We start from the raw sequence: 44,871 nt of genomic DNA on the forward strand, positions 1-44,871 counted from the left end.
TGTAGACACGACGGCTGGCGAGGTCCTCTTTGCACGTCGTGAGCCGGGGGACGTCCGCCGACAGGGTGATTGCTTTGTTCTGCAGGACCAGGCAATCACGGTACCTCCTACAATCCCGGAAAAAAACTATACACTCGACGAAGTCAAGGATCTCCTGAACCGCCTCGCCGGATTGTCGAATCTCCGTTTCGAAGCTGACACTGAAATTGGTTTTAAGGCCCGCGTTGGTTTCCGAGACCTCATGGCTTTCATATTCCAGCCGCAAAACATTGTGGCTAATCCAGATGTCTTATTCTTCAAAGCCGATACGACGGAACACCGCGAGCGTCTCAAGACCATCTTTCCATATGTCTTAGGGGCGATAAACTCGAGGACACTTTCTGCTCGTCAGGAACTGATACAAATCCAGCGGCAACTTAAGCGACTGAAGACTGACCTTACCCACATCGAGTCTGCGGCCGATCGCTGGGCGGCGGAGGGGCGGAGCTGGCTGCAGCAAGCCATTGAGCTTGGCCTTGTACCGCAGACCCGAATCCCGGACGTTTGGACCGACATTCTCGGCCAACTTAGGGCGGTCGCCGAAGCACCACATCGACCGGCGGCACCATCCGTCCCCGGGATGGAATCGACCTTCCAACGTATAACCTTCCTCAGGGTGGAAATTAGGCGCCTGTCTTCCGATGCAGCTGAGCACAAACAACGGCTTTTCGAAATCCGGCATCTTACCGAGAGCTCAGAACGATTCGGGGGAGCGCTCGAACTACAGAGAGAGCGCCTCGGTCTTTCGACTTGGCTCCGCGATCACTTCGAAGAGCAGGACACTCCGCTTGAGCGACGCGTTGCGGACTCGATGCTGCTAGATCGTCTATGTGGCGCCCTTGGCACCATCGAATTGCAAGTTCGCACCCAGCCCGTTGTTCGGGGAAGCCTAGACAAGGAAGAGAGCGAGCGTAGAGAGGCCCTAGGGTCCGTTCTAGATGCACTTACCAGTGCACGAAAGGAGCTTGCTGTTTATGAGCGCTCATCAACCGACACCAAGGCACTAGGGGATCGGCACGCGTTCGCAGAACGCTTTCTCGGCAGGCTCGAGCAAGCACTAAGCCAGTATGATGATGCCGATCACACAGGGCCACTGCGAGCTGAGATCGAAGCACTGTCCGTGCGCGAGGTCGCTCTCCGGAACGAAATCGACGATGGAGCAACCAAGCGCAAACTAGATGCTGCTCTCGGCGATATCGAAGCCCTGACTGGCGATCTTGTTCCCAACCTTGACGGTGAATGGAAGAGCTCTCCAGTGCGGCTGAATGTCCACGAGCTCACCGTCGAGGTCGAACGCGAAGGCCGCAAACATTTCCTTTGGGAAATCGGTTCCGGGGCCAACTGGCTCGCCTATCACGTCGCCATCACTGTAGCGCTCCAGCAGTTCTTCGCGCGTACTCCGAATCACGGCGTACCAAGTCTTCTTATCTACGACCAGCCAAGTCAGGTCTACTTCCCCAAGCGCGCAACCGAAAAAAATGACGCGGGCGCCGATGACACGGCGGTCCGCTGGCCAGACGAAGACGTCGAGGCCGTGCGTGCGGTGTTCAAGTTGCTCGGCGAAGTGGTCACCCATGCCGAGGCCCCGCTGCAGGTCATCGTCCTCGACCATGCCGACGGCGAGGTATGGGGCAACTTGCTAGGAGTAGAGCTATGTGAGCGTTGGCGTGACGGACAGAAGCTCGTACCCGTGGCGTGGCTTGAGGAAGACTAAGGGATGGGCAAAACCCCAGTCCATGCTCTACTCCTCCAGTAGTGCAGCCACGTGCAAATGTGTCCACGCTGAAACTCGCAATGCTCCAAGCGCTCTTCACACATTGCCTCGGATGGTCATGACACTGTTACGAGTGTCAGATGCCCCCGACACTACACTAGATACCTGCATAAGCTCACAACATGCGCTGGAGAAAAAGAGAACTTTATGACCTTGACGAGAAGTACGCCATCGAAGGCGTTGCTCGTCATGCACGTCCGATGCGCGCGGCATTGGATCTACTCGGCCCCAACTTCGCCATGGTTCCGGGTGGTAATCCAGCAGTAACTGAGATCATTGATGCGTACCGAGCGCTGTTTTCCGACAGCGACAATGCTTGGCCTGGATCAGGCATTGGACTAGTCGCATCGATCGACCGGGTTGTAAATCTTGTGCTTCCTGTAGTCTTCGGCTCGCCTGGTCCCTTCGAACCCTGGAGAGCAGGTCCATTCGAATCAGAAGAAGCGTGGAGAAAATGGTGCCGGGGCGACCCAGGCATTGCTGCCGCTTATCATTACGCCTTTGCCGACCTTCACTACTTTTCTCACGGGGCACAGCGCGCGATAGCCAAGACGCCCGCATCGAAGGGACTTCTCCAGATGGAGCCTCAAATATCGAGGCATTACCGGGGCAATTTTCGAGCGCCTTTCATGCTGACTCCGCTCTGCAGAACATCTGCATGACGGTTGAACTCGCGCTCAAGGGCGCACTAGTAGCCCTCGGAGCTGCCGCAAACGAATTCAAAGGACCGCAGGGCCACGATCTAAAGCGCCTATCTCACCGCCTTGCCCGAGAGTCTCGTTATACAGAAGACAACCTCTTGTTCAACTTCATCGGCACCTTGCCGCCTTATGTGGAGAGCCGCTACATCCCGTCAGGATTTACCCGCCTCTACGTGGTCAGATTAGCACTCGGAGCCCAGTTTTCTGCTGCAACGTCTGTGCGGCGCTTCCTGCCTTCAAGCCTCGCATCGGAAATGGCAGCAGACAGCTGGCCTGGTCCACGAGCCGTCCCTTGAAGCGCGAATAGAACACCCGGTTAAAGGATCAAGCCGTTGCCCGCTCAGCAAAACAATGCCCTCTACACACTCTACCGGCCCGTACGGAACCGCGCGCAGCGTTACGACCTTTTCCCGAGCCTTGTTGCACTTTGGGCCTATAGCCTCCACATCATCGATGGGCAAACATTGTCCTGGCAGTGGGCAAGAGGCGCGCCCCTGGGCGCACAGCTCAAAGGGATGCTTTATCCTTTCCAGATGTCGACGCTGGCTCGAGAAATCATTCTCAATGCCCAGCTCGAAGGCGGCGGAGACCAGGACCTTTCGACTTGGAATGGTCTAGCGGAGCTTGCCAACGAAATCAGGCGCGCCGACGAGAGGATGGCAAGGACGGCAGCGAAAGACCGGACGACGCAAGACATCATGTGGGAATTGCATCGCCAGTCCCACCACCAGTTTCCGATGCAACAACCCCTCACGCTGGGAACGTTTGTGCGTGCATTCAAGATTTTCGGTCAGCCCGCCGTCGATGCACTGCTCATTCGTCGAATCGGCATGACGATGATGCAGCTGCTGCGTCTCGGCTTTGCCTTGCAGGCTAACTTTCTCCGCCGGCACGACATGAATGCGTTGACTGACTACACAGAATTTGGCATCCCCTTGGATACATCACGGCGGTTTTTCGAAGAGATGGCAGCAGACGTGCTCGCACTCCGGCATCGCATGAAAGCACGGCAGTCGTATGATCGAGAATGGCTCGTTACATTTAATGAGCTCGCGCAAACCCCCCTCATCCGCGTTGACCCCATGCACCCCGAGCGCCTCCTCTGCCCTGTTCCACGCTTACTATTTGACCGCGTGACGAACGGCGTGTTTTTCGACCTCGTCAAGATGCCAGGCTTCTCGGACGCCTTCGGTCCGGCATTCCAGGTGTATGTCGGTGAAGTTCTGCAAAAGGCCTGCACCGCTCCTGGCTTTCTGGTATCCAAGGAGCAGCCCTACCAGCCACTGAAAGCGAGGCTCAAACACGGAACCGATTGGATACTGTCGGACGCGACGGGACACGTATTCATTGAGTGCAAGACGAAGCGGTTCGCGTTCGCCGCGAAAATGCTGACCGATGCCGACGCTCTCGATCGCGACCTTAGGACATTCGCGACTGCCATCGTGCAACATTATAAGAACATCATCGATGCGAAGAACGGCCTTACCAGCTGGAACGATGATGGGTTACCAGTCTATCCTCTGCTGGTCACGCTTGATGATCTTTACCTGTTTGGCTCTGCGGTACGCGAAGGATTGGATCAGCACGTAAGGACTGGCATGATGACCGCAGGCATTCCTCTGAAGCTCCTTGACGATATGCCCTGGCAAATCGCCTCGGTGCGGGAGCTTGAAATGGTCGCTCAGGTCATCAACCAGCGAAACATCGGAGAGATCCTCGGGCCGATGTGTCAACCGCAGTTCCGCGAGTGGAGCCTCGAGACCTTCGTCCGCCAAGAGTTCATAACCGAACTTGCTGCCGCTAGCAACCTACTCTTCCCGGATGATTTGGACCGGCTATTTCCGTGGGAAGGCATCAGCCGCGTCTGGGAGTGACATGCCGGTAAAGGCAATGAGAAAAAACCTACTTTTGACAAGAAAAGGGGCCCTTAAGGGCCTCTTTTAGTAGCGAGCGCTTGGCTAGTATGATCCGGTGCGAGTTCGGTAGCCATAGATAGGTGACGATTCTTAATTAATCGACGAACAGATAGCTTGTCTATCCGCCGCACTCATTCGGCCTACACCCAATCCTAAGATGGAAGTTTCTCGCAGGCGAAACGTTGTCGATGGGGCGGGTCAGGTGCTCACGACCTCGATAATCTCGTCTGCGTTCATTCGTACTGGGTTGCGGTCCCCTAGGCCGTCGCGGATTGACTTAAATACCGCCAACCTCCGCCTACTGTGATCGATCGTGGGGCTATGGGAATTCAAATCGCGGCCGACGAAGCTGCTAAAACGACCCATTTCCTCGATCAAAAACCGGGCAGCGCTGTACTCCTCGCTTTCGTTGTTCCCATCAAATCCGGAGAACTTTGGGCCACCTTGGTAGCCCGTTTCGACGTCAACTCGCTTGACATCGTCAGGAGAAAGTGCGCGATAGCCAGACTCAATGAAAGTCCACATGTCAAGGACGTCGACAACATGATTGACGTACGGCGGGTTTGCATCACGCTGCAACCATGGAAGCTGCACATCCCACCCGATGGCCCAGTCATTGTTGCTCCACAGCGCATCTTGGACCAGCTTGCTGTTGATACCGTTCTTAATACTCGACGCCTGATGCATCTCTGCAATCATGACAAGCATCAGCTTTTCCGCATTCGTGAACTGCATATCCCTTCCCCTGTGTTGGTTATTCCTCATCCGGGGCAGCTAATAGCGCTAGCGATCTCAGGCCCGCAGGACCTTGGGATCGGCCAGGAGATATGCGAGCCGGCCAGGATAGAGCGGCCCCCTAAATCGGAGGTAAGGATACGAAGGAACTGCTCGCAGTGATGAGTGCGCTTTCGCTCTACCACCTACCCACACTCGAAGCGGCACCTGACCAGTTTCGCCAGTGAATCTGACCCCGACCGGCTACCAAACGGCCCATCCTCGCCAACTTCCCTCCCATTTCCGCTGTCACGCTGTTGCACTCGCCTGCAACGACTCGACTTCTTATACAGCGCTCCTTGGTGAAGTGCAGCCGCCGCCCCTCGCTAATCTGCAACGAAAAGCGCGTTTGAACATCAGGCACGGTGTCGCCAATTGACAGTTTCCAGATACATGCTGCGCCCAAGCGGGAGTTCCGTTCGTCGTGTCATGGAGCACTAAATGAACAACATGTCAAGGAGTAAAATCACAACTGTGCCAAGATTGCCGAATACGAGCATCGCGTTTCTGCTTTTTCATGGAACCTGCAACGGCCGGGTTGCGGAGTGGACGTCGGCAACGAGATGGCATGTATTCAACAGGGAAAAACATGGCTAACAAGAAAGTGGTGTTCATCGCGTTCGCTATCGAGGACGAACGCATGCGTGACTTCCTCAAAGGACAGTCGCTCAGCCCCCGGGCGCCCTATGAGTTCACAGACATGTCGGTCAAGGAAGCCTACGACGCAGACTGGAAAGAGAAGGTTCGCATACGCATTCGACGCTCAGATGGTGTGATTGTGTTGGTCAGCAAGAATTCCCTAAATTCATCTGGCCAAAAGTGGGAAATAGCGTGCGCGAAGGAGGAGAAAAAGCCCATCCGCGGAATCTGGGCATATTCGAATGATCGGACCGATTTGGCTGGCGTCCCGACATATTCTTGGACTGACAAGAATATCTCCGACTTCATCGACGGTCTGTAAGCGGTGATGTCATGAGAAAGGCACTGATCATCGGCATTGATCACTACAATCACATCAGCTCCCTCAGTGGCTGCGTCAACGATGCCCACTCGATCAAGAGTGTTCTTGAGCGCCACGCCGACGGCACCGTTAACTTTGCCACACCGAGATTAATGGTTTCTTCAAATCCCGGCGATCCTGTCACCAGGGCAGATTTAAAGTCTGCAGCGCGGGAGTTGTTCGCCGACGACGCGGAAATCGCGCTGTTCTACTTCGCGGGTCACGGCTACGTCGAAGATACTGGGGGCTACCTGTGTGGCACCGAGTGTAAATCCGGCGACGACGGGCTTAGCTTGGCGGAGCTAATGACCCTTGCTCGTGAGTCACCGGCGAGGAATAAAGTGATTATCCTCGACAGCTGCCATGGAGGAATTGCTGGCGACCGACCCGGTGGTGGTCATGTCGCCGAAATCAACGAGGGCATGACCGTACTCACGGCCTCCACCGCCGATCAATATGCAATGGAAGTCGACGGCGGGGGTGCAGGTGTTTTCACCACACTTGTCGTCGATGCGCTGGGCGGAGCCGCAGCCAACCTCGTGGGTGACGTGACACCGGGCAGCGTCTATGCGCACATCGACCAATCGCTCGGCCCTTGGCAGCAACGCCCGGTCTTTAAAACCAATGTGAAGACGTTTGTGTCACTGAGAAAAGCACACCCCCCAATTTCTCTCGCGGACTTACAGGCCTTGGCCACGCATTTCCCAAGAGCAGACTTCCAGTTCCAACTTGACCCGGCCTTCGAGCCAGAACGTGCTCGGGGCGAAACCAACAACCAGACTGTCCCCCCACCCGATCCCGCAAAAACAGCGGTGTTTGCGGTGCTACAGCGCTACGTGAAGGTTAATCTGGTCCGACCCGTGGGCACTCCCCACATGTGGCACGCGGCGATGCAGAACAAGTCTTGCGAGCTGACGGTGCTAGGGCAGCACTATCGTAAGCTCGTCGCAGAAAACCTCATCTAGGAAGCCAATGAATCTTCACGAAATCATCGAAGGACTAACGGAAGAGCTGGCGGCTATTGAGCACGACCGATGGTCACGCTGGCAGCGATACGTTCACGAACAGGGAGTGGTTCAGTCAAATGGCTCCCTTCTCTTGCCCGCGGATCTCGTGGAGAAATGGGAACGGCAGATGACGACACCATATGAAAAACTGTCAGAAAAAGAGAAACAAAGCGACCGCGACCAGGTGGCCCGCTATCTTCCGATGATCACGAGAGCGCTGAAATAACTAGACCATCGGCACCATGTGGAACCGTCGTCCGGAAAGTGCTCCGTTCGACGTGCCTGGTCACGAGCAAGAAGCTGTCACAACCTTCCTAGCGCGTTTGCGTTGTTCGAACGCTTTGCATTGACTATTGAATTCGATGGCCACTTAGGGCCATTTTTCTTTCACCTGACGAAAAAGACCTCGACAGGGCTTATTCTCTCTTAGTTGGCGGAGAGAGTGGGATTCGAACCCACGGTAGGCTCACACCTACGGCAGTTTTCAAGACTGCTGCCTTAAACCACTCGGCCATCTCTCCGTATTTTTCCAGCCAGGCGCATTGCACGCCTGGGTCTCACCCGCCCATTGTACCGTGCCCGCCCCCACCTTGCCTCAGGCAATCGCCTCAAGCCCGGCCATATAGGGCCGCAGCACCTCCGGCACCTCGATCGACCCATCCTCGTTCTGGTAATTCTCCATCACCGCCACCAGGGTCCGGCCCACGGCCAGGCCCGATCCGTTAAGGGTATGCACCAGCTCCGGCTTGCCCGTTTCCGGGTTCCGCCAGCGCGCCTGCATGCGCCTTGCCTGGAAATCGTCGCAGTTCGAGCAGCTGGAGATCTCGCGGTAAGTGTCCTGGCTGGGTAGCCATACTTCCAGGTCGTACGTCTTGGTGGCGGCGAAGCCCATGTCACCCGTGCACAGCAGCACCTTCCGGTACGGCAGGCCCAGCTTCTGCAGCGTTACTTCGGCATGCCCCACCATCTCTTCCAGCTGCGCATGAGCTTGCGCGGGGCTGGCGATCTGCACCATTTCCACTTTCTCGAACTGGTGCTGGCGGATCATGCCGCGGGTGTCACGGCCGTAGCTGCCGGCTTCGGCGCGGAAGCACATGGAGTGTGCCGTCATGCGCATGGGTAGCGCGTCGGCTTCCACGATGGAATCGCGCACCAGGTTGGTCAGGGCCACTTCGGCCGTGGGGATCAGGTAGCGCTTGGTCTCTGCCACTTCGGTTGAGAAGAGGTCGTCCTCGAACTTCGGCAGCTGGCTGGTGCCTTGCATCGAGTCGGCGTTGACGATCAGCGGCACGTTGCATTCCAGGTAGCCGTGCTGCGTGGTGTGCAGGTCCAGCATGAACTGGGCGAGCGCGCGGTGCAGGTGGGCCAGCTGGCCGCGGAGTACCGTGAAGCGGGCGCCGCTGAGCTTGGCGCCGGCGTCGGCGTCCAGCCAGCCGTGGCGCACTCCCAGGTCCACGTGGTCTTTCACCTTGAAGGTGAACGCGCGTGGATGGCCCCACTTCAGGATTTCCTGGTTTTCTGTTTCGTCCTTGCCCACCGGCACGCTTTCGTGCGGCAGGTTGGGGATGCGCAAGGATATGGCGGCGAGCTTTTCCTGCACGTCCATCAGGGCCTGCTCGTTGGCCTTGAGCTTGTCGCCGATGCCAGCGACCTCGGCCATCAGGGCGGCAACGTCTTCGCCCTTGGCCTTGGCCTGGCCGATCGCTTTCGACCTTGTATTGCGAAGGTTTTGCAGTTCCTGCGTGGCGGTGGCCAGCGTCTTGCGATCGGCCTCCAGCGACTCGACCTGAGCGACATCGAGGTCGAAGTTGCGGGTGGTTTTAAGGCGCTCGGCGGTTTCGGCCAGGCGCCCGCGCAGGAGCACGGGATCCAGCATGGGTAGTTCCGGTCAAATCAATAAGTTGACCGGGGATTATCTGGCCCTGTTGATAAAATAACAACGCGCAGTTTTAGGACACCTTGCCCCGGCACGCGATGTAGTCCCCGCGCAACTTCGCCCCGCGGCCCAGCCACCAGGCCATCGCGGCGCCGGCCAGCAGCCAGCCCACCAGCTGATCGAGGAAGGTTCCGTGCACTAGCGCCGGAGGGAACGAATACCAGTTACCGAATGGCAACACGTTGGCCATCACGCCGAACAGGCCCATCAGCCCGGCGATGATCAGCCGACGGCAGAAGCTCATCGCCGCCGAGGCCAGCACGAAGGCAAGGAACAGGGCGCACAAGGTATCGCCTAGCCACTGCACCACCAGGTTCTTGCCCATGGCAGTCATGTCCCGCGGCTCGCTGCGAAACACCACGAAAGCAAACGGCTCGCGGGTAGTTTTCTCGGCCAGGGCCTTGGTGGCGGTGGCGTCGCCCATGTGTTCGGGATCTGGCGAGGGCAGCAGGAAAGCGTGCCTGCCGGGCGGCAAGGCCACCTTCAGCGCGGCCAGGGCTATGTCTTCGTTCACGGGCTGGGCAAAGCCCGCCTCCCCCAGCGGTGTCGCCATGTGGGCAAACGCGCCCCAAATGAACATCACGATCCCGCCGAGAATCCCAGCGATCAGGATACGCATCGTTTTCTCCCCTCTCCCAAGGTGCCACGGACGATAGCGCGTTATTTGCTGGGCAAAACATGTCCGTGGATGCCTTGCGGGACGACAACGTTGTCAAATCGGACAAAGATTGGCTTTGACAGTCGCCGCTGACGGGCGCTGCAGCGCAGCGTCGTGAAAAAGCCTGTCGTGGACTGTTTCGTAATTATCTGGCCTTGCGTCGCAGCATAAATGGTTAGAACTCAATCGGTTGCGTCTTCACAACCGGCATCACACTTCACCTGATTGCCGATAGACAACGTTGTCATTCCGGTCTACACCGGTCACGTTTCTCGGTTAGCGGCAAAGCGCACGGACGCGGCACGGGCGGTGAGGGGCGCCTCGGGGGAGTCGATGGCGCGTCGCCCGACATTCCTTCCATGGCGGCACACCTATACCGGAGGCAACACCCATGAACCTCAAGACGACCGGCCTTGCGCTGGGCACCCTTTCCAGTGCGCTCGGCGCCGCGCTGGCCACCCTCGCCCTTTCCGCCGTGCCGGTACAGACGGCTGAAGCGGCGAGCACGTGCGCAGCAGCCTGGAGCGCAACCCAGGTGTACACCGGCGGCAACACCGCCAGTGAGAACGGTAACAACTACATCGCCAACTGGTGGACGCAAGGTAACGACCCGGCCACCAGCAGTGGCGGCAGCGGCTCGGGCCAGCCGTGGACGTCGCAAGGTTCGTGTACCGGTGGGGGCGGTGGAGATCCACCACCCCCACCACCGCCTCCCCCGCCGCCGCCGCCCGCGGGCTCCCTGGTGTTCAGTCCTTATAAGGACATCACCATCAACCTGGACTGGAACACCAACATCATGTCCACCCTGGTCACCGGCACGCGCATACCGGTGGTTGGCAGCGGCAGCCTGGTGTCCACGCAGGTGCCGAACCTTGGCGCCATTACGCTTGCCTTTGCTACCGGTGAATGTGGCAGCGAAAACTGGGGCGGCGTGCCGGGTGCGCAGTTCGCGACGGCCAATATTGCTCGGCTCAATAGCGCGGGTGTGGGCTACATCGTCTCCACCGGTGGCCAGGCTGGCGTCTTCAGCTGCGGTAGCACGGCCGGCATGGCGCAGTTCCTTAACCGGTACGCCGGGTCCCACCTGATCGGCATCGACTTCGACATCGAAGGCGGCCAGTCGGCGTCCACGATCAACGGACTGGTGTCCGCCGCGGTGTATGCGCAAGGCGTGAACCCGAACCTGCGTTTCTCCTTCACCCTCGCAACGCTTGGCGCGTCCGACGGCAGCTTCGGCGGCGTGAACTCGCTGGGCGATAGCGTGATCCGGGCGGTGAAGGCCTCGAGTCTGCAGAACTACACCATCAACCTGATGGTGATGGACTTCGGCGGGCCAAGCGCTGGCGTGTGCGTGGTGAGCGGCGGCGTGTGCAACATGGGGCAATCCGCGATCCAGGCGGTGAAGAACCTGCAGCACACCTACGGCATTCCGTTTAGCAAAATCGAACTCACGCCGATGGTGGGCTTGAATGATGTGTCGTCGGAAACCACAAGCGTGGCGGATGTCGACACGATCACTGCGTACGCCGCCACCAACAAACTCGCTGGCGTGCACTTCTGGTCGCTCGATCGCGACACTCCCTGCCCCGGTGGCGCGACGGGCTTCGCCTCGCCTACTTGCAGCTCGATCAACTCCACCACGTTGCAGTTCACCAAGCGGTTCCTCAGCGACTTAGGCCGCTAACTCCTCAGGGGAACCGAAGGGAGCGTCGTGCGAAGGCACGGCGCTCCTTTTTTTATGTCGGGCGATGCTGCTACGCAATACGCTAGCGTCCGAAAAGATCAACGTATGACTTGAGGTGCATTGTGAGCAAGATCATTGAATCATTACGCGCCGATATGGCAGCGCTCTACGAAATCGGCGCGATCGACAAAGTGACGATGCGCGAGTTCGATGCTGTATGTCCGCCGCCGGTGCGAGAGTTCAGCGCCAAGATGCCCGAGACAATATCGCTCGTTACGACAGTGAAGCCCATGAAACGATGAGGGGCTGGGGCTTGTCCTCGTATCCCTCAAGAACGATTTCAGCCATTCGTAGTGGCATGGTTTTGAGCTTCACTTCTCTCAGCACGCGTTTTGACGTTCGATACGATCTGACCAGCAACAGAGCAAAGATTTCGCTTCTTTGCTTCTCATCCAGCACAAATCGACAGGTCGCCCTTAAATAAGCTTTCGCAATAAACTCCCAGATGCGAAGCTCTCGCTCGACACTCATGTCCCGACGAAAATCGGAAACCCACTTATCGAAACTGCTATTGAACACCTCGCCCATTATCTCCACGACAACATGTAACCGATCCATCTGACCTGACGTAAGTTCACTCCTCAACGTGGGGCTCTCTCGAAGATTCTTCAGAGGTACGAGAAATGATCCCTTTGCCTCATCATGGCGTTCCGATTCCGATTCCGACTCCGCTTCCAATTCCACCCCAGAAGGCTCGATAACCACGCAGTCGCCTATAAGCTCACTGCCATAGGGCCCATTTATCTCCCTGCAGACGCGATCTATCACTGCCTTAGCCACCTGAAGCGAAGTGACAAAGAACTCTCTACTTTTGTTTTGCCTGTAACGGCCCAGGATGTCGTGAATTCTCGTCTCGGCGGCTTCACAATTACCCACCTGACAATAAAGCGCGACATCGAACCTCTCAGGAACCCCTGTTGAACCGCTATAAAGCTCCCTTGCCCGATCATCCGGTCGCCTTGTGGTGCGGCCGATCTTAATCAGATGATCACCATAGGCCCTATTCTTCAGAGCGTAAATGAAACCCTTCATTGGTTAAACGAACCTCGAAATCGTCCTGATACGGTTGTGGCCTCCCGCGCTTCGCATGCGTGTGATCTACACAATGCATACATCCGAAACCGGGGCAACGTGTATTTTTTGCAACCAGCAGTCGAAATGCATCGGGCGGCCCGACAAACGCTGCGTGCCACTTGTCCACCGCATATTTAGTCGATCGACAGAATAGGTTCTTGCTACCTCCATCAAGTCAAAACCCGTTGCCTTTTACAAGAGTTTTTTTCTCTCGCATGGCGTTCGTGACCTAGCGCAACCATGCGGCCGCGCATATCAGGGATGGCAGGTACACGGCTCTATGTTCTCTCTGACTCATCAGTGGCCGTTGGCCGTCGGTGCGATCACTATTGACTCTGACCCCTAATGGCTTGCCCTACACGTAAACGGCAGGCGTATGTAATTGATCTGTGAGCGTAATCGTTTGCGGATAGCCCAAGAAATGACGCGCTAAGCAGAACCGTCAACCTGAATGTGGTTCGAAAGATTGACGAAAGGCCGGCCTGCCCACTCTCGATGTCGGGAGGGGCACAGGCTGGGGGGCCTACGTGCGTCATTCCGTACGACGAAGCAGCCGTACTCGTTACGAAGTACCGGAGCCGCCCGGCAAGGGCCGGCGGCACGTCTATGGGTTGAATAAGGACTTACGAATGAAAATCGAGGGTTCGAACAAGTCATTCCGCAAGACGCTTCTCGCACTGGCCGTGGGTTCGGCCGTGCTTTCGTTCTCGGTGAATGCCGCGGACAGTTGGGTGGGTACCAATACACGGGCCGCGATGCAGCCGGCCGCCGTCAGCAACGTCGCTACCGCACAAAGCGCGGCTACCAGCGGCTATACGCTAAATGTCACCGGTTCTCCGCACATCGATAGCAGCGTGGTGACGGCGCTAGCGCCCAGCCACCCGTTGCATGTGGAAGTGAGCCTGAAGCTGCGCAATCCGGAAGACCTCGCCGCGTTCAACACGGCGGTGAACCAGCAGGGCAATGCCAACTTCGGCAAATTCCTGACCCCGGCGCAATTCAAGGCGCGCTTCGCCCCCACCGACGCCCAGGTGCAGAAGGTGGTCGCCCACCTGACGCAGGCTGGCTTCAGCAACATCCAGGTGGCGCCGAACAACCTGATGGTTTCCGCCGACGGCACGGCCACCAACGCCACCAACGGCTTCCACACCACCATGAAGTCGTTCACTGCCGACGGGCGTGACTTCTACGCCAACGACCAGCCGGCCATGGTGCCCGCGGCGTTGGGCGATACCGTCAACGCCGTGCTGGGCCTGCAGAACGTATCGGTGAAGCACACGCTGCACCATGTGTACCACCCCGAGAACATCGTAGTGCCCGGCTCCAGTGCCACCCCGCAGGCGGCCGGCACGGTCGGTGCGCATAACCCGCAGGACTTCGCCAAGATCTACAACGCAGGCACGGTACCTGCGGCCACCAACACCGCGGTGGGCATCATCACCTGGGGTTCGATGACCCAGACCATCAAGGACCTGAAAACCTTCACCACCAATGCGGGGCTCGCCACCGTCAACACGCTGGAAACGCGCGTGGGCAGCGGCACCTTTGCCAACGACAACGAAAGCAACGGCGAATGGTCGCTCGACAGCCAGGACATCGTGGGTACGGCCGGCGGCGTGAAGCAGCTGATCTTCTATACCTCAGCCAATGGCAACAGCAGCAGCTCGGGAATTACCGACGCGGGGATTACCGCCACCTACAACAGGGCTGTCACCGACGACATCGTCAAGGCGATCAACGTGTCACTGGGTGAAGACGAAACCGCAGCCGAGCAATCGGGCGTGCAATCGGCGGACGATGCGATCTTCCAGCAGGCCGTGGCGCAGGGTCAGACCTTCTCGGTGAGCTCCGGCGACGCCGGCGTTTACCAGTGGTCCACCGATCCACAATCGGGCTCACCCGGTTATGTGGCGAACTCCGCCGGCACGGTGAAGATCGATCTCACCCACTATGGCGTGAGTGAGCCGGCCAGTTCGCCGTACGTGATCCAGGTAGGCGGCACCACGCTCTCCACCACTGGCACCACATGGACGGGTGAAACCGTGTGGAACGAAGGCCTGTCCGAAATCGGGCCGCCGACATACACCAACGAGCGCCTGTGGGCGACCGGCGGCGGCACCAGCCTGTTCGAGACGGCACCGTCGTGGCAGAAGACGGCGCTGGGCTCCGGCACCACGCATCGTGTGGGCCCGGATATTTCCTTCGACGCGGCATCGTCGTCGGGTGCCTTGATCATCGTGGATGGCTCCACCGAACAGGTGGGCGGTACCAGCCTTTCCTCGCCGATCTTCGTCGGCGTGTGGGCGCGTATTGAATCCGCGGCGAACAATACGATCGGCTTCCCGGCATCGAATTTCTACGGCGCCTTCCCCACCAATGGCACGATCCTGCATGACGTAACCTCCGGCAACAACGGTTATCAAAGCCACGGCTACACCGCCAGCACGGGCTTTGACCAGGCCACTGGCTACGGCAGCCTGGATATCACCAAGCTCAACACCTATGCCCAGGCCAACTGGGCCACGGGCGGCGGCGGTGGTACCAACGTGCCACCGGTAGCGAACTTCAGCTTCGTCACCAGCGGCCTTACCGCCACCTTCACCGACAGCTCCAGCGATAGCGATGGCAGCATTGCCTCGCACAGCTGGACCTTCGGCGATGGCACCACCTCCACGGCCACCAGCCCCAGCCACACCTATACGGCCGCGGGCAGCTACACCGCTACCGAAACGGTCACCGACAACGGCGGCGCGACGAATTCGAAGTCGTCGACCGTGACAGTGACAAGCAGTGGCGGCGGTGGCGGCAACGTGCTGCAGAACGGCGTGGCGGTAACGGGCCTGTCCGCAGCGCACAACGCCAAGCTCAACTACACCGTGGCTATTCCCTCAGGCGCGAGGAACCTGAAGATCGCCATCAGCGGCGGCACCGGTGATGCAGATCTCTACGTCAAGCTGGGCTCCGCTCCCACCACCAGCAGCTACGACTGCCGCCCGTATGTCACGGGCAACAACGAAAGCTGCACCGCCTCCGCGCCTACCGCGGGTACGTACTACATCATGCTCAATGGGTATGCCGCATTCACGGGGGTTACCTTGAAGGCAACCTGGAACTGACACCCTTTAACGGGTGAGTAAACAGGAAGGGCCCGGCTGACCTAGCCGGGCCCTTTCTTTTGGGATGGATCCAAGGCACCGAGTTGATTGAGTGTCGAGATCAACTCGTCCTCGGTATTCTTGCCCCGCCAGCCGACGATCTTCTTTTGCAGCTTACCGTTCTTGAACACGTAGAACTGGGGCGTTGCCCGCGTGTCGATGTCCGCCCACTCATCCGGGCTGTAGATCAGTCGCATCGATTCGGCAGGATGGGCGACATTCCACTGGCGGGTGTCGGCGATATCGAAACTTCCATAGGGCGGCACGATCCACGTTGAGTGCTTTGCCATGGCTTTTTCAAGCGCGGGGTTCTTCGCTATATCCGCCACCGCATTGACCGTGAAATGGCAATGAGGGCTGGAAACCACCACCATCTGCACGCCGTGCTGATCGATGCTGAACGATCGCCGCTGAAGCAACGCGTTGCCTTCACCCACGGAAATGAGCGTGCGCCCGGTACGGCCACCGGTCATGTCCTGGATATCAGGTATGTCGTCGGTTGGTAACTTGCCTTGCCGTGCGATCTCTCGGGCATCCACCGTGTCGCGCATGCGGATGAAAAGACTCGATAGATCGTCGTAGTCGCCCTTCGTCGCCAGCCCGCGCATCTTAAGTTGCTGCAGCGCATGAGCGCCGTCCAGGGCGTAGTTCCTCTCAAGCGTATAGAAGCCTGCGTCCACGGCGCCCTGGAAAATTTGCCGAATATCCGCATCGCTCGTCCGGCCAAGTGCAACGGGATCGAGGTAAGGCCTGAAGCGGCGCTTGTAGATCGCATCGATCTGTCGCGCCTGCTCGCCGGCCGACGTGGTGGCGTCCCGCGATACCACTTCGATCTCCGCCACGCCACGGCCCGGCACCGTATCGGACGCCGGTGCCCGTGCCGCATGCGCGGCCGGAAGCGCCATGGCCAACATCGGTATCCACCAGCAGCTTCGAATGCGCATGCGTCTCCCGCAAAGTCCAGCGGTATTCAGGCCACTTTACTGCCATGGACAGCAAATCTCGTCAAACAGATTCACAAACACGCGTTTATATTTAGCCTTTCCACCACTCACGGGAGTCGTCATGGCCGAGCCATATCAGCGTATTTCGCCGTTCCTCTGGTTCGATGACAAAGCCGAGGAGGCAGCGAAGCTCTATGTATCGATCTTCCCCAATTCCAAGATCCACGGCACCACGCACTACCCCAAGGAAATGTCCAGCCCTTCGGGACGGCCGGCAGGCTCCGTGATGACGGTATCGTTTTCACTCGACGGCCAGTTGGTAACAGCCATCAACGGTGGCCCGATGTTCAAGTTCACCGAAGCGCTGTCGCTGGTGGTGATGTGCCAGGACCAGAAGGAAATCGACCATTTCTGGTCGAAGCTCGGCGAAGGCGGTGATCCCAACGCCCAGGTCTGCGGCTGGCTGAAAGACAAATACGGCCTGTCATGGCAGATCGTGCCGAAGAACGTCGCCGAGATAGCGGGCAGCTCCAAGGCGATGGAAGTGATGATGAAGATGAAGAAGCTGGACATGGCTGCGCTTAATAAGGCGCTCGCGTCCTAGTTTTCAGTGCGGCGCGGGCGGCCCTGGGGGACCGCTCGCGCCGTGATGATCAGAGGCGCTGTAGTCAGGCGCGGCTAACGCCCTCGATGCAGACGTGCATCCCGGAATTACCCACGCTGACGATCAGATTCAAAAGGATGATCTTCCCGCCCGGAAACTGCGTGACGCAGTCCACTACTGCGACCAGAAAGGATTGCCCGGGTCGAAAGTACTTCACTTCGATCGAAGGACTGGCCGAACCGGAGGCTTGCTCATCATCCTGAAGGCAATAAGCAAGGTCCGCCTCGAGAGCCTTCGCGGGGTCGCGTCCGAAAGCGACGGCGTACCCGAATTTATCGATGAGCCTGTCGAAGAACTTTCCGTGCAGAAGCGCGATGGCCTCGCTTCCTAGACTGGTCAGGAAGTCGTTATTAAGGTCGTCCGGGGTAATTTCCATGTTGTCCTGCAAGGTTCTATCGACAACGGGCGAGACTCCGAGAACCGACGCTTAGTGACGGCCTAGGCAGGCTAGCCCTCGAAAAATTGACGTGCAGCCCTGGCAAGGTTCTGCAATTGCCCCAGCTCGCTGCTCAGCCCAACCGATACCCGCCATTCCTCGGCACCGCCAGGGCACCCCCTAAGGCTGACGTTAAATACCACTAATCCACTTGAGCCACACGTAGCGGAAATAATGAAATCTCCCTCAAGAGTTGCCCAGTCCTTTGAGTCCACCCAAGGTATTTTGTGAGTGGCCAAGTCTTCCATCCAGCCAGGCAAATCTTCATAGACAGCAAAAGCTGATACCGATTGCCTCGCCGTAACATTGAACGATTCGATTTCTACGATGAACGAGTCGCCCTTTCGGTCAAGGAATCGAAGCACCCTCGAAGACGAAGAAGAATGAATAGCAAACACTTCGCAGCTCTCCAAGCTGATGGATCCCATACTTAAGACCTTCGCCTTCTGATCAGCGTACGCAACAGCGCCGTAGCACCTAAGCCGACGCCAGCAATAACGCAGGCCCAGAACAGCAAAAGGAAGATCACCGGCCTTCGGCATCGAAGGAGCTTGGCGTCGAGAGAAAAAGTTGCATCACAATGGAGGAATGCCAACGAAAACCCGCTTACCGCATACATCCAAAAGATGACGGCTAGAAGGAACATGACCCCCATGACCGCGATCAACCATTTCTGGGACCGCCGATGTTTCTTCATGCTCCCCGCCCCCTTTTTCAACTCTACGATACGCCCCTAGCGTTGCCGCGGTCCTTCTGGATCGATGACCTCTTCGTTCCGGAGGGGCGTAATACACCGTCCTTAGTGACCTGGCTTCTTCCTGCCTAAAAGAATCATGTCAATTAGAAGAGCAACCCCCAGGGAATGTGAGTTCACTTCTTTGTAGCCGATGGTCTTTATCCCCGCACTTTCTTCTGCCTGTATCAGGATCACGGGCGTCCTCATGCCAGACGTTTCATCAACGAGCCACGCGTATTGAGGGATGTCGATGCCCAGGGGCACTCCGTCGGAAATTTCTGTCCGGCCCGCTTTTGTCTGGTCTAGCATGAAGGTTGCGCAGCCCTGTTTAGGTCAGCGGAAGTGGCTGGACGGCCGCTGACGAAACATACCTTGGGCAGATCGGGCCAATCAATCGCGGCGGCAGTTCCTTTCATCGGCATGAAGCTAAGGCCGACTGCGCAAATGAATCCCCATTTTTGACGCAACGTCATTCATCGAGCGCGCCTGGGTCAACTGCGGGTTCCAAATCATCCAATGCATGACGCTGATCCATCAGCTCCCGAAGCCTGGTCTGCAGTTCGTCTATCTGCTCTTGCAGAATCGCAATGCGCCCATCAAGTACGGCGCGGTTGTTTTCAAGGAGTGTTTTCATTGCAATTCTTCTGATTTCGACCGGGTGTTAGCAACTGAACTTCGTACGCTGGGGCCGCTTTGGGTCGCATGCAGCCTGAGCTAGCGCTTTGCGTCGTGACTTCCAGCTTGCCACCTACGCCAAGTAACCACCGCAGAGCCTACGACCAGCCATAACAGGTACATGATCCCCATTATGATGCTGAGAAGTTTAGAGTGGGTGGTGACGCTCCACCCAAGTAATGCGAAAAACGCAAGAGAAATTAATATCCCCCTTGTGTCGAACCCGCTCCAGAACGCCCGCCACCATTTCATCAATAAAATCCTATCCATTTGAAGTTCTGCCCTAAGTCGTAATCAAGGCGAAGTACCTCGAATCGACAATGTCTGCTTCGAGCCAGAAGCATTCTGCGGCGCATTTGTCTCCATCATCGGAAGTAGAAGCGGCCGAAGCAAATCGCAAGATCTTGACGCCTGCGCCGAGCCCCTTCCCTGAGTTACGGCTGGCTGAGTACGCCGTGCCACTTGGCATTGGCCGAATCGAATGCGGTCGTCAGGCGACCTTGGGAAGCCATGAAGAACGTGAGCTTGCGGCCCAAGAGTTCGTCGCAGAAGCGGCCACCATGCTTGGATGCGGCAAAGCTGTAGACATTCGAGAAGCCGTCGTCCTTCACGAACCAGGCCGGCACATCGCACGTAAAAGGTGCATTGAAATGAAAGTCCGCCGCCTGACCATGGAAACTCACTTGTACGGCGACATCAGTGTTCGCTTGCTTGATCATGCCCCGCCACTCGCCTTGCGGAGGAGATGCGAAGGCCATGGCCGGCAGCAGGCCAAGCATCGCGACCAGGCCCATGGCATGGGGCATCCGCTTCGGCAACAAGGCTTTTATGATGCGTGGATACATGTGAGCCCCCTTTGTCGACCAGCGCGATTTGCCCACGTCTGAAGGGCCCGATGCTACCGATTTTCTGGGATGAGCGCTTCTGCTGGATTTCATATGCGGAGGAAGGCAAGCTCGACGCCTGGGACCACATTTCTGGCCCGAGCGAGCCGAGGTCATGTTGTGACGAGATTGAACCCGGATCCTACCGGGCCGGGACGCCCCTTGCGGCTGGTGCTCCTGGAAGACGACGACTTGCTCCGCGACCGCATCCTGGCGCCAAAGCTGGCGCAGTTCGGCTTTGAGGTGGTGGCTACCGGCAGCGCCGCCCAGTTACGCGAAGCTGTGCGGCAAGGGCCGCCGGATATCTTTGTGCTGGACGTCGGTTTACCCGACGCCGACGGCTTCGAGGTTGCCCGGTCGCTGCGCGCGACGATGCCCGATGCCGGCATCGTCATGCTTACCGGCCGCGGCGACAGCGTAGACCGGGTACGTGGCCTGTTCGAGGGCGCCGACGCGTACCTGTCCAAGCCCGTCGAGATCGACGTGCTGGTGGCCACGCTTTATAGCGTCGCGCGCCGGCTGCACCCTTCCCCTTCGGTCGCGCGCGGCAAGTGGGCGCTCAGCCCCGATGAGTGGTTCCTTCTCTCACCCTCCGGTGCCCGCGTGATGCTAAGCAAGAGCGAGCGCCGCCTGCTAGAGGCCATGCTGCAACATGCCGACGAAGTGGTTTCGCGCGAGGACCTGATTTCCGTGCTCACCGACGACATCCATGCCTTCGATCCCCACCGGCTGGATTCGATGGTGCATCGGTTGCGTCGCAAGGTGCTGGCCGCGCTGGGCGAGCCGCTCCCGCTCAATGCTGTCCACGGCACCGGTTACATCCTGGAAGCCTGACTGGCACCACGAGACGCGGTTACGGCCCGTTTGCGGCAGCCGCTTGCCATGGGGCGCGGATCGTTGCCTGGTCGGGCGGCACAGCCAGCGGCAATTGCAGACGGATGCACGTGCCCTGCCCCAGCGTGCTCTGCACCGAGGTGTGACCACCAGCTTGCGCCACAAGACTATGCACCACGCTCAATCCAAGCCCCGTGCCCTGCCCGGCTGGCTTGGTGGTGAAGAAGGGATCGAAGATCCGGACCCGGGTGGCCTCGGACATGCCCATGCCGGTGTCCTGCACGCTCAGCGTCACGTTATTGTGTCCGGCCTGGAGCGACACCGTGCACATCCCACCATCAGGCATGGCATCGCGCGCATTGGTGACCAGGTTGATGATGGCAAGTTCAAATTGGCTGCGGTCGAAGCGGATCGTCCACGTGTCCGCTGGCAATTCCAGGGCAAGCTGGCAGCCCGCCGGAAGCAATTGCCGCATCAGCGGCCGGAGGTCGCGCAAGGTGGCGACCACATCGAACACCTCGGTGTGGGTCACGTCGCTCCGGCTGAAGTTAAGCAGCTTGCGGACCACGGCCGTCCCGCGGCGCGCCGCCAGCTCGATGCCTTCCAGTGCATCGGCGACAGCCTGGGTGTTGTCGTCCAACCTTTTTTCGTCCGGCTGCAGGCGGTCACGCTCGGTCGAGAAGCCAAGGATGATGTCGAAGACGTTGTTGACATCGTGAGCGACACCGCTGGCAAGCTTGCCCACCGCATCCATCTTCTGCGAGTGCAGCAGCTGTTCCTGCGTGCGCTCGCGTTCGGCGATCTCCCCCACCAGTTGCTGGCGGCGTCGGTCGGATTCGAGCAGGCTTTCGCGCAAGGCGTAGATACTGCGGTCGACGATGATGGCGATCAGCAGGTAGCTGGTGAGCGCCCGCATCGGCAGCAGGTTGTAGATATCCAGCACCAGGGAGGGCACATGGCTCGCCCCCGACGCCTTGAGCGGATCGACGCTCATGATCAGGATCAGCGCAATGGCGGCATAGGTAAGCCACAAGGCCTTGCGACCAAGCATCATGCCGCTCAGTGCCAGGATCATCATCAGGGTAAGGTTGCCGTCAGTGGCGTGGTAGCCGAACGCGGCGTAGGCCACGGCGCCGGAGCCCAGCATCGTGGCCACATACTGCGACACGGCCAGCGGGAAGCGTCCGGCACGGATCAGGTAGAAACCCAGCCAGGCCGATACCGTCATCGCCAGGTCCGTGCCGATGTCGATCGTAAGCGCCGCCGGCGCCCCGATGCGGGCCTTGCTATAGAAGTGTTCCTGCAGGTACGACCAGTGCAGCGAGAAGAGATAAAGCTTGGTGGCGGGAATGCGTAGGCCTTCGAACACCAGCAACAGCTGCATGAACATCGCGTTGCGCCGGTCGACCGGATCGGTGATCGGTGTATTGCCCAGCCAGGTTCGGATGCGCGACATCATGCGTGGTGAGAAGCCGGTGAGAATTGAGCCAGTTGAGCGTGTGTGACTTTCGCAAGGATGTAAAGCTAATCTCGAAGAACCACACGAACGCGTGTCATGTGGGCGCTGGTGCCGAGGGGCAGTCCCGTCAGGGGCTGGGCACAAACTGAGGTTAATCAAGGCTTTTCCTTCGGGGGTACTATGTCAGCAACTACGTTCAGGCCCTGGCTGGCCGGCGCTGTCCTTGTGGTGGCGGCAGGCGCGGCGCACGACGCCTACGCCTTGCCCGACACGGCAGGCAGCACCAACACCACGCCGCTGCTCGCCAAGTCCATCGACACGAACAAGATGACCATCCTGCCGGGCAGCGTGCCCCTGAGGGTGAGCACAAGCATGGACTCAGGCCCCATGGCAACGACGACGGTGATCCCGTCGATGACCCTGGTGCTCAAGCGCAGCGCCGACCAGCAGCAGCGCTTCGATGCCTACCTCGCCTCGCTGAACAACCCGGCCTCGCCTAACTTCCATAAGTGGCTGACGGCCAAACAGGTAGGCGAGCAGTTCGGCCCGAACAAGCAGGACATCGCCGCGGTGAAGAGCTGGCTGGGCTCGCAAGGTCTTGGCGTGAAGAATATTTCCGCCGATGGCATGCGCGTCCGGTTCTCAGGCTCCGTGGGCTCGGTGCAGCGCGCCTTCGGCACCACCATGCACCGCTACAGCGCCAACGGCGAGACCCACTTCGCCAATGCAGTGGAGCAGAAGCTCCCCACCGCCCTGACGCCGGTGGTCCGCGGTGTCGCCTCGCTCACCGATTTCTTCCCCAAGCCGCAGGTGAAGAACGTCCAGCCGGTCAAGCGCAACAAGAAGGGTGAGTGGGTGGCCGCCGGGAGCCCGTCGTCGGATTTCAACTTCGTATTCCAGGGCGAGACCTTCTTCGATCTGGTGCCCGCGGACTTCGCCACGATCTACAACGTAAGCCCGCTATGGAACCAGGCCTCGCCCGTGCGCGGCGCCGGCCAGACAGTGGCCGTGCTCGAGCGGACCAACGTGCTTGATGCCGATGTCGCCACGTTCCGCCAGGTGTTCCTCCCTGCCGATGCCCAGGGTGTGTTTACCCAGCTGCATCCGGCGGGGTTCGCCGGCGACACCAGTTGTGCGGACCCGGGCACCAATAGCGATGAAGGCGAAGCCGCGCTCGACGCCGAATGGGCGGGCGCCGCAGCACCCGATGCCAATGTCACTTTAGCTTCGTGCCTGGACAGCGGTGCGGACTTTGGCGCGTTCCTGGCTGCCCAGAACCTGCTGGAGCAGGATTCCCCGCCACCAATTTTGAGCCTGAGCTATGGCGAGTGCGAATTGGTGAGCGCCGCGGTGGGTGACATCGACGAAGCCACTTCGCTATGGGCGACGGCCGCCGCGGAGGGTGTAACGGTATTTGTCTCGTCCGGTGACGCAGGCTCGGCGGCCTGTGACCAGAACCAGGCGGCAGCCACGTTCGGCATCGCCGTCAACGGCCTGGGCAGCACGCCTTATAACGTGTCCGTGGGCGGTACCGATTTCAACGACTACAAGAAAACCAAAAAGTACTGGCTGGCCGGCAACGGTGAGTTGGGCGCCAGCGCGCTCAGCTACATCCCCGAGCAGACCTGGAACGACTCGTGCGCCAGTGGGCAGCTTGATGCCATCCTGGGCTACGCCGACCCGAACACGGCCTGCAACTCCGATGATGGTTCGCAATTCCTCAATACCGCCGGCGGCAGCGGCGGTCCGAGCTACTACTGGTCGCAACCCACCTGGCAACAGGGCATCGCCGGCCTGGACCAGAATGTCACGCGCGCCACGCCGGATGTATCGCTGTTCTCGGCCAATGGCATCTACGGCCATGCGCTGATCTTCTGCATGTCCGACACCAGCGAGGGCGGCACGCCCTGCAATTACCTTGATCCCACCGACTCGATCTACAACAGCGCCGGTGGCACCTCGTTCGCCGCCCCGGCCATGGCGGGTGTGCAGGCACTGGTGAACCAGGCCAGCAGCGGTCGCCTGGGCAATGTCGGCCCGACGCTCTACGGCCTGGCACGCAGGCAGTACGGCACTGTCGCCAGCCCGGCAGCCGGCTGCAAGGCCAACGACACCAGCTGCGTGTTCCACGACGTGGCCACCGGTGACAACGATGTGCCGTGTTTTGCCGGTACCGGCGACTGCTACGTCAAGCCCGGCCAGCACTATGGCGTGGTCAGCGACGGCGGCCGGGTTTCGTTGGCCACCGCCTGGAAGGCGGGCAAGGGTTACGACTATGCGACGGGCCTGGGCTCGGTCAATGTGACGAACCTCGCCAACGCGGTGTCCGCGCAATTCGCACGCAACAAGACCATCCCGCAGACCTGGGACGTTGCCTTTTCCAAGGACAGCGGCAACCCCGGCGTGGGCCTGAACTCCATTCTGGACGGTAAGAGCACACTGCTGCTGGTGGGCCCTGGCACGGGCAACACCACGTTTGTGCGAATGAACGGCAGCACCGTGCTTGACAGCGATACCTGGGCGCCGCAGTCACGGGCGGGGCAGATAGTCGATGGCCTGCAGCCGGGCGATCAGGTCAAGGCTATTCCCTTCGATATCTTCAGCGGCGTGCTGGCGGGACAGACGGTGATGGAAAGCGACAACCCCACCGACAACACCATGAACCTGGCCATCTATAGCTACGGCTGGATCAATTTCCGTTTCCCATACGCGGACGGCTGGAGCCTGGTAGGTGCGGGTGTAGTGGACGACTCGGGCAAGTCACAGGAAGTCTGGCTCAACTCAAACACCGGCAAGTTGTCGTTCTGGACCATCGATTGCAGCGGCAGTATCAAGTTCGGCCGTCTGGACAGCCTCGACTGCGAAAAGGCCGTCGCCAAGACGGTCAATGCGCCCGCCGGCTTCACCCCGCGCCTGGCCGACCTTAACGGCGATGGCATCCTGGATATCGTCTGGACCGGGCCCAAGCGTGACATCAACTACTGGGTCAACAACGGCAAGGGCGGCTTCACCAAGACCGACGGCGGCACCTACCCGGCGGGCTTCAGCCTGGAAGGCGCCGGCGAGATCGCCGGCTCCGGCAAGACCGATCTGATCTGGCTCAACGCCGCCACCGGAAAGCTGCGCTGGTGGGTAATGGACGGCACCACCGTGGCAAGCCAGAAAACCATGAATGCTCCGGCCGGCTACGCCCTTGCCACCATCGAGGATTTCGACGGCGACGGCCTGGCCGATATGTTCTGGACCAACACCGCAGGCGACGCTTACCTGTGGCAAGGCACCGGCAACGCGTTCATTTCCCAGCACGTGGCCGATGGCGCGGGCAATCCATATACCGTGCCGGCTGACTATTCGGTGCAGATGAATCGCCTGCAGGGTGTCGTGAAGGTGGCGGCGCCGACGAGCCCGGACACACAGGTCGTGTTGGGAAGCACGCACTGATCGAACGGATGTCGCAAAAGAAAAAGGGCGGACAGGTCACTGTCCGCCCTTTTTGTTGTCAGTACTCGAACGTCAGTCGTGACTGATGCGGTACATGGCAATCGCATGTGCCGGCAGGTTCACCTTGATCGAGCCGTCTCCGCTGGCGTCCGTGTGCTGCCAAAGATCGCGCACCTTGTACTTGGCAGTCGCCTTCAAGCCAATCTCGCTGGCTGCCACGCTAGCGTCAACCGCGGCATCGGTTTCGTTGAACACAGCCACGGCGCGGCTGCCATCCTTCATCGGCTTCACGATCACATGGATGCCTTTGGCGTCACGCACCTGCTTACCCTGCACACCCAGCGGATCCTGGTCCACCGCGATCACTTCCTTGTTCAGCAGGATCTTCAGCGCGTCGGGCTTGATCGTGCGCAGGTCCGTGCCCACCAGCAGCGGCGCGGCCATGATCGACCAAAGGCTGAAGTGGCTCTGGTACTCGACATCCGTCATGCCGCCATTGCCCACTTCGAGCATGTCCGGATCGTTCCAGTGACCCAGCGAGGCATACTTATCGAGCACCACGTTCTGCTTGAAGATCTTCAGCATCGAGGCATAGGTGTCGGTGATGTCACCGGTGGTACGCCAGGACTGTGCCGAGACCGGCGGCTTGCCCGCCCATAGCCACGGCTTGTTCTCGCCCCACTCGCACATGCTGAAGAAAATCGACCGATGGGTGGCGCGCAAAGCGTTGGCCATGTCCAGGTAGCGCTTGTGGGCATCGACTTTATTGTTGTTGCAGTTGTCGTATTTCAGGTAATCCACGTCCCAGGATGCGAATGTCGCTGCGTCCTGTTTCTCGTGGCCCAGGCCACCGGGAAAACCACGGTTTTCCTGCAAGGGCTCACAGGTGGATGTACCGGCGCTTGAATACAGGCCGAACTTCAGACCGCGCTCGTGGACGTAAGCGGCCAGCGCCTTGATGCCGCTCGGAAAGCGCTTTGGATTGGGCTGCAACGCACCGTCCTTGTCGCGCTGCCAGTTGGCCCAGCAATCGTCCACGTTCACATAGGTGTAGCCGGCATCTTTCAGGCCCAGGCTGATGAACTTGTCGGCGATGCCGCGGATCATGGCTTCGTTGAACTCGTCGCGGCAATGCGTGGAATTCCAGTTATTGAAACCCATCTGCGGCAAGGGACCGTTCGCCTTGTCCGCGCCGGTGGCAGCGACGCCGGCCGAAAGTACGGATACGAAGGCGAACGAGGCGGCGGTACGTAGCCATGTGGCACGGGGATTCATCATCAGCCATTCTCCATCTTTAAGGGACCTTGACGGTCGTCGTTCCAAGGTTGGGTTGCTTCAACATATTGAGCACCGGCTGGCCTTCCACGAGCAGGTCCAGCACCACCAGTTGATTGCCGCTTGGTTTGAGCCATGCGCCCGGCACATAGAGGGTGCGCTGCGGGCCGATGCTCCAGGTGCGTCCTAGTGGACGGCCATTGAGCCAGACAAAGCCCTTGCCCAGGCCCTTGGTGTCCAGGAAGGTATCCGCCGAAGCGCTTCCGGAAACCGGCGCATCGAAACTGCCGCGATAGAAGCACGGCGCGTGTTTGCATGGTGCATGGGCGTAAGGCAACGCATCGGTGTTGTTGAACGGCAGCGAATAGATCTGCCAGTCCGATAGCGCCTTCCCCTGCACGCTTACCGACCCCAGGATGCCCTTGCGCTCATTGCGCAGATGCTCGCCAAAATTGATGCGCCCATCGTTCTGCACCAGCACATCCAGCGTGTCGCCCTTGGCAAGCTTTACCGCCAGGGTGTCCTGCTTCAGGCGCCGATCGAGCGTGCCGATCCGCTTGCCGTTGACATAGACCTGCGCATAGTCGTGCAGTCCGTCGACCTTCATCTTGCCAGTGGCGTTGGTGTCGATGTGCTTGCGATAAAGGATGTCGCCGTAGGCCTGGTCGAAGGCCTCCATGGTCTTGAGATCGTGCGAGGCTACAGGCGTTGGCAAGTTGTCCCACAGCGAGGCGGATTCACCCAGCTTCACTCCACTGATGGCCTGGGTCGCCGGCGTGGCCGGCACCGGAGGCAAGGTCGCTCCCGTGGCCTTGGCGATCACCTCACGAAGCGCGCGGTATTTCGGCGTGGGTCGGCCGCTTTCATCCAGAGGGCTGTCGTAGTCGTAACTGGTGACGTCTGGCTGGTAGCTGTCGTCGTCCCAGTTGGCACCGTTCATCCAGCCGAACGAGGTGCCGCCGTGGAACATGTAGAAATTGACCGAATAGCCCTTTTGCAGCATCCAGGCCAGTTCATCGGCCACCTTCTTTGCATCGGCCACGTGGTGCGGTGCGCCCCAGTGGTCGAACCAACCCACCCAGTATTCGCCGGCCATATAGGGGCCAGTCGCCTGCCATGTGTGGAGCTTCGCGAACTTCTCGCGCGCATGGCCAACGCCGAAATTCACCACTTCGAGAAGGCCCGGTAGCGTCCCCGGTGTTTCGGCACTGTCCGAGGTGGACAGCAGCGACTTGTCGAAGCCGCCATCGACGATGGCCTTGCGAATCTGCTCCAGGTAGGCGGAGTCTTTACCGAAGCTGCCGTATTCGTTTTCCACCTGCACGTCGATGATATTGCCGCCGCGGGCCAGCTGCAGCGGCGCCAGTTCCTGGCCCAGGCGGTGCATCCAGTGCTGCACCGGCTGCATGAACTTCGGATCCGTGCTGCGGATCGTGATGCCTGGATCCTTCAGCAGCCACGCGGGAAAGCCACCGAATTCCCATTCCGCGCAAACGTAAGGGCCTGGACGCAGGATCACATAAAGGCCTTCCTGTTGCGCTTCGCGAATGAATTCGGCGACGTCGTTCTGGCCGCTGAAATCGTAGTGTCCCGGTGTCGCTTCGTGGGCGTTCCAGAACACATAGGTGGTGATGGTGTTAAGGCCCATCGCCCGGGCCATCTTCAGGCGATCGCGCCAGTACTCGCGTGGGACACGGGTGTAGTGCATTTCGCCGGAGATGATCCGGAACGGCTTGCCGTCAAGCTGGAACTCACCTTGCGAGATGGTGAGCTTGTGCGCATCGGCGGGGGCTGGTGCGGGAGCGGCCGGCGCGTTGCCCGAAAGCAACGCGCCGATCAAAAGCCCCAATACAGCATTACAGCATCGATTCATGGAGCCTTCCCGCGTGAGGTGGATGTCAGAAGGTTCCGCGCACGCCCACGGTATAGACGGTGCCATCCGCCTCGGCATACAGGAACCGGTTCCGGTAAACCGAGTAGTCGTACAGATGCTGGTGGGTCAGGTTGGTGCCCGACGCGAATACCGACAGGAACTTGTTGACCTGGTAGCTCGCGCTCAGGTCCACCTGGCCGTAGGCGCTGCGCGTGGCGGGGTTGGCACCCGAGCCATAGGCGATGCTTTCCAGGTACTTTCCGCGCCAGTTATAGGCCAGTCGCACCTGTATCGGACCCTTCTCGTAGTACACGCTCGCGTTCGCCGAATCGCCGATGCCCGGCACGGCAAACTTGCCGCCCGCCGAGATTTCGCTGGGCCCAAGCGATGTGCTGCTCTTCACCTTGGTGTAGTTCACGGCCGTTCCCAATCCGTCGAACGGCGCCGGCAGGACATTCTTGAACTGGTAGTTGAAGGTGAACTCTGCGCCGTAGATGTTGGACGAATTCAGGTTCACCGGCTGCGTCAGCGACCAGATGAACGGCTGCCCGGTGTTGGCGTTGGTCAGGAACGGGAACGGCGAGCTGATCAAGGTGCTGAAGTTGCTGACCTTCTTGTAGAACCCTTCCAGCGCCAAGTAGCTGGCGTCGTTCACGTACCACTCCAGACCCATGTCGTAGTTCCGCGAGGAATACGGCTGCAGCTGCGGGTTACCCTGGGAAATGGTCAGCGAGTTCGGGCGCGTGCCGTAGCTCTTGCTGTAGTACAGGTTGCTCAGCTCCGGCGGGGTCAGGGTCTTGGACACCGAGAAGCGGTAGATCAGGTCGTCAAGCAGATTCAGCTTGAAGTTCATCGAGGGCAGCCACCGGTGGTAGCCACCATCGGCCTGCTGCGGCGCCAGCGGGCCGTAGGTCACCTGGCCGTTGCTGGTGTCGTTCGGGTCGATGGTGAGGGTCGCTGGCGGCTGGTTGATCGCGACGCTCTCGGAGGTGATGTTCAGGTAGCGCACGCCCAGGTCCAGCTGCCAGGGCATCGTACCGAAGTTGCCGCCGAACAGGGCCCTGGCATAGAACGCCTTCTGGTTCTCCGAGACCTTGTTGAAGCTGCCGGGATTCACTGCGGACCCCAAGGTTCCGCCGTTTGCTGCCAGGCCTGCCAGCAGTGCCGCCCTCTTCTCCGGCGTCAGCTGGTTGTACGCCGCGGGCGTCGCCAGCCATGCCAGGTACTTCTGGCCGTCGTACTGGATCCACTGGTCCGGCACGCCCGGCGAGGACACGCCATGGATCGGCGACGGCGGTGTGTAGAGATACGCGCCGATGGCGTCTGCCGGAGCGGAAATCGTGTAGCCGCAATAAGCATTGCAGAGGATGCCGTTGGGCGTGCTCAGGCTTACCGACTTCACTGACTGATCGGTCTTCTGGATGCCGAAGTCGAGCTCGGTAAGCAACTGCCCGTCGAAGGCCTTGGTCAAGTCGATCTTGTACTGCTTGACGTTGTTGGTGACGTCGTTCGTCTGGCCACCGGCGTTGCAGCAATGCGCCGTGAGGTTGTTGAAGTTGTCCGGAGCCAGGATGTTGCTATAGGACGGCGGCTCGCTGTTGCCGTTGTTGGTCCAGGTGGGATTGGTGCCGAAGTTCTTGGCACCGACCACGAGGAAGTAGCCGTCGGGGCTTTCCTTGTTCCAGGCTTTGGAGTTGGACACATCCACGCTGAGCTTGGTGGTGTCGTCGATCTGGTACGCCGCGTTCAGGCCGTTCTGGAAACTTTTCTCGTAGCTGGGAATTGACGACACGACATAGTCATTCGCCATCACGTTGGGGCCTTCACCCTTGCGCACGAACTGCGTCACGGTGCCGTTGCCATCGGTGGTGAGCGACTGGATGTCGCCCGTGTTGCCGTACTCGCCGAACTCGTGCTCCAGCTTGTCCACTTTGTAGCTGGAATACAGGCTATCAAGCTGGAAGGTCAGCTTGTCGGTCGGCCGCCAGTCCACTGCCGTGCTGAAGCCCTTGCGGGTGCGCGTCTCGTCCAGGATATTGCTGGCGAGCGTCTCGGGAACGGCGACGTTCGTGTAGTTGGGGTTGGCCAGTCCCGACAGCTGCGAAATATTCTGGTTGGTGTACCAGGAGTTGGCCTGGGTGTTGATCTGGGTGTCTTTGCGCTTGTAGTACATCGCCGAGGCAAGAACACCAAAGGTGTGGTCGTCGTTCGTCCAGCCGCCCAGCAGCGATGCCTTGGGCGTGGTCTTGCCTGCCCAGTCGCCGGTCAGGTTGCTGTTCACGCCGGCCGCGCTCCATGCGCCGTGGAAACCGCTGAAATCAAGGGGCCGCGCGGTCTGGATGTCCACCACGCCGCCGATATCGACCTCGGGGATGTTGGCCGATGAAGTCTTGTTGACCTGGGCGACGTTGATGATTTCCGAAGGCAGCACGTCGAAGTTGAACGCGCGCGAACCTGATGCCGTGGCCATCTGCCGGCCGTTGATCGTGACGGCGACGAATTCCGGGCCGAAGCCGCGCACGGCGATCTGGCTGGACTCACCACCACTGCGGTTCACCGATACGCCGGGCACGCGCTGCAGGGCGTCGGCGACGTTCGGATCGGGGAATTTGCCTGTTTCTTCCGCGGAAATGGAATCCACGACGTTGACGGAATCCCGCTTGATGGCCTGGGCGCGTTGAAGCGCGGCAAGCTGACCGGTGACCGTCACCGTATTGAGCTCGGTTACTTTTTTGTCGTCCGGTTTCTTTGTAGTGTCGACCGGACTTGGCGGCACCGGCGCTGTAGAGCTGGCCGCTGGCGCGTCTGCTGTCGCCTGCGCGTGCCCTTGCCCGCTATAGCCGAGCAGGCATGCGATCCCCATCGCCGCCAGTGCTTGACCCACTGAGAGAGCCATCTTGGTTCGCTTCATGGAACGCCCTTCTAATTATTGTGGAATACCCCTCAAATCCGGACACGGCATACGACCTGATGGCGTTTGCGCTGTGCCCGGTCCTCCCCGTTACCAACCTGGGTGACGCGATCTAATTGTCATATTTTATAATAGTAGTATTCGTGCAGCGGCAAGTTGCAGTGCAGCATTTCGTGAGAGCCGTGGACGATGTTCGGGCTGACTACCTCGATTGGTAACTTCAGAAACCGTTGACAGCGGAAGTCCTGCGGCCTACTTTTTTATTGTATTACAATACTACGTCATCGCAACGCAAGTGCGTTCCGATGGGCGTCCATCGCGTGCGTTGCATGTCTTTCAAGGGATGACTCTCGTGAACCTTTCGCTCTCATTGAAACGGGCCATGTCGCCGTTGCTGCCGCGCTGCGCGGTGGCCTGCGGACTACTGGCCGTGGCCTCGGTCGCCGGTGCGCAAGTCAACGGCGTGGCGCAAAAGCCCTATCTGGGCTGGAGCACCTTCAGCCAGCAGACGATCGACAATGCCTTCTTCACCCAGGCCAATGTCATCAGGCAGTCCGACGCCATGGTGTCGTCGGGCCTTGGAGCCCACGGCTTCAACTACATCAACATGGATTCCGGCTGGCAGGGCAGTTTCGACACCAATGGCCGCCCTATTCCCGATACGGTGAAATTCCCCGACATCAAGGCCCTGATCGACCACATTCATCACAACGGCCAGAAGGCGGGGATCTACTGGATTCCCGGTGTCGAGGAGCCGGCTGTACTTGCCAACTCGCCGATCCTGGGCACGCCGTATCACATCCAGGACATCCTGGCGGTGCCGTATACGGCGGGTAACGCCTTTGGCACACCGGGGACGACATCGCCCTATCACTACAAGATCGACTTCTCCAAGCCCGGTGCACAGGAATACATGGATTCGGTGGTGGCGCTGTTCGCCTCCTGGGGCGTGGATTTCATCAAACTCGATGGCGTCACGCCGGGCTCCTATAGCGACGACCTGAGCATCAACAACCTGGCTGATGTGCAGGCATGGTCCAAGGCCATCGCTAAAAGCGGGCGGCCGATCTGGCTCACGGTTTCCTGGGCAGTGGACCAGGACTATCTCGCCACCTGGCAGCAATTCTCCAATGCACGCCGTATCGACGACGATGTGGAGTGCGAAGGCCGTTGCGCCACCCTCACCGACTGGGCGCGTATCTACAAACGCTTCCGGGACCTGCCAGCCTGGCAGGAAGCGACGGGTGTGAAGCTGGGCTGGAACGACCTGGATTCGCTCGATATCGGCGATGGCGCCCTCGATGGCCTGACGAACGACGAGAAACGTTCGGCGATGACACTATGGTCGATTGCCAATGCACCGCTGTACCTGGGTGGCGACCTGACCAAGATCGATGCCTTCGGCAAGCAACTGGCAACCAACGACGAAGTGCTTGCCGTGGATCAGTCCGGCAAGCCTGCCAGGCAGGTCGTCGGCGGCGACCAGCAGGTGTGGCTGACCGACCTGGGCGACGGTAGTTATGTCGTGGCCTTGTTCAACATGAATGCGACGCCGACGATGGCCAGCGTGCCATGGCGCGAGCTCGGGCTGGTGGGTGCGCGGCAGATGCGTAATCTGTGGACCCATCAGGAACTGGGCCGATCGGTAGGCGAGTACACAACGCGCCTGGAAGGCCATGGCGTGCAGCTGTTGAAGGTCTGGCCAACCGTCGGTCATGCGCCGCCGGTGCCTACGGCCAGTTACGAAGCCGAAGCCGCAACGCTCGCCGGTAGCGCTGCCACTTACAGCTGCATCGGCTGTTCGGGTGGTAATAAGGTGGGTGGGTTGGGGCTAGGCGCCGGCAATACCGTGACCTTCAACAACGTCTATGTGCGCCGTACCGGCGTATACCAGATGCAGGTCAACTCGCTGGTGTTGGGATTGCGTTCCTATTTGTACAAGGTCGGCGACGGTTCATTCCAGACCTTCAATTCCGGCGGCGCAAGCTTCCAGCTGCCTTCGGCAAGCACGGTGCCGGTGTGCCTGAAGGCGGGCTTCAATGCCATTCAATTCGGCAACCCCACGAGTTATCCGCCGGATCTGGATCGCATCGTCATCAGCGGCAACGGCGATACACCCCTGCCGACCACCACGACCTACGAGGCGGAAGCGGCGACCTTAAACGGTACAGTAACGGCAGGCTTCAGCAACTATGCCTCGGGCCTTTCCAAGGCGGGCAATATCGGCGGCGGCGCTGCGAACACCGTGACCTTCGGCAACGTCACCGTGCCGACGGCAGGTGTGTATCAACTGGAAATCGATTACGAAACCAGCGGCGTGCGCACCCTGGTGATGACCGTCAACGGCCGGTCGCCGCGTTCGCTCGATTTGAACGGAAGCACGTTCGATGATCCGGTGCCTGCGGTGATCAAGGTTGCGCTGAAGGCAGGAGTGAACACCATCGAGTTTGGCAACGCCAGCGGCTATGCTCCGGACCTTGATCGTATCGTGGTGGCGCCGTTGGTCGATTCGCCATGGCCATGGGACAACACGACCCAAACCTGCGGACGGCCATCGTTCTGAAATGACCCATCGAAGTGCTGACCTGAATGCCCGTCGCCAGTTCCTCAAGGCGGCGGGCGCCACCGCGGCATTGCTGCCGTTACTGGGTTTATCCACCTTCGCGGCGCCCGGGCCCGTGCGACGCCCCGCCGGCACGCTTCCGGCCACCGCGGGTGACAAGCTCAAACTTTGGTACAACACGCCTGCGGCGGAGTCGAACGTGCTCCGCGAAGGCCTGCCCATCGGCAATGGCCGCCTGGGCGCGTTGGTGGGCGGCGATCCCGCTCGCGATTTTCTTTACCTTACCGACGGCTCGATGTGGCTGGGCGGCCGCAATGCCGCGCTGGATGCTGAGGGTCAGTTCGGCTACACCACGTCGGATTTCGGCAGCCTGGTGATGCTGGCGAAGCTGTACGTTGCCGTCGAAGGTCATGAGCTTGCGAACGTCGCGGACTACCGGCGCGAACTCGACCTCGCCCAGGGCTATATGCGCGTTTCCTATCGCAAGGGAGGCGTCACCTACCTGCGCGAAATCTTTGCCAGCCATCCGGACGATGTGATCGTTATGCATCTGTCGCAAAGCGGTGGAAGTAGCCATAGCGGAAGCATTGAACTGCAAGGCGCGCACTCTGAGACCACCCATGGCGATACGGCCTACCTTCATTTCGAAGATGGTCTGCCAAACGGCCTGAAGTACGCGGCGCACGTCAAAGCCATCGCCTCGTCAGGCACAGTGAACACCCACGGCTCGACGCTACGCTTCGACGATTGCGAAAGCCTGACCGTGATCTTCTGCGGCGGCACCAACTACGCCCCGGACGTGGCCGCCGGATACCGGGACCCGGCGCTGGATCCATCTATTCGGGCTCAGCAGAAAATCGAAGCGGCCGGCAAGGCTTCGGCACCGGTGCTGTTGCACACCCACATCGCGGATTATCGAAGCTTGTTCGACACCATGAGCATGGACCTGGGTGCGTCGAGCGAACAGCAGCGCGCCATGGACACCTGGAAGCGCCTGCAGGCGCGCGCCGAAGCCGACGCCAGGGTCGATCCTGAGCTCGAGGCAAGCTACCTGCAATTCGGTCGTTACCTCACCATCGCCGGCTCGCGCGACAAACTGCCTACCGGCCTGCAGGGATTATGGCTGGGCGATAACGCGCCGCCGTGGATGGGCGACTATCACAGCGATATCAACATACAAATGAATTACTGGCTGCCAGACCGGGCCGGACTATCCTCATGCTTCGATGCCCTGGCGAACTATTGCCTGGCGCAGGTCGATTCCTGGACGGCGATCACGCGACAATTCTTCAACGACCCCAGCAACGGGTTTCGCAATAGCTCGGGCAAGCTTGCCGGCTGGACGGTGGCATTCTCCACCAATATCTACGGCGGCAACGGCTGGTGGTGGCATCCGGCGAGCAACGCATGGTTGTGCAACAGCTTGTGGCAGCATTATCAGTACGTACCGGATCACGATTACCTGACGCGCATCTATCCCCTGCTCAAGGGTGCGTGCGAGTTCTGGGAAGCGCGGCTGCTCACCATCAGCGTGACCGACCCCTCTACGGGGCTTAAGTCTGAAGTGTTGGTCGACGATGCCGACTGGTCGCCGGAGCAAGGCCCGAAGAATACCAAGGGCAATACCTATGCGCAGGAACTCATCTGGGACCTGTTCGGGAATTACCGACAGGCAAGCACCCTGCTCCGCCGCGATGCCGACTATGCCGCGAAGATCGGCCAGATGCAGGCACGGCTCTACCTGCCGCGGGTGAGCGACAAGAGCGGGTGGCTGGAAGAGTGGATGTCGCCGGATAACCTGGGTGAAACCACGCACCGCCATCTTTCGCCGTTGATCGGATTCTTCCCCGGCGACCGCATTCAACTGGCCAGCAGCCCACCGGCATTGATCGACGGCGTGACCAAACTGCTGAAGGCACGAGGCATGACCGGTTACGGCTGGGGGTGCGCCTGGCGTGCCATCTGCTGGGCACGGCTGAAGAACGCCGACAACGCCTACCGGCTGTTGCTGACCAACCTGGCCCCGTCGCGGAACCACGGCAACGGCACAGCGCAGAACTTCTTCGATTTCTACAAGCTGACCGAGGATACCGATGCGTTCCAGATCGATGCGAATTTCGGCACGCCCACGGCGATGCTGGAAATGCTGCTGTATTCACGCCCTGGCCTGATCGAGTTGTTACCAGCCTTGCCCACGGCATGGGCAGCCGCCGGCAGCGTCACGGGGATCGGCGCACGTGGTGGCTTCCGGGTGGACCTTGCCTGGCGTGACGGCAGGGTTAGCAAGGCTACCGTGCACAGCGTCGGGGGCACGCGAACCACACTGAAACATGGGGAATGGTCGAAGATGATTTCACTGCGTACGGGCGAGTCGATCACTGTGATACCGGAGCTGCCATGACACTCAAGCGATGGGCGTTCGGTTTGTTGATGGCGACGGCCAGTATCGTGCCGGCAACGGCGCAAGACACCAACGGTCGATACGTGGCCGCGTGGTCGCCAAGCATGAGTGCGGGCGGCCCGGCCTTTCATGACCAGACGCTGCGCATGGTGGTGCATGCAAGTATTGGCGGCACGTCGTTGCGGTTGCATCTGTCGAATCTGCGCAGCAGCACACCGTTGCTTGTGGGCAAGGTGAGCATTGCAACGCAAGCCCATGGCGCGGCTGCGGTGGCGGATTCGCGGCATGCGGTAACCGTTGCCCAGGCCTCGACTTTCACTATTCCCGCCGGTGGGGAAGTGGTTAGTGATCCGATTCCGGTGAGCGTCGAAGCGGATGGAAACCTGCTGGTCTCCCTGTACCTGCCGCGGGCCACGGAAGCGTCGACCTGGCATTCCGATGCCTTCGATACGACCTACGTGGCCGAGTCCGATCACGCGGACGACATCGACGGGGCCGGTTATGGCAAGTCGACCACGTCGTGGTATTACCTGTCCGGCCTGGACGTGAGCACGGCTGCCCACGGCACCGTGGTGGCCTTTGGTGATTCGATCACCGACGGCTACAACACACCCACCAGTGCCTACGCGCGCTGGCCCGACGCCCTGGCCCGCAGGCTCGCCACCGACCACCATCCCATGGGTGTGGTCGACGCCGGCATTGGAGGCAACCGCGTACTCTCCGATGTGCCGAACCTCTGGCAAGGCATCAGCGCCATCAAACGATTCCGTCATGACGCACTGGACCAAGCCGGCGTACGCACCGTGATCCTGATGGAGGGCATCAACGACATCGGCAACGATGCCGGACCCGACAACAGGCCATTGACCGCGCAAGCGATGATCGACGGTTACCGGCAACTGATCGCCAAGGCCCACGGTGCCGGCGTTCGCATCATCGGCGGCACCCTGTTGCCGGACAAGGGAGCGGGATACTACGCACCCGCCCGCGAGGCGATCCGCCAGGCCTGCAACCGATGGATACGCCACAGCGGCGCCTTCGATGGCGTCGTCGACTTCGAGCAGGCGGTGCGTGATCCCTCCGATCACCAGGCGCTACGCCCAAGCTACGACTCAGGCGACCACCTGCACCCGAATGCGGCGGGGATGCAGGCGATGGCGGACGCAGTCGACCTCCGGTTACTGCTTAATTAGCGGGCTTTGGATGGTCGGGTGCGCCGCGCAACTTGCCCATGTATTCGGTGAAGAAGGCATTGGGCCAGCCGAAATCCTCCCTGGTGAGAATCTTTGGGTTGGACGGGTTGAAGGACTCATGCAGGCGATGATCGCCCGGGTCGCTGGCCAGCAACATCCGTAGCACGGCTTGTTGCCGCGCGGGATCGTTGGTGGTGAAGCCGTCAGCCAGCAAGCCCAATGGCCACACCATGCCCTTCGGTGTATGGGGACTGCCCAGGCCAGCGGCAAACGTGCCGCTGTAGTAATACGGATTGGCAGGCGACAGCACAAAGCTGCGGGTGGCCTGGTAGATCGGATCGTCAACGCCCACATAGCCGAAGTACGGCGCAGATAACAGGTTGGGAATGTTGGCATCGTCCATCAGCAGCGCGTGGCCCAGGCCATCCACCTCGTACGCGTAGATCTGCTTGCCATCGGGCCCTTTGACGATGCCGTACTTCTGGATGCCCTCGTGTACCTCGTTGCGCAGTTTGGCCGCGCGCCTGCCCATCGATGCGTCGTGCATCACGTCCGCCGCTTCCGCCATCGCGCCCAGCGCCTGAACCGCCATCATCTCGGCGGGGATCAGGTAGTTGTAGGTGGAAAGATCATCCGAAGGGCGGAAGCCCGTCCAGATCATGCCCGTCCGCGCCACCGGGTTGCGGCCTGATTGTTCCGTCTTCGACGTGAACACGTACTTGCTGCGTGCGGCGTGGTTCTGTTCGATTTCCATCGTGTCCAGCACGCGGCGGAACGCCTGGCGCACTTCGCGGGTAAAGATCGAAGCATCGCCGGTGACCTTGTAGTACTTCCACGCCAGCAGCACGGGATAGCACAGGGAGTCCAGTTCGAATTTCCGCTCCCAGATCGAATAATCCTCGCGGAAGGCATTGGCGTAGGGGTCGATCAGCAGGTATTTGGCCTGGCGCTGCACCACTGCCTTGATCAGTGCCTGTACCTGTGCATCGTGCGCAAAACCAAGATAGGTAGCCTCCACCTGTACGGAAGAATCACGCAACCACTCGGCGGGGATGTCACCCGTGCGCACATAGGCCGTGCCGTCGGCCGTGGCCGCGATCTGCGTGCCGGTATTGAGTAGCGCCGAGCGCATCATCGCCACCAGTGCCGGGTTGGGGTCGGTGAAGCCGCGCGCGGCAGCCACCACTACGTCGGGCTGGGTCACCAGCGCATTGGCCGGACCCGCGGTGATGAATACCAGTTCCGACGAGTTGGGCGCAGGCAGCTTTACCGTTATGCCATCACGCATCAGCGCGTCGCCGCGTACCGTCGTGTCTGGCGAACTGCCGTCGTTGAAATGCAGGCGGTAGTCGCGCGTAGGCTCCAGGCCCTTCAACACGAAGGCATGCGATCTGGAGGAAGCGTCGCTGCCATGGAAAGCAAACAGCACGCCCTGCCCGGTTGCCTTGTCAAAATACTCGATGCCGTCGAAATGAATGCCGTCAGCGCGCTGGCCTACATGGAAAAGATCCGCCCGGCGGATCAGCGGACGCAGCTTCGCTTTGTACGTGGCAAGTTCCGTCGCCGCCACGTCATGCTGCTCGCGCGTCCACTTGGTGCTGTCCATCATCAGCGTGAACCAGCCCATCATCCCGCTGCGCAGCATGTAGCGGAAATTCTCCAGGCGCGGAGTTGGTACCTCCATGACATACGCCTCAAGCATCGCCGGCGGCAGCAGATGGCTGGCATCGAAAAAGGCCTGGCGGTTCGACACTGGATCGTAGGTATCGACGATGGAGAAATAATCCCCTACCGCCGCGCTGCCGAAGTCGACCGTGCGGCCGCCGTCGTTGCAGATCTCCAGCAGCAACCCCGGGTGGTCTTTCTTCAGCTTGCGGTAGATGTCGTAGTACGCCATCGCCGCGTGGTAGCTCACGTCGGTGGAATTCGGACCATCGAGCCAGAAGAATTCCTGGTCCACGTAGCGATGGGTGTTCTTCGCATCGCAGATGGCATGCGGATGGTCGGTGCGGTCGCAGCCCTGGGCAATCACCGAGCCATCGTGTTCGAGCATGTCCAGGTGATAGTCGCGCACCAGCCGGTCGGCTTCGGCCGCCACCCAGGCTTTCGCTGCAGGCACGCCGATGTCGATGGTGACGCCCTTGAACTCGGCCGGTTTCCAGCCCTTCGGCGGATCGGTGGTAAGCCAGTCGCGGGTGGCGGGGTTGGCGATGCTCATGGCGCCTCGCCGCGTGCTGGTGCCGGCCTGGGCCCAATCGACCCACAGGCCGAACTTCAGGCCCTTCGCGTGGGCGTAGTCGGCCACCGTGGCAAGGCCATCGGGAAATTTCTTCGGGTCGGGAATCCAGTCGCCCACGCCCTGGAACCAGCCGGCGTCGAGATGGAACATCTCAAAGCCGAGCTCCGCGGAGTCGTCGATCATGCGGCGGGCCTGGGCCGCATCGATCTTCATCCCGCTGCCCCAACTGTTGTTGGTCAACAACGGGTACTTGGGGTCGTTCACTACCATGGGGTCGTTGAGCACGTCGCGCACCCAGCGACGCTGCAGGTTGCCTGCATCGTCCAGCGTGCCATGGGCGGTACCAAGGAACACCGTGGGCGTGGTGAATGTGCCACCCGGGCGAACGGTGGTCTGGAAGGGGCCTGGCTGGGGATTCAGGCCGGCGGTGACTTCAATGGCATCACGCTGGCGCGATACGCGCACTGCCACCCGTCCGCTGAATTCCACGCCGAGGTAAATGCCGTCGCTGGGTGCATCGCCGGCGCCCCGGATCATCGACCAGGGAATGATCTCACGCAGCTCGTTGTCCGCAGGATGGGCGAACGGGCTGGATTCTCCGATCCACTGGTAGCCATCGGGCATCGGTACCACATGGGTACCCACCGGCGGTGCCTTGCCGGCGCCCTTGTCGATGAAATCGTGCTCCAGCGCCTGTCCCGGCCATACATTGAGCGACAGGTGCAGGCTGTCCTGCAATGGCAGCACCACGTTCTGCTTGCCGAGGTTTTTGATGCGGATGGTGTGCTCGATCGGACCCTGCCCTGCGCGCGCGTGCCATTCCCAGGACAGGCGCAGCGATGGCCTGGACGAAAAGTAGACCAGGGTCAATGCATCGGATGCCTGCTTCGTCGCCCTGGCATCGAGCTGCCAATGCAGGGGCATCGGCTTGCCGCCAATCGTTGCGTGGTCTACCAACGGCACATTGCCATTGGACGGCCACGTGGAGCCACGCGCATCGGCCACGGCGATCACGCGTGGCGCCGATGGAGTGGCTTCGATGGTAAGTGAGGTGCTGGTGTTGCCCACGCGGAAGGTGGAGCTTGCATCCGGTGCAGCGAGTGCGGGTGTAGCAGGAGCAGGTGTGATCGCCATCCACGCCGACACCACCATCGCCATCAACGCCATACGGTGCAGGCGCGTTGGCCAGATCAAGCCATGTGAAGTCGATTCCAGGTCACCCGCCATTCGCATCCCCACCACTTCAAGGTCGACCCTGGATTATTCCCCATCCCGGGCGGCGCGACGAGCCTTCCTCAAAGCTGCAAGCTTCTCGGCAACTTTCGCTTCCATCCCCCGCTCCACAGGCTCGTAGAACACCATGTCGGCGATGGCATCGGGCAGGCACTGCTGGTCAAGCGCCACGCCTCCCTCCACGTCGTGGTCGTATTGGTAACCGGTGCCGTAACCCAGGCCCTTCATCAACTTGGTCGGTGCGTTGCGAAGGTGCATGGGTACTTCCAGGGTGCCCATTTTCTGCACGGTGGCGCGGGCGAGGTTGAACGCCTTGTACGCCGCGTTGCTCTTGGGTGCGATAGCCAGCCAGATCGCCAGCTGCGCCAGGCCCAGCTCGCCCTCGGGACTGCCCAGGCGCTCGTAGGTATCCCAGGCGTCCAGCGCCATGCGCCATGCGCGCGGTTCGGCAAGGCCAATGTCTTCCACCGCCATGCGCGTCATGCGCCGGGCCAGGTACATCGGATCGCAACCGCCATCGAGCATGCGCGTTAGCCAATACACCGCGGCGTCCGGATCGGACGAACGCACGGATTTATGCAGGGCGGAGATCTGGTCATAGAACTGCTCGCCACTTTTGTCGAAGCGGCGCGTGCGGTCGGCCAGCACCTGGGTAAGCGTGGTTTCATCGATGCGGCCGCCGGCGGCAAGTTCGGCTGCGATCTCGAGCTGTGTCAGCGCGCGGCGAACATCACCATCGGCCGCCTGCGCTATCAGCTGCAGCGCGTCATCATCCACGGTGAGCCCCAACCCGCCCAGGCCACGGACTTCGTCGGCCAGGGCGCGCTTGAGGGTCACCACGATGGCGTCGGGGGTCACCGCATCGAGCACATGCACGCGGCAACGCGAAAGCAGCGCTGAATTCAGTTCAAAGGAAGGGTTCTCGGTGGTGGCACCGACGAAAATGATCACGCCCTTTTCGATGTACGGCAGGAAGGCGTCCTGCTGCGCCTTGTTGAAGCGATGCACCTCGTCCACGAACAGCACCGTGCGCCGCCCTTGCGAGAAATTCACTTCCGCTTGCGCCAGTTCCTTGCGCACGTCCGGCAGGCCCGACATCACCGCTGAGATCGCGCGGAAGTCAGCATCGGCATAGCGCGCCACCAGCAGGGCCAGGGTGGTCTTGCCGCACCCAGGTGGGCCCCAGAGGATCATCGAATGCACCTTGCCCGCCTCCAGCGCCCGGCGCAGAGGCGATGAGGGATCGATCAGGCGCGGCTGGCCGACGATTTCGTCCAGGCTGGCCGGGCGCATGCGCTCGGCCAGGGGCTTCAGGGCCTCAGGCTCGGCGAACAATCCCGGGGTCTGGAACGGGCTGGGCATGGTGGGTCCGCTGGCACGAAAGGGGCATTATCGCCCCTGTAGTGTCATCGCGGGCTCAAGGCCTCGCCAGGGATCAAGCTTTATCTTCACCCTTGGCCGACCGAAGCAGGCTTACTGCCATGCCGATCACCAGCAACGCACCAAGCACCAGCACACCCCAGAGCAGCGGCTTGGTCCAGTCGAACGGCACCTTGGCCGGTTGCAGTGCGGCTTCGCCCGCGGCGACCGCGGGTATGCCCAGGGTGGCGAGCGGCGGCTGCCAGTCCGGCCCCTTGTCCAGGCGTAGTTTGTCCAGCGCGGCATCCACCGGGGAGTCACCGCGACGTGCAGCGTAGCTGCCCACCAGCACGCGGTACGGGCCGGGACCCTGGGCCAGGAAGGCAAAGCGATCCGGGGTGAAGGCCACTCGCAGCGTCGGGGGCTGCTGCAACGCCGGTATCGAGGTAAGTCGAAGCGCATGCAGGCGGGTATCGTCGATGCGCAAGGTGTTGGGCAGGGATTTGCCGGCCGTGGTGGCAATCGTGGCACCGTCGCCCTGCCCTCCCACCGTCGTTGCGGTGACATCGCCCAGCGGCGTCCAGGCATCGGTGACCCCGCGCGAACTCAACTGCACGCGTGCCGCGCCATTGGCTTCGGCCAGCTTCACCTGCACTGCGCCCACCGGAAGCGTGGCCGGCAGTTCATAGACGAAACCATGGTTGTCATCGGCCTTGCCGTTGACTTCTACCCACTGGAAAGCCGCCATGCGCTGGTCGCCAGCGTCGATGAAGCTGCCTTCCACCGTCACACCCGGCGTATGTTCAACATCCCACGGTACGTCGCCGCCCACCACGCGCAAGCGGTAATAGCGTGCTGGATCGCCCGACAGGCCAATGATGCGGTTGTCCACGGCGTCATCACCACGCGCGATGCTGGTAACGGTGACATCGGACACACGCTCGTCCCAGTGCTGCAGATCGTTGCTGGCATCGACCGCCAGCTCCAGCTGCACGTCGGTACCATTGACCTTGTCGATGGTGAGGCGCTCAGCCGAAATGGCCCGGCGTGCATCGATGATCCAGTGTCGCGGCGGTTTCGCGGCGAGTTCGCCCGCACCCAGGTCGATCTGCACGCTGCCGTCGCTGCTGCGGCGGATGTGGCCGGTGCCATCGCGCTCGCTGGCCTCGCCGGGCACCGGAAGCAGCCGTGTGTGCAGTTGGTACGGATGTGCCACCGCCGGTGCCGGGGCCAATGGTGCCAGGGGCACTTCCACGCCAAGCGAATTCACCACCACCATGTCGCGCAGGTAAGCATCGGGCTTGCCATGGGCGTATAGCACCGGCGTGGCTTCGATACGGAAGGCGTCTCCCGTTCCATGCGTGTCCAGCGGAAACGCCGTGGCGTAATCCGTGGTGGGGCTGGTGGCAGCCACGCTGGGGGCAAGGAATAAAGCGCAAGCGAGCAGGCGAAGGTCAAGGCGCATCGGCGGGCTCCGGCGTGGCGGCTGCGCGGCGCGGAGGCGCCGGCGCGAAGTAACCGATGGCCGTGCACAGCAGGCCATAGGCAATGAACGAAGCAATCCCGAACAGATTCCCCAGGTGCGAGCGATCCACCAGCAGCAGCTTGGCCAGCACCACGCCCATCGTGACGGCGCCGGCCAGCCACAGGCCGCGCTGGCCGCGCCGGGAACCGGCGATCCAGGCCAGCACACCCAGCACGCTCCATGTCACCGTCAACGACATCTGAGCGACGGACGATTCGGCAAGGCTGCCGTCCCACGGCACACTGCCCAGGTGATGCACGGCGCGCAGGGTCGCGCTGGTGGCGAAGGCCATCAGTGCCATGCCCATTAACAATGGACGCAGGCGCTGTGTCGAGGGCGCCACTTGCGGCGAGGCGAACCAGCCGAACGCCGCCGCCAGGATCGCCAGCATCAGCAATTCCACCGGGTTCACAAGCGGCACGAAGCTGAGCGGCGCGGCGGAACCTTC

The 44,871-nt window shown here is 60.5% G+C and carries 32 protein-coding genes, 1 tRNA gene and 1 pseudogene; 16 read left to right on the plus strand and 18 right to left on the minus strand.

Going from position 1 to position 44,871, the window contains the following annotated elements; genetic code table 11:
- The 4 genes from VGM61_RS16090 to VGM61_RS16105 all read left to right on the plus strand — a co-directional run.
- Positions 1-1,753 (plus strand): DUF3732 domain-containing protein (locus VGM61_RS16090; protein ID WP_331523891.1); only part of this gene is annotated, 1,753 nt, incomplete at its 5' end.
- A gap of 182 nt (positions 1,754-1,935) precedes the next feature.
- Positions 1,936-2,475, plus strand: coding sequence for a hypothetical protein (locus VGM61_RS16095; protein ID WP_331523892.1), 540 nt, complete (start codon positions 1,936-1,938; stop codon positions 2,473-2,475).
- Complete coding sequence (locus tag VGM61_RS16100; RefSeq protein ID WP_331523893.1) at positions 2,472-2,810, plus strand: hypothetical protein; 339 nt, start codon at positions 2,472-2,474, stop codon at positions 2,808-2,810. The genes VGM61_RS16095 and VGM61_RS16100 overlap by 4 nt, the downstream gene beginning before the upstream one ends.
- Before the next feature lie 36 nt (positions 2,811-2,846).
- Positions 2,847-4,388: a hypothetical protein gene (locus VGM61_RS16105; protein WP_331523894.1), complete on the plus strand. Its 1,542-nt coding sequence runs from the start codon at positions 2,847-2,849 to the stop codon at positions 4,386-4,388.
- A gap of 240 nt (positions 4,389-4,628) precedes the next feature.
- On the opposite strand, the gene VGM61_RS16110 is transcribed toward VGM61_RS16105, so the two are convergent.
- Positions 4,629-5,165: a YfbU family protein gene (locus tag VGM61_RS16110; protein ID WP_331523895.1), complete on the minus strand. Its 537-nt coding sequence runs from the start codon at positions 5,163-5,165 to the stop codon at positions 4,629-4,631.
- Positions 5,166-5,793: 628 nt separating this feature from the next.
- On the opposite strand from VGM61_RS16110, the gene VGM61_RS16115 reads away from it, so the two are divergent.
- From VGM61_RS16115 to VGM61_RS16125, 3 genes are read left to right on the plus strand one after another with little or no spacing between them, the layout of a single operon-like run.
- On the plus strand, positions 5,794-6,165 hold the full coding sequence (locus VGM61_RS16115; protein ID WP_331523896.1) for a TIR domain-containing protein: 372 nt from the start codon (positions 5,794-5,796) through the stop codon (positions 6,163-6,165).
- Positions 6,166-6,176: 11 nt separating this feature from the next.
- Positions 6,177-7,169, plus strand: a complete 993-nt coding sequence (locus VGM61_RS16120; protein ID WP_331523897.1) for a caspase family protein — start codon at positions 6,177-6,179, stop codon at positions 7,167-7,169.
- A gap of 7 nt (positions 7,170-7,176) precedes the next feature.
- Entirely contained in the window at positions 7,177-7,437 is a 261-nt protein-coding gene (locus tag VGM61_RS16125) for a hypothetical protein (RefSeq protein WP_331523898.1), read from the plus strand.
- Between the two features lie 205 nt (positions 7,438-7,642).
- Here the strand turns inward: VGM61_RS16125 and VGM61_RS16130 are convergent.
- The 3 genes from VGM61_RS16130 to VGM61_RS16140 all read right to left on the minus strand — a co-directional run bounded on the left by VGM61_RS16130 (position 7,643) and on the right by VGM61_RS16140 (position 9,766).
- Positions 7,643-7,732: transfer RNA gene (locus VGM61_RS16130), tRNA-Ser, on the minus strand.
- A 74-nt stretch (positions 7,733-7,806) separates the two neighbouring features.
- Positions 7,807-9,087 carry a serine--tRNA ligase gene (gene serS, locus VGM61_RS16135; protein ID WP_331523899.1) on the minus strand — a complete coding sequence of 427 codons (1,281 nt, stop codon included), beginning with the start codon at positions 9,085-9,087 and terminating at the stop codon, positions 7,807-7,809.
- Positions 9,088-9,160: 73 nt separating this feature from the next.
- Positions 9,161-9,766, minus strand: a complete 606-nt coding sequence (locus VGM61_RS16140; RefSeq protein WP_331523900.1) for a hypothetical protein — start codon at positions 9,764-9,766, stop codon at positions 9,161-9,163.
- A 430-nt stretch (positions 9,767-10,196) separates the two neighbouring features.
- Between VGM61_RS16140 and VGM61_RS16145 the strand changes: the two genes are divergently transcribed.
- Together VGM61_RS16145 and VGM61_RS16150 are read left to right on the plus strand one after the other, a co-directional pair.
- The gene (locus VGM61_RS16145; protein ID WP_331523901.1) at positions 10,197-11,489 is read left to right on the plus strand and encodes a carbohydrate-binding protein; all 1,293 of its coding nucleotides are present in this window, start codon (positions 10,197-10,199) and stop codon (positions 11,487-11,489) included.
- 122 nt (positions 11,490-11,611) lie between these two features.
- Positions 11,612-11,737 (plus strand): annotated as a pseudogene (locus VGM61_RS16150) (transcriptional regulator); the annotation flags it as partial.
- Between the two features lie 25 nt (positions 11,738-11,762).
- Here the strand turns inward: VGM61_RS16150 and VGM61_RS16155 are convergent.
- Positions 11,763-12,581: a GIY-YIG nuclease family protein gene (locus tag VGM61_RS16155; protein ID WP_331523902.1), complete on the minus strand. Its 819-nt coding sequence runs from the start codon at positions 12,579-12,581 to the stop codon at positions 11,763-11,765.
- 671 nt (positions 12,582-13,252) lie between these two features.
- Here VGM61_RS16155 and VGM61_RS16160 point away from each other — a divergent pair.
- Positions 13,253-15,739: a protease pro-enzyme activation domain-containing protein gene (locus tag VGM61_RS16160; protein ID WP_331523903.1), complete on the plus strand. Its 2,487-nt coding sequence runs from the start codon at positions 13,253-13,255 to the stop codon at positions 15,737-15,739.
- A gap of 41 nt (positions 15,740-15,780) precedes the next feature.
- Here the strand turns inward: VGM61_RS16160 and VGM61_RS16165 are convergent, their stop codons facing one another.
- Positions 15,781-16,722, minus strand: a complete 942-nt coding sequence (locus VGM61_RS16165) for a hypothetical protein (protein ID WP_331523904.1) — start codon at positions 16,720-16,722, stop codon at positions 15,781-15,783.
- Between the two features lie 121 nt (positions 16,723-16,843).
- On the opposite strand from VGM61_RS16165, the gene VGM61_RS16170 reads away from it, so the two are divergent.
- Positions 16,844-17,326 carry a VOC family protein gene (locus VGM61_RS16170; RefSeq protein WP_331523905.1) on the plus strand — a complete coding sequence of 161 codons (483 nt, stop codon included), beginning with the start codon at positions 16,844-16,846 and terminating at the stop codon, positions 17,324-17,326.
- A gap of 64 nt (positions 17,327-17,390) precedes the next feature.
- Here VGM61_RS16170 and VGM61_RS16175 read toward each other — a convergent pair whose 3' ends face one another.
- The 4 genes from VGM61_RS16175 to VGM61_RS16185 form a co-directional block, all read right to left on the minus strand.
- Positions 17,391-17,762 carry a hypothetical protein gene (locus VGM61_RS16175; protein WP_331523907.1) on the minus strand — a complete coding sequence of 124 codons (372 nt, stop codon included), beginning with the start codon at positions 17,760-17,762 and terminating at the stop codon, positions 17,391-17,393.
- 71 nt (positions 17,763-17,833) lie between these two features.
- Positions 17,834-18,364 carry a DUF6228 family protein gene (locus VGM61_RS19565; protein WP_414694904.1) on the minus strand — a complete coding sequence of 177 codons (531 nt, stop codon included), beginning with the start codon at positions 18,362-18,364 and terminating at the stop codon, positions 17,834-17,836.
- Between the two features lie 663 nt (positions 18,365-19,027).
- A complete protein-coding gene (locus tag VGM61_RS16180; protein ID WP_331523908.1) occupies positions 19,028-19,192 on the minus strand; it encodes a hypothetical protein in 165 nt (54 codons plus the stop codon).
- Positions 19,193-19,667: 475 nt separating this feature from the next.
- A complete protein-coding gene (locus VGM61_RS16185) occupies positions 19,668-20,078 on the minus strand; it encodes a hypothetical protein (RefSeq protein WP_331523909.1) in 411 nt (136 codons plus the stop codon).
- Positions 20,079-20,288: 210 nt separating this feature from the next.
- Here VGM61_RS16185 and VGM61_RS16190 point away from each other — a divergent pair, with 210 nt between their 5' ends.
- Entirely contained in the window at positions 20,289-20,951 is a 663-nt protein-coding gene (locus tag VGM61_RS16190) for a response regulator transcription factor (protein WP_331523924.1), read from the plus strand.
- A 19-nt stretch (positions 20,952-20,970) separates the two neighbouring features.
- Here VGM61_RS16190 and VGM61_RS16195 read toward each other — a convergent pair whose 3' ends face one another.
- On the minus strand, positions 20,971-22,410 hold the full coding sequence (locus VGM61_RS16195; protein ID WP_331523910.1) for a sensor histidine kinase: 1,440 nt from the start codon (positions 22,408-22,410) through the stop codon (positions 20,971-20,973).
- Between the two features lie 180 nt (positions 22,411-22,590).
- Between VGM61_RS16195 and VGM61_RS16200 the strand changes: the two genes are divergently transcribed.
- The gene (locus tag VGM61_RS16200) at positions 22,591-25,851 is read left to right on the plus strand and encodes a protease pro-enzyme activation domain-containing protein (protein WP_331523911.1); all 3,261 of its coding nucleotides are present in this window, start codon (positions 22,591-22,593) and stop codon (positions 25,849-25,851) included.
- A gap of 72 nt (positions 25,852-25,923) precedes the next feature.
- Here the strand turns inward: VGM61_RS16200 and VGM61_RS16205 are convergent, their stop codons facing one another.
- The 3 genes from VGM61_RS16205 to VGM61_RS16215 are packed head-to-tail and all read right to left on the minus strand — an operon-like array spanning position 25,924 to position 31,910.
- Positions 25,924-27,129: a glycoside hydrolase family 27 protein gene (locus tag VGM61_RS16205; RefSeq protein ID WP_331523912.1), complete on the minus strand. Its 1,206-nt coding sequence runs from the start codon at positions 27,127-27,129 to the stop codon at positions 25,924-25,926.
- 16 nt (positions 27,130-27,145) lie between these two features.
- The gene (locus VGM61_RS16210) at positions 27,146-28,999 is read right to left on the minus strand and encodes a glycoside hydrolase family 35 protein (protein ID WP_331523914.1); all 1,854 of its coding nucleotides are present in this window, start codon (positions 28,997-28,999) and stop codon (positions 27,146-27,148) included.
- A 25-nt stretch (positions 29,000-29,024) separates the two neighbouring features.
- Positions 29,025-31,910, minus strand: coding sequence for a TonB-dependent receptor (locus VGM61_RS16215; RefSeq protein WP_331523915.1), 2,886 nt, complete (start codon positions 31,908-31,910; stop codon positions 29,025-29,027).
- Between the two features lie 352 nt (positions 31,911-32,262).
- Here VGM61_RS16215 and VGM61_RS16220 point away from each other — a divergent pair, with 352 nt between their 5' ends.
- Genes VGM61_RS16220 through VGM61_RS16230 form a run of 3 tightly spaced genes read left to right on the plus strand, consistent with a single transcriptional unit; the run spans position 32,263 to position 38,067 of the window.
- Positions 32,263-34,473 (plus strand): alpha-galactosidase D, encoded by a 2,211-nt coding sequence (locus tag VGM61_RS16220; protein WP_331523916.1) that lies wholly within the window; start codon positions 32,263-32,265, stop codon positions 34,471-34,473.
- Between the two features lies 1 nt (position 34,474).
- On the plus strand, positions 34,475-36,874 hold the full coding sequence (locus VGM61_RS16225; protein ID WP_331523918.1) for a glycosyl hydrolase family 95 catalytic domain-containing protein: 2,400 nt from the start codon (positions 34,475-34,477) through the stop codon (positions 36,872-36,874).
- Entirely contained in the window at positions 36,871-38,067 is a 1,197-nt protein-coding gene (locus VGM61_RS16230) for an SGNH/GDSL hydrolase family protein (RefSeq protein ID WP_331523919.1), read from the plus strand. Before VGM61_RS16225 ends, VGM61_RS16230 begins: the two co-directional genes overlap by 4 nt.
- On the opposite strand, the gene VGM61_RS16235 is transcribed toward VGM61_RS16230, so the two are convergent.
- The 4 genes from VGM61_RS16235 to VGM61_RS16250 all read right to left on the minus strand — a co-directional run.
- On the minus strand, positions 38,060-41,500 hold the full coding sequence (locus VGM61_RS16235; protein ID WP_331523920.1) for a glycoside hydrolase family 125 protein: 3,441 nt from the start codon (positions 41,498-41,500) through the stop codon (positions 38,060-38,062). The genes VGM61_RS16230 and VGM61_RS16235 overlap by 8 nt on opposite strands.
- 66 nt (positions 41,501-41,566) lie before the next feature.
- On the minus strand, positions 41,567-42,901 hold the full coding sequence (locus VGM61_RS16240; RefSeq protein WP_331523921.1) for a replication-associated recombination protein A: 1,335 nt from the start codon (positions 42,899-42,901) through the stop codon (positions 41,567-41,569).
- A gap of 73 nt (positions 42,902-42,974) precedes the next feature.
- Positions 42,975-44,363, minus strand: a complete 1,389-nt coding sequence (locus tag VGM61_RS16245; protein ID WP_331523922.1) for a DUF3999 family protein — start codon at positions 44,361-44,363, stop codon at positions 42,975-42,977.
- Positions 44,353-44,871 (minus strand): DUF2339 domain-containing protein (locus VGM61_RS16250; RefSeq protein WP_331523923.1); only part of this gene is annotated, 519 nt, incomplete at its 5' end. The genes VGM61_RS16245 and VGM61_RS16250, both read right to left, overlap by 11 nt.

The organism is Pinirhizobacter sp., from assembly GCF_036499745.1.
Classification (GTDB): domain Bacteria; phylum Pseudomonadota; class Gammaproteobacteria; order Xanthomonadales; family Rhodanobacteraceae; genus Pinirhizobacter.

What these genes read in the sequence shown, in the direction of transcription:
- VGM61_RS16245 (WP_331523922.1), bottom strand. Translation starts at nt 44,363, where the DNA reads ATGCGCCTTGACCTTCGCCTGCTCGCTTGCGCTTTATTCCTTGCCCCC.
- VGM61_RS16155 (WP_331523902.1), bottom strand. Translation starts at nt 12,581, where the DNA reads ATGAAGGGTTTCATTTACGCTCTGAAGAATAGGGCCTATGGTGATCAT.
- VGM61_RS16210 (WP_331523914.1), bottom strand. Translation starts at nt 28,999, where the DNA reads ATGAATCGATGCTGTAATGCTGTATTGGGGCTTTTGATCGGCGCGTTG.
- VGM61_RS16205 (WP_331523912.1), bottom strand. Translation starts at nt 27,129, where the DNA reads ATGATGAATCCCCGTGCCACATGGCTACGTACCGCCGCCTCGTTCGCC.
- VGM61_RS16195 (WP_331523910.1), bottom strand. Translation starts at nt 22,410, where the DNA reads ATGATGTCGCGCATCCGAACCTGGCTGGGCAATACACCGATCACCGAT.
- VGM61_RS16100 (WP_331523893.1), top strand. Translation starts at nt 2,472, where the DNA reads ATGACGGTTGAACTCGCGCTCAAGGGCGCACTAGTAGCCCTCGGAGCT.
- VGM61_RS16110 (WP_331523895.1), bottom strand. Translation starts at nt 5,165, where the DNA reads ATGCAGTTCACGAATGCGGAAAAGCTGATGCTTGTCATGATTGCAGAG.
- VGM61_RS16165 (WP_331523904.1), bottom strand. Translation starts at nt 16,722, where the DNA reads ATGCGCATTCGAAGCTGCTGGTGGATACCGATGTTGGCCATGGCGCTT.
- VGM61_RS16125 (WP_331523898.1), top strand. Translation starts at nt 7,177, where the DNA reads ATGAATCTTCACGAAATCATCGAAGGACTAACGGAAGAGCTGGCGGCT.
- VGM61_RS16160 (WP_331523903.1), top strand. Translation starts at nt 13,253, where the DNA reads ATGAAAATCGAGGGTTCGAACAAGTCATTCCGCAAGACGCTTCTCGCA.
- VGM61_RS16115 (WP_331523896.1), top strand. Translation starts at nt 5,794, where the DNA reads ATGGCTAACAAGAAAGTGGTGTTCATCGCGTTCGCTATCGAGGACGAA.
- VGM61_RS16180 (WP_331523908.1), bottom strand. Translation starts at nt 19,192, where the DNA reads ATGAAAACACTCCTTGAAAACAACCGCGCCGTACTTGATGGGCGCATT.
- VGM61_RS16215 (WP_331523915.1), bottom strand. Translation starts at nt 31,910, where the DNA reads ATGAAGCGAACCAAGATGGCTCTCTCAGTGGGTCAAGCACTGGCGGCG.
- VGM61_RS16145 (WP_331523901.1), top strand. Translation starts at nt 10,197, where the DNA reads ATGAACCTCAAGACGACCGGCCTTGCGCTGGGCACCCTTTCCAGTGCG.
- VGM61_RS16140 (WP_331523900.1), bottom strand. Translation starts at nt 9,766, where the DNA reads ATGCGTATCCTGATCGCTGGGATTCTCGGCGGGATCGTGATGTTCATT.
- serS (WP_331523899.1), bottom strand. Translation starts at nt 9,087, where the DNA reads ATGCTGGATCCCGTGCTCCTGCGCGGGCGCCTGGCCGAAACCGCCGAG.
- VGM61_RS19565 (WP_414694904.1), bottom strand. Translation starts at nt 18,364, where the DNA reads ATGCCGAAGGCCGGTGATCTTCCTTTTGCTGTTCTGGGCCTGCGTTAT.
- VGM61_RS16095 (WP_331523892.1), top strand. Translation starts at nt 1,936, where the DNA reads ATGCGCTGGAGAAAAAGAGAACTTTATGACCTTGACGAGAAGTACGCC.
- VGM61_RS16200 (WP_331523911.1), top strand. Translation starts at nt 22,591, where the DNA reads ATGTCAGCAACTACGTTCAGGCCCTGGCTGGCCGGCGCTGTCCTTGTG.
- VGM61_RS16240 (WP_331523921.1), bottom strand. Translation starts at nt 42,901, where the DNA reads ATGCCCAGCCCGTTCCAGACCCCGGGATTGTTCGCCGAGCCTGAGGCC.
- VGM61_RS16170 (WP_331523905.1), top strand. Translation starts at nt 16,844, where the DNA reads ATGGCCGAGCCATATCAGCGTATTTCGCCGTTCCTCTGGTTCGATGAC.
- VGM61_RS16225 (WP_331523918.1), top strand. Translation starts at nt 34,475, where the DNA reads ATGACCCATCGAAGTGCTGACCTGAATGCCCGTCGCCAGTTCCTCAAG.
- VGM61_RS16230 (WP_331523919.1), top strand. Translation starts at nt 36,871, where the DNA reads ATGACACTCAAGCGATGGGCGTTCGGTTTGTTGATGGCGACGGCCAGT.
- VGM61_RS16120 (WP_331523897.1), top strand. Translation starts at nt 6,177, where the DNA reads ATGAGAAAGGCACTGATCATCGGCATTGATCACTACAATCACATCAGC.
- VGM61_RS16175 (WP_331523907.1), bottom strand. Translation starts at nt 17,762, where the DNA reads ATGGAAATTACCCCGGACGACCTTAATAACGACTTCCTGACCAGTCTA.
- VGM61_RS16185 (WP_331523909.1), bottom strand. Translation starts at nt 20,078, where the DNA reads ATGTATCCACGCATCATAAAAGCCTTGTTGCCGAAGCGGATGCCCCAT.